Annotated in this window: 48 protein-coding genes and 1 tRNA gene; 27 read left to right on the forward strand and 22 right to left on the reverse strand. The window is 68.2% G+C overall.

The genetic code is table 11. From position 1 onward, the window contains the following. Both OUA97_RS15595 and OUA97_RS15600 read left to right on the forward strand, forming a co-directional pair. A partial coding sequence (locus OUA97_RS15595) for an anti-sigma factor domain-containing protein (RefSeq protein ID WP_267232947.1) occupies positions 1-524 on the forward strand: 524 nt, incomplete at its 5' end. A 155-nt stretch (positions 525-679) separates the two neighbouring features. After that, a complete protein-coding gene (locus OUA97_RS15600) occupies positions 680-1153 on the forward strand; it encodes a YbjN domain-containing protein (RefSeq protein WP_267232949.1) in 474 nt (157 codons plus the stop codon). A 46-nt stretch (positions 1154-1199) separates the two neighbouring features. On the opposite strand, the gene carA is transcribed toward OUA97_RS15600, so the two are convergent. Together carA and OUA97_RS15610 are read right to left on the reverse strand one after the other, a co-directional pair. Continuing rightward, positions 1200-2372, reverse strand: coding sequence for a glutamine-hydrolyzing carbamoyl-phosphate synthase small subunit (gene carA / locus OUA97_RS15605; protein ID WP_267232950.1), 1173 nt, complete (start codon positions 2370-2372; stop codon positions 1200-1202). 166 nt (positions 2373-2538) lie between these two features. Continuing rightward, positions 2539-3651 carry a response regulator gene (locus OUA97_RS15610; RefSeq protein WP_267232951.1) on the reverse strand — a complete coding sequence of 371 codons (1113 nt, stop codon included), beginning with the start codon at positions 3649-3651 and terminating at the stop codon, positions 2539-2541. 153 nt (positions 3652-3804) lie between these two features. Between OUA97_RS15610 and OUA97_RS15615 the strand changes: the two genes are divergently transcribed. From OUA97_RS15615 to sigJ, 4 genes are all read left to right on the forward strand, one after another. Further along, positions 3805-4500, forward strand: a complete 696-nt coding sequence (locus tag OUA97_RS15615; protein ID WP_267232952.1) for an HAD family hydrolase — start codon at positions 3805-3807, stop codon at positions 4498-4500. A 73-nt stretch (positions 4501-4573) separates the two neighbouring features. Beyond that, the gene (locus OUA97_RS15620) at positions 4574-4966 is read left to right on the forward strand and encodes a hypothetical protein (RefSeq protein ID WP_267232954.1); all 393 of its coding nucleotides are present in this window, start codon (positions 4574-4576) and stop codon (positions 4964-4966) included. After that, a complete protein-coding gene (locus OUA97_RS15625; RefSeq protein ID WP_267232956.1) occupies positions 4966-5517 on the forward strand; it encodes a hypothetical protein in 552 nt (183 codons plus the stop codon). The genes OUA97_RS15620 and OUA97_RS15625 overlap by 1 nt, the downstream gene beginning before the upstream one ends. 10 nt (positions 5518-5527) lie before the next feature. After that, on the forward strand, positions 5528-6397 hold the full coding sequence (gene sigJ / locus OUA97_RS15630) for an RNA polymerase sigma factor SigJ (protein WP_267232958.1): 870 nt from the start codon (positions 5528-5530) through the stop codon (positions 6395-6397). Here sigJ and OUA97_RS15635 read toward each other — a convergent pair. Beyond that, positions 6394-7335 carry a DUF808 domain-containing protein gene (locus OUA97_RS15635; protein WP_267232959.1) on the reverse strand — a complete coding sequence of 314 codons (942 nt, stop codon included), beginning with the start codon at positions 7333-7335 and terminating at the stop codon, positions 6394-6396. The two genes, sigJ and OUA97_RS15635, sit on opposite strands and share 4 nt — an antisense overlap. Positions 7336-7456: 121 nt before the next feature. On the opposite strand from OUA97_RS15635, the gene OUA97_RS15640 reads away from it, so the two are divergent. The 5 genes from OUA97_RS15640 to OUA97_RS15660 all read left to right on the forward strand — a co-directional run bounded on the left by OUA97_RS15640 (position 7457) and on the right by OUA97_RS15660 (position 15118). Next, a complete protein-coding gene (locus OUA97_RS15640; RefSeq protein WP_267232960.1) occupies positions 7457-8527 on the forward strand; it encodes a sensor histidine kinase in 1071 nt (356 codons plus the stop codon). Between the two features lie 44 nt (positions 8528-8571). After that, positions 8572-10473, forward strand: coding sequence for a DNA primase (gene dnaG, locus OUA97_RS15645; RefSeq protein WP_267232998.1), 1902 nt, complete (start codon positions 8572-8574; stop codon positions 10471-10473). 79 nt (positions 10474-10552) lie between these two features. Beyond that, entirely contained in the window at positions 10553-12496 is a 1944-nt protein-coding gene (gene rpoD, locus OUA97_RS15650; protein ID WP_267232961.1) for an RNA polymerase sigma factor RpoD, read from the forward strand. Between the two features lie 70 nt (positions 12497-12566). Continuing rightward, positions 12567-14174 carry a M28 family metallopeptidase gene (locus OUA97_RS15655; protein ID WP_267232962.1) on the forward strand — a complete coding sequence of 536 codons (1608 nt, stop codon included), beginning with the start codon at positions 12567-12569 and terminating at the stop codon, positions 14172-14174. 50 nt (positions 14175-14224) lie between these two features. After that, a complete protein-coding gene (locus OUA97_RS15660; RefSeq protein ID WP_267232963.1) occupies positions 14225-15118 on the forward strand; it encodes a hypothetical protein in 894 nt (297 codons plus the stop codon). Here the strand turns inward: OUA97_RS15660 and OUA97_RS15665 are convergent. Both OUA97_RS15665 and OUA97_RS15670 read right to left on the reverse strand, forming a co-directional pair. Continuing rightward, the gene (locus tag OUA97_RS15665) at positions 15115-15735 is read right to left on the reverse strand and encodes a TIGR02466 family protein (RefSeq protein ID WP_267232964.1); all 621 of its coding nucleotides are present in this window, start codon (positions 15733-15735) and stop codon (positions 15115-15117) included. The genes OUA97_RS15660 and OUA97_RS15665 overlap by 4 nt on opposite strands. A 37-nt stretch (positions 15736-15772) precedes the next feature. After that, positions 15773-15994 (reverse strand): flagellar basal body rod C-terminal domain-containing protein, encoded by a 222-nt coding sequence (locus OUA97_RS15670; RefSeq protein ID WP_267232965.1) that lies wholly within the window; start codon positions 15992-15994, stop codon positions 15773-15775. A 145-nt stretch (positions 15995-16139) separates the two neighbouring features. Between OUA97_RS15670 and OUA97_RS15675 the strand changes: the two genes are divergently transcribed. Continuing rightward, the gene (locus tag OUA97_RS15675; RefSeq protein ID WP_267232966.1) at positions 16140-16499 is read left to right on the forward strand and encodes a hypothetical protein; all 360 of its coding nucleotides are present in this window, start codon (positions 16140-16142) and stop codon (positions 16497-16499) included. Here the strand turns inward: OUA97_RS15675 and OUA97_RS15680 are convergent. Both OUA97_RS15680 and OUA97_RS15685 read right to left on the reverse strand, forming a co-directional pair. Continuing rightward, complete coding sequence (locus OUA97_RS15680; protein ID WP_267232967.1) at positions 16496-17752, reverse strand: serine hydrolase domain-containing protein; 1257 nt, start codon at positions 17750-17752, stop codon at positions 16496-16498. The genes OUA97_RS15675 and OUA97_RS15680 overlap by 4 nt on opposite strands. A 98-nt stretch (positions 17753-17850) precedes the next feature. Then, a complete protein-coding gene (locus tag OUA97_RS15685; RefSeq protein WP_267232968.1) occupies positions 17851-18396 on the reverse strand; it encodes a YbhB/YbcL family Raf kinase inhibitor-like protein in 546 nt (181 codons plus the stop codon). A gap of 84 nt (positions 18397-18480) precedes the next feature. On the opposite strand from OUA97_RS15685, the gene OUA97_RS15690 reads away from it, so the two are divergent. The 3 genes from OUA97_RS15690 (at position 18481) to OUA97_RS15700 (ending at position 20405) form a co-directional block, all read left to right on the forward strand. Beyond that, positions 18481-19356 (forward strand): alpha/beta hydrolase, encoded by an 876-nt coding sequence (locus tag OUA97_RS15690; RefSeq protein ID WP_267232969.1) that lies wholly within the window; start codon positions 18481-18483, stop codon positions 19354-19356. 231 nt (positions 19357-19587) lie between these two features. Beyond that, positions 19588-19944: an aspartate 1-decarboxylase gene (panD, locus tag OUA97_RS15695; protein ID WP_267232970.1), complete on the forward strand. Its 357-nt coding sequence runs from the start codon at positions 19588-19590 to the stop codon at positions 19942-19944. Continuing rightward, positions 19944-20405: a hypothetical protein gene (locus OUA97_RS15700; RefSeq protein WP_267232971.1), complete on the forward strand. Its 462-nt coding sequence runs from the start codon at positions 19944-19946 to the stop codon at positions 20403-20405. Before panD ends, OUA97_RS15700 begins: the two co-directional genes overlap by 1 nt. A 29-nt stretch (positions 20406-20434) precedes the next feature. Here the strand turns inward: OUA97_RS15700 and OUA97_RS15705 are convergent, their stop codons facing one another. Further along, complete coding sequence (locus tag OUA97_RS15705) at positions 20435-21175, reverse strand: SIMPL domain-containing protein (protein ID WP_267232972.1); 741 nt, start codon at positions 21173-21175, stop codon at positions 20435-20437. Between the two features lie 151 nt (positions 21176-21326). On the opposite strand from OUA97_RS15705, the gene OUA97_RS15710 reads away from it, so the two are divergent. Beyond that, a tRNA-Ile gene (locus tag OUA97_RS15710) sits at positions 21327-21402 on the forward strand. Here the strand turns inward: OUA97_RS15710 and OUA97_RS15715 are convergent. The 4 genes from OUA97_RS15715 to OUA97_RS15730 form a co-directional block, all read right to left on the reverse strand. Beyond that, positions 21388-21564, reverse strand: a complete 177-nt coding sequence (locus OUA97_RS15715) for a hypothetical protein (protein WP_267232973.1) — start codon at positions 21562-21564, stop codon at positions 21388-21390. The genes OUA97_RS15710 and OUA97_RS15715 overlap by 15 nt on opposite strands. A 63-nt stretch (positions 21565-21627) precedes the next feature. Continuing rightward, positions 21628-22845: a DUF1254 domain-containing protein gene (locus tag OUA97_RS15720; protein WP_267232974.1), complete on the reverse strand. Its 1218-nt coding sequence runs from the start codon at positions 22843-22845 to the stop codon at positions 21628-21630. 86 nt (positions 22846-22931) lie between these two features. After that, positions 22932-25151: a TonB-dependent receptor gene (locus OUA97_RS15725; RefSeq protein WP_267232975.1), complete on the reverse strand. Its 2220-nt coding sequence runs from the start codon at positions 25149-25151 to the stop codon at positions 22932-22934. A gap of 87 nt (positions 25152-25238) precedes the next feature. Then, positions 25239-26198 carry a serine hydrolase domain-containing protein gene (locus OUA97_RS15730; protein WP_267232976.1) on the reverse strand — a complete coding sequence of 320 codons (960 nt, stop codon included), beginning with the start codon at positions 26196-26198 and terminating at the stop codon, positions 25239-25241. An 84-nt stretch (positions 26199-26282) separates the two neighbouring features. On the opposite strand from OUA97_RS15730, the gene OUA97_RS15735 reads away from it, so the two are divergent. The 3 genes from OUA97_RS15735 (at position 26283) to OUA97_RS15745 (ending at position 28811) form a co-directional block, all read left to right on the forward strand. Next, a complete protein-coding gene (locus tag OUA97_RS15735; RefSeq protein WP_267232977.1) occupies positions 26283-27569 on the forward strand; it encodes a hypothetical protein in 1287 nt (428 codons plus the stop codon). A 68-nt stretch (positions 27570-27637) separates the two neighbouring features. Further along, positions 27638-28096: a GntR family transcriptional regulator gene (locus OUA97_RS15740; protein WP_267232978.1), complete on the forward strand. Its 459-nt coding sequence runs from the start codon at positions 27638-27640 to the stop codon at positions 28094-28096. Position 28097: 1 nt separating this feature from the next. Beyond that, positions 28098-28811 carry a GntR family transcriptional regulator gene (locus OUA97_RS15745; protein ID WP_267232979.1) on the forward strand — a complete coding sequence of 238 codons (714 nt, stop codon included), beginning with the start codon at positions 28098-28100 and terminating at the stop codon, positions 28809-28811. A 69-nt stretch (positions 28812-28880) separates the two neighbouring features. Here the strand turns inward: OUA97_RS15745 and OUA97_RS15750 are convergent, their stop codons facing one another. Next, positions 28881-29096: a hypothetical protein gene (locus OUA97_RS15750; RefSeq protein ID WP_267232980.1), complete on the reverse strand. Its 216-nt coding sequence runs from the start codon at positions 29094-29096 to the stop codon at positions 28881-28883. Between the two features lie 307 nt (positions 29097-29403). On the opposite strand from OUA97_RS15750, the gene OUA97_RS15755 reads away from it, so the two are divergent. Beyond that, positions 29404-31002 carry a peptidase dimerization domain-containing protein gene (locus OUA97_RS15755; protein ID WP_267232981.1) on the forward strand — a complete coding sequence of 533 codons (1599 nt, stop codon included), beginning with the start codon at positions 29404-29406 and terminating at the stop codon, positions 31000-31002. Between the two features lie 74 nt (positions 31003-31076). Here the strand turns inward: OUA97_RS15755 and OUA97_RS15760 are convergent, their stop codons facing one another. Continuing rightward, positions 31077-31571 (reverse strand): Lrp/AsnC family transcriptional regulator, encoded by a 495-nt coding sequence (locus OUA97_RS15760; RefSeq protein ID WP_267232982.1) that lies wholly within the window; start codon positions 31569-31571, stop codon positions 31077-31079. Positions 31572-31997: 426 nt separating this feature from the next. Here OUA97_RS15760 and OUA97_RS15765 point away from each other — a divergent pair, with 426 nt between their 5' ends. Both OUA97_RS15765 and OUA97_RS15770 read left to right on the forward strand, forming a co-directional pair. Next, a complete protein-coding gene (locus tag OUA97_RS15765; protein ID WP_267232983.1) occupies positions 31998-34820 on the forward strand; it encodes a TonB-dependent receptor plug domain-containing protein in 2823 nt (940 codons plus the stop codon). A 238-nt stretch (positions 34821-35058) separates the two neighbouring features. Next, positions 35059-35841 carry a TetR/AcrR family transcriptional regulator gene (locus tag OUA97_RS15770; RefSeq protein ID WP_267232984.1) on the forward strand — a complete coding sequence of 261 codons (783 nt, stop codon included), beginning with the start codon at positions 35059-35061 and terminating at the stop codon, positions 35839-35841. A 171-nt stretch (positions 35842-36012) separates the two neighbouring features. Here the strand turns inward: OUA97_RS15770 and OUA97_RS15775 are convergent, their stop codons facing one another. The 3 genes from OUA97_RS15775 to katG form a co-directional block, all read right to left on the reverse strand. Further along, entirely contained in the window at positions 36013-38601 is a 2589-nt protein-coding gene (locus OUA97_RS15775; protein WP_267232985.1) for a TonB-dependent receptor, read from the reverse strand. A gap of 317 nt (positions 38602-38918) precedes the next feature. Next, positions 38919-39500, reverse strand: a complete 582-nt coding sequence (locus OUA97_RS15780; protein ID WP_267232986.1) for a hypothetical protein — start codon at positions 39498-39500, stop codon at positions 38919-38921. A 191-nt stretch (positions 39501-39691) separates the two neighbouring features. Further along, positions 39692-41887: a catalase/peroxidase HPI gene (gene katG, locus OUA97_RS15785; RefSeq protein WP_267232987.1), complete on the reverse strand. Its 2196-nt coding sequence runs from the start codon at positions 41885-41887 to the stop codon at positions 39692-39694. A 182-nt stretch (positions 41888-42069) separates the two neighbouring features. On the opposite strand from katG, the gene OUA97_RS15790 reads away from it, so the two are divergent. Beyond that, positions 42070-43752 carry a sulfatase-like hydrolase/transferase gene (locus tag OUA97_RS15790; protein WP_267232988.1) on the forward strand — a complete coding sequence of 561 codons (1683 nt, stop codon included), beginning with the start codon at positions 42070-42072 and terminating at the stop codon, positions 43750-43752. Next, a complete protein-coding gene (locus tag OUA97_RS15795) occupies positions 43752-44186 on the forward strand; it encodes a hypothetical protein (RefSeq protein WP_267232989.1) in 435 nt (144 codons plus the stop codon). Before OUA97_RS15790 ends, OUA97_RS15795 begins: the two co-directional genes overlap by 1 nt. Here OUA97_RS15795 and OUA97_RS15800 read toward each other — a convergent pair. Further along, positions 44183-44599 (reverse strand): DUF1330 domain-containing protein, encoded by a 417-nt coding sequence (locus tag OUA97_RS15800; protein ID WP_267232990.1) that lies wholly within the window; start codon positions 44597-44599, stop codon positions 44183-44185. The genes OUA97_RS15795 and OUA97_RS15800 overlap by 4 nt on opposite strands. 11 nt (positions 44600-44610) lie before the next feature. Beyond that, positions 44611-45513, reverse strand: coding sequence for a haloalkane dehalogenase (locus tag OUA97_RS15805; protein ID WP_267232991.1), 903 nt, complete (start codon positions 45511-45513; stop codon positions 44611-44613). An 88-nt stretch (positions 45514-45601) separates the two neighbouring features. Here OUA97_RS15805 and OUA97_RS15810 point away from each other — a divergent pair, with 88 nt between their 5' ends. From OUA97_RS15810 to OUA97_RS15820, 3 genes are read left to right on the forward strand one after another with little or no spacing between them, the layout of a single operon-like run. Then, positions 45602-46696, forward strand: coding sequence for an MBL fold metallo-hydrolase (locus OUA97_RS15810; protein ID WP_267232992.1), 1095 nt, complete (start codon positions 45602-45604; stop codon positions 46694-46696). Between the two features lie 12 nt (positions 46697-46708). After that, positions 46709-47740, forward strand: a complete 1032-nt coding sequence (locus tag OUA97_RS15815; RefSeq protein WP_267232993.1) for a glutathione S-transferase family protein — start codon at positions 46709-46711, stop codon at positions 47738-47740. Between the two features lie 49 nt (positions 47741-47789). After that, positions 47790-48359: a TetR/AcrR family transcriptional regulator gene (locus OUA97_RS15820; RefSeq protein WP_267232994.1), complete on the forward strand. Its 570-nt coding sequence runs from the start codon at positions 47790-47792 to the stop codon at positions 48357-48359. On the opposite strand, the gene OUA97_RS15825 is transcribed toward OUA97_RS15820, so the two are convergent. From OUA97_RS15825 to OUA97_RS15835, 3 genes are all read right to left on the reverse strand, one after another. Continuing rightward, entirely contained in the window at positions 48356-49855 is a 1500-nt protein-coding gene (locus tag OUA97_RS15825; RefSeq protein WP_267232995.1) for a S10 family peptidase, read from the reverse strand. The genes OUA97_RS15820 and OUA97_RS15825 overlap by 4 nt on opposite strands. Continuing rightward, entirely contained in the window at positions 49843-51561 is a 1719-nt protein-coding gene (locus OUA97_RS15830; RefSeq protein WP_267232996.1) for a hypothetical protein, read from the reverse strand. The genes OUA97_RS15825 and OUA97_RS15830 overlap by 13 nt, the downstream gene beginning before the upstream one ends. Next, positions 51561-52753: aminotransferase class V-fold PLP-dependent enzyme (locus OUA97_RS15835; protein ID WP_267232997.1), on the reverse strand; the 1193-nt coding region annotated here is incomplete at its 5' end. The genes OUA97_RS15830 and OUA97_RS15835, both read right to left, overlap by 1 nt.

Here is a 52753-nt window from a genome sequence, read left to right on the forward strand (position 1 = left end):
TGTGGGCGCAGATCGAGCGGCGGCTGGCGGCCAACGACAACGCCGCCGGCGTGCGCCGGCGGCTGCGGTTCTGGCGCACGGCGACGCTCGGCTCGATGGCGGTGACGGCGGCCAGCCTGGCGGCGGTGGCGTTCCTGGCCGCCCGTCCGCCCGAGGTGGTCACCCAGCCGCGGCCGCCGATGGGGCCGATGATGAACGCCAGGCTGATGAGCGGCGGCGGCCAGCCGATGTTCCTGGCGGCCTACGATCCGGAGCGGAAGGCGATCATGGTGGCCTCGCTGGTCCCGCCGGGGGCCGATCCTGACCACAGCCACGAGCTGTGGCTGATCCCCGCCGACGGGAGGCCGCGGTCGCTGGGGCTCATCGACCCCGGCGCCTCCAAGGCCATGCCGATGTCTGAGCCGATGGCGGAGATGACCAAGGAGGGGGTTTCCCTGGCCGTCACGGTCGAACCGCGCGGCGGTTCACGCGGGGACGGGCCGTCCGGGCCGATGGCGGCGGTCGGCAAGCTCACGCGGCTCTAGATCCGATTTGGATCGGATCTTGCTCGGGGATCTTTGAAATCGGGCGATTTCTTCGCTGAACCGGGAGCCGTTGCGGCGGAAAATGCTCTAGCGGCGCTGGTGCGGCGCGGGCGAAGCGCCCTATGTTCGCCGTCCAGTTGAGAGGTTTCTAGTCCATGAGAACGAGTCTGCTTGCGGCGAGCGCCGCGGGCCTGCTGCTGCTGTCAGCCGGCGCGGCGTCGGCGGCCCCCGAACTGCACAAGGACGGCATGACGGTGAAGGAGATCCAGGCCTGGCTGCTGGAGAGCGGTTACAAGGCCGAGCTGAAGAAGGATGACGGCGAAGGCTACGTCTCCAGCTCCGCGGAGGGCGTCAGCTTCGAGGTCTATCCCAACGACTGCAACGCCGGCCGCTGCGCCTCGATGCAGATGGTCGCGGCGTTCAACGTGAAGACCAAGCTGAACGCCGAGAAAGCGAACGAGTGGAACTCGGCCAAGCGCTACGTCGACTGCTACATCGACGACGAGGGCGATCCCTGGTTCACCTACGACATCAATGTCAGCCCGGGCGGCACGCGCGCGGCGCTCGACGACAACTTCAGCGTCTGGCTGAGCTTCCTGCCCGACATCAAAGAGCACATCGGGTGGTAGAACGAGAAAGGCCGACGCCTGAGCGCCGGCCTTTCGTCTTTTTCGTCTATTTCTTCGCCGCGTCCATGTAGCCGGCGAAGCGCTCGAACAGGTAGAGCGAGTCCGTCGGGCCGGGGGAAGCCTCCGGGTGGTGCTGGACGCTGAACACCGGGCGGTCCTTCAGGGCGATGCCGGCGTTGGTGCCGTCGAACAGCGAGACGTGGGTCTCGACCACCGGTTCGGGCAGGCTGTCGCGGTCCACGGTGAAGCCGTGGTTCATCGAGACGATCTCGACCTTGCCGGTCGTCACGTCCTTCACCGGGTGGTTCGCGCCGTGGTGGCCCTGTTCCATCTTGACGGTCCTGGCGCCGAGGGCGCGGGCCATCATCTGGTGGCCCAGGCAGATGCCGAACACCGGCACGCCGCTCTCGACCAGCTTCTTGATCTCCGGAACGGCGTACTCGCCGGTCGCGGCCGGGTCGCCGGGGCCGTTCGACAGCAGCACGCCGTCGGGCTTGCGGGCCAGGACCTCCTCGGCGGTGGTCTTGGCCGGCACGACGGTGACCCGAGCGCCGATCGAGGTCAGGGCGCGCAGGATGTTGCGCTTCACGCCGTAGTCCAGGACCACGACCTCGTACTTGGCCTCGGGCGCGGGCTTGGCGTAGCCCTCGGGCCAGTTCCACAGGCCCTCGTCATAGACGAACGGCTGCAGGCAGGAGGCGTCCTTGGCAAGGTCCGCGCCTTCGAGGCCGGCCCAGGCCTTGGCCTTTTCGACTAGGGCGGGAATGTCGAACCTGCCGTCCGGATCATGGGCGATGACGCCGTGCGGCATGCCGTTCTCGCGGATCGAGCGAGTCAGGGCGCGGGTGTCGACGCCGGCCAGGCCGATGACGCCGCGGCGCTTCATCCAGGTGTCGAGGTCGCCGTCGGCGCGCCAGTTGGCCGGCGCGGTGGGCACGTCGCGGAAGATCGCGCCGCGCGCCGCGGTTTCGGCTGAGCCGGACATCTGCTCGATGTCTTCGAGATTCACCCCGACATTGCCCATGTGCGGGAAGGTGAAGGCGACGATCTGCGACATGTAGGAGGGGTCCGTCAGGATCTCCTGATAGCCGGTCATGGCGGTGTTGAAGCAGACCTCGCCGACCGCGTCGCCGGTCGCGCCGACGCCGACGCCCTGCAATACGGTTCCATTGGCGAGAACCAGAACGCCCGTGACACCCGGGAGCAGTTCAACAGTCATCTGGCGTCTCCATTAGAGGGGGGCATGCTCGCAAAAAGACGGGCCAGGGTGAACCCCGCCCGTTCTTCAACTGTCCGCATGTTTCGGCAAACGGCCGCGTACCTACTGACTCGCGCCGGGCGGGTCAATGCGGCGCGCCGGCCTTCCGTCGGGTTTCGCCTCGAGGTCAGCCGGTCAGCACGCCGGAGATCGCCTCGAACAGGGCGTCGGCGCGCACCGGCTTGCCGATGTGCCGGTCGGCGCCGGCTTCGGTCGAGGACCTCAGATCATCCGGCGAGGTGTTGGCGCTGATCACGATGATCGGCGCGCGGGGCAGACCGGAGCCCTCGGCCTTGCGGATCGCGCGGATCGCGGTCAGGCCGTCCATCACCGGCATCCGCAGGTCCATCAGCACCAGGTCGAAGCCGCCGCGCCGCCAGGCCTCGACCGCCTCCTCGCCGTTCTCCACGCTGGTCACCTCCGCGCCGGCCGCACCCAGCATCAGCTCGAGCACCTTGCGATTGGTCGGGTTGTCGTCGGCGGCCAGGATCCGCAGGGCAGGGGCCTCGCCGTCCTGGATCGGGGCCTGGGCGGCGTCGGTCTCATGCGCGGCGTCGCCGTAGTCCAGCAGGCCGCCGACAAGCCGGTCGAGCTGGCGGGCCGAGCCGCGGATGTCGGCGATCAGGCCGTGCTGCTCGTCGGTAAGCGAGGTGCGTTCGAGCGCCGCGATCAGGCCCAGGACGCCGTTCAGCGGCGTGCGCAGCTCGTGGCTCATGTCGGCGACGAACTCGGTCTTGGCGCGGCTGGCGACCTCGGCGCGGTGCAGCGCGTCCTCCAGCGCCGCGGCCTGGCGCTTCATCTCCGTGATGTCGACCCGCAGGCCGATCACCCCGCCGTCGGCGGTGCGCCGTTCCTCGATCATCAGCCAGCGGCCGTCGGCGAGACGCTGTTCGTGACGCTCGCCGGTGGGGTTCTTCAGCTTGGCCAGGCGCGCGGCCAGCCATTCCTCCTCGCGGCCGACGGCGTCGGGATAGTCACCGCGGGCGACGCCCGTGCGCAGGGTGTCGGCCAGGGTGACCTGCGACGAGAACAGGTCGGCTGAGCGATGGTAGATCTCGGCGTATCGCTTGTTCCAGAGCAGGTAGCGCCCATCAGCGTCGAGGAAGACGATGCCCTCGGGCAGCAGGTCGAGCGCCTCGCGCAGGCGCTGACCGGCGATGACGGCCTGCGCGTTGGCGGCGGCCAGCGCCCGCCCGCCCAGCAGGCGGGCGATTCGGTCCCGAAGCCTGACCCTCGGCATTTCGCTCCCCGACGATTCTCCCCCAAGCCCATGAAGCGCCGATCCTCCCGGAGCCAGGCGAACTGAGACGCGCGGGACCGCGGATCGCGCGTTAAGCTCAAGCTTTGGGCGCCGGGGTTCGCTTTTCGCGCGCGAGCGTCTATTTCGGCGGCCATGAGCATTACGACGGTCGGCCTCGATGCCGATGACACCCTCTGGCACAACGAGACGATTTTCCGGCTGACCCATGACAGGTTCAGCGAGCTGCTGTCCGACGTCGCCGACAAGGCGACGCTGGAGACGCGGCTGGCCGAGGTCGAGAAGCGCAATCTGCGGCTCTACGGCTACGGGGTGAAGGGCTTTACCCTGTCGATGATCGAGACGGCCATGGAGATGACCGGCGGCGAGGCGCCCGGCCACGTGATCCGCGAGATCCTGGCGGTCGGCCGCGAGATGCTGAGCGAGCCGGTCGAGCCGTTGCCCGGGGTCGACGACACCCTGGCCGAGCTTTCCAAGCGCTACCGGCTGGTGCTGATCACCAAGGGCGACCTGCTGCACCAGGAGCAGAAGCTCGCCGCCTCGGGCCTGGGCGACCTGTTCGCGGCCGTCGAGATCGTCAGCGAGAAGGACGCCTCGACCTATAGCCGCGTCTTCGCCCGCCACGGCACCGGCGCCGAGCAGGCGGTGATGTGCGGCAACTCGATGCGCTCGGACATCCTGCCGGCGATCGAGGCCGGGGCCTACGGCGCCTATGTGCCCTATCCGCTGATCTGGGCGCACGAGATGGCCGACGCGCCCGAGGGGCATGCGCGCTTCGCCGAACTGGCCAGCATCCGTGACCTGCCGGCCTGGATCGACGGGCTGGACTGACGATTTTTCCGCCGCCGGTGTCACAGCCGGCGGCGCCGGGCCGTCCTTGCGGGCGATGGTTCGGAGAAATCACATGTCGCGCATTCTCGCCGCCGCCTTGGCGGTGCTGCTGGGGCTCAACGCCCTGGCGATGCTGGTTGCTTCCTTCTGGTGGTACAACACCGTACCGGGCGTCATAGCCACCGGCCCCTACAATCCCCATTTCGTTCGTGACATCGGGGCGACCTATTTGGTCGTCGCCGGCGGCCTGGCCTGGTTCGCCATGAGGCCGGTCCAGGGCTGGCCGGCGCTGGTCGCCGGCGCCGCCTTCCTGGTGCTGCACGCCGCCGTCCACGTGTTCGACGCCAGCTGTTCGGCCGATCCGATCGCCGATCTGATCCGCGACCTGCCGGGCGTGTTCGCTCCGGCGCTGATCGCCGCCGCCGTCGCCGTCTTCAACCGCCCCGCCAGGACAGGAGCCGCCTGATGCTGAAAGCCCTGCTCGCCCGCCAGATCGGCAAGATGGAACGCCGCTGGGGCTATGACGCCAGCTATCTGCGCCATGTCCTGGCCGCCAATACCGGCAGCCTGCTGCGGTTCGGGCTGGTCGGCTCGATGGTCGACGCCAAGTCCGCGCCCGCCTCGGCCATCGCGGCGGCCAAGCTGGTCGGGACCCTGGCCGAGGACTGCGGACCCTGCACCCAGATCGTCGTCGACATGGCTTCGGCCGAAGGCGTCTCGCCGCAGGTCCTGCGCGCCCTGCTGGCGGGCGACGAGGGGGCGATGTGCGGGGAGGCGGCCCTGGCCTGGCGCTTCGCCCGCGCCAGCCTGGCCCGCGACATGGCCGCCGCCGACCCGCTACGGGACGAGATCGTCCGCCGCTGGGGCGACCGGGGGCTGGTGGCGCTCGGCCTCGCCCTGACGACCGCACGCATGTACCCGACGCTCAAATACGCGCTCGGCTACGGCAAGAGCTGTTCAAAGGTGACCGTGGACGGCCAGGCCGCTCAGGTGGCCCATGCCCCGCTGGCGGCGTAGGATCCCGTCCATGGTCGCCGACGTCGAAACCTTCGAGGCCCAGCGCCAGCGCCTGACCCGGCTGGCCTATCGGATGCTGGGCTCGGTCGCCGAGGCCGAGGATGCGGTCCAGGACGCATGGCTGCGCTGGACGCGGACGGACGAGGAGGTCCGCGACCCGGCCGGCTGGCTGGTGCGGGTGACCAGCCGGCTGTGCATCGACCGTCTGCGCTCGGCCAAGGTTCAGCGGGAGGCCTATCGCGGCCCCTGGCTGCCCGAGCCGCTGATCGAGGAACTGAGCGTCGATCCGCTCGAGCGGGCCGAGGACGTGTCGGTCGCCTTCCTGCTGGCGCTGGAGCGGCTGTCGCCGCTGGAGCGGGCGGTGTTCCTGCTGCACGACGTGTTCGACGAGGACTACGCCTCGGTCGCCGAGACCCTGGGACGCAACGAAGCGGCGGTGCGTCAACTGGCCGCTCGCGCTCGCACCCACGTCAAGGACAGCAAGCCGCGCTTCACGGTCAGCCAGGAAGACGCGGCCAAGCTCGCCGCCGCCTTCATGGCCGCGGCCGCCCAGGGCGACATGAAGGCGCTGTCGGCCGTGCTCGCCGAGGACGCGGTGCTGATCTCGGACGGGGGCGGCAAGCGCGCTGCGGCGCTGCGGCCGATGAGCGGGCGCGAGGACATCATCCGCCTGCTGGAGGGCATCGCCTGGCGTGCAGGCGGTTCGCCCCTGTGGCCGGTCAGCTTCCGCGCCGTGCGGATCAACGGTTATCCCGGCGTGATCATGGAACGCGAGGACGGCCCGATGACGGTGGCGTTCCAGCCGGGGGAGGACGGCAAGCTGGCGGCGATCTATCTGGTGCGCAATCCGGACAAGCTAGGGCGCCTGCCGGCCCCCTAGTGCGCGGCGGCCTTGCGCTTGGGCGCCAGGTGCAGGACGCCGGCGATGATCGCGCCGATCACGAAGCCGACGACCGCCGAGCCGACGGCGAAGGTCAGCCAGCCGGTGACCGGCCCGATCGCGGGAACCTGGCCGGCCCAGTGCGCCGCGCCTTCGACCCAGACCGGGACCGGCGTCAGGTGGAAGTGCTCCAGGCCGTGGACGATGATGCCGCCGCCCACCCACAGCATGGCCGCGGTGCCGATGACGGTCAGCCAACTCATAACCACCGGCATGCCCTTGACCAGGCCGCGCCCCAGGGCCCGGCCGCCGCGGGAGTTGCCGCGGGCCATGTGCAGGCCGATGTCGTCCATCTTCACGATCAGACCCACCACGCCATAGACCGCTGCGGTGATGAGGATTCCGACCAGGAGCAGGGCGCCGGCCTGGATCCCGATCGGGCGGTCGGCGACGTCGGCCAGGGCGATGGCCATGATTTCCGCCGAGAGGATGAAGTCGGTGCGGATGGCGCCGGCGACCTTCTGGTTCTCGAGATCCTTGGCGCTGAGCGCCAGTTCCTCGGGCTCGTCGGCTTCGTCGTGGCCGCTGATCGCCTCGATGATCTTCTCGGTGGCCTCGAAGCAGAGATAGGCGCCCCCCATCATCAGCAGCGGCGTCACCGCCCAGGGGGCGAAGGCGCTGAGCAGCAGCGCGCCCGGCAGCAGGAACAGCAGCTTGTTACGCAGCGAGCCGATGGCGATGCGCAGCACGATGGGCAACTCGCGGTCCGGCGTGAAGCCCATGGCGTAGCCTGGCGTCACCGCGGTGTCGTCGACCACCACCCCGACCGCCTTGGCCCCGGCCTTGCCGGCGGCGGCGCCGACGTCATCGATCGAGGCGGCGGCGACCTTGGCTATGCCTGCGACGTCGTCGAGCAGCGCGACAAGTCCGGAAGCCATCGGGAACCTCTGCTGATTGAAAGACTTGAGCCTGTACCATGGGTCGGTACGAGCTAACCGCGCGAGCGTAAAGGCCGCTTTGCTCCTCCGTCCCGACGGGCTGTGGATGGGATTGGTTTCGATGCAACGGCCGAGCAAGGATGGAGATCCTGCGCCGTTTGTGGTCGGCGACAGTCGGATGATCCGGCTGGTGCGCGAGTTTGACTGGGCGGCGACGTCGCTCGGGGCGGCTTCCGACTGGCCGCCCGAGCTCAAGACGATGGTCAATTTCATCCTGGAGTCGCAGTTTCCGGCCGCCATCGTGTGGGGTAAGGATCTGACGACGATCTACAACGATGCCTTCCTGCCGATCCTGGGCGACAAGCCCGAGGCGCTGGGGCGCTCGTTCGCCGACGTCTGGGCGGAGGTCTGGGACCAGATCGGACCCATCCTGGATCGCGCCTTCGCGGGCGAGGCGACGTTCATCAAGGACTTTCCGTTGATCGTGAACCGTTCCGAGGCACCCGCGCAGGCTTGGTTCACCTTCTGCTACAGCCCATTGCGCCTGGCGAGCGGCGACATCTGCGGCGTGGTCGATACGGTGGTCGAGACCACCGCCACCGTGCGGGCCCACGCCGACATGGACCTCCTGGCCCTGGAGATGAGCCACCGGCTGAAGAACACCATGGCCACCGTCCAGGCGCTGGCGGCGCAGTCGCTGAAAGAGGTGGTCGAGCGCAGCGTGGTCGAGGAATTCCTCGACCGGATCGTCACCCTCGGCAATGCGCACGACGTGCTGTTCCGCCAGAACTGGCAGGCGGTGTCGCTGCTGCGGGTCGCCGAGGCCACGCTGGCGCCGCTTGATGGCCTCGGACAGATCCATTTGAAGGGGCGCGACGTCCAGATCGGCGTGCGGACCACGATGGCGCTGTCGCTGGTGCTGCACGAACTGGCCACCAATGCGGCGAAGTACGGGGCGCTGTCGACGCCCCAAGGCCGTGTCGAACTGGAATGGAGCGTGCAGGCCGGGACCTTCCACCTGCGCTGGCGCGAGCGCGGCGGCCCGCCGGTCCGATCGCCGACCCACACGGGCTTCGGCACCCGGCTGATCGACCTGGGGCTTACGCCGGACGGCTCGGTGGAGCGGCGCTATGGGGCCCGGGGCGTCGAGGTCGACATCGAAGCGCCTGTGCACGGATTGCTGGATCAGTGAGCTAGGGGCTACGCCGATGCCTCGTGCGCTGTATCATCGCCGCCGTGCGGGTCGACGAACATTTCCTGGATGAGATCAAATCACGCCTCCGCCCGTCGGATGTGATCGGGCGGACGGTGAAGCTGCGCAAGCAGGGCCGCGAGTATGTCGGCCTGTCGCCGTTCAACAAGGAAAAGACGCCGTCGTTCTATGTGAACGACGAGAAGGGTCAGTTCTTTGATTTCTCGTCGGGCAAGAACGGCGACCTGATCACCTTCCTCCAGGAAACCGAGCGCCTGACCTTCATGGAGGCGGTCGAGCGGCTGGCCGCTGAGGCGGGCCTGTCGATGCCCGAGGCCGACCCCCGCTCGGCCGAGCAGGAGCGCCAGCGCCAGGGCCTGTCCGACTGGATGGAGGCGGCCGCCCAATGGTTCGAGGGCGCGCTGCGCCGGCCCGAGGGCAAGGAAGCCCGCGCCTACCTGGAACGCCGCGGCCTGCCGGAATCCGAATGGGCGCGATTTCGCCTCGGCTTTTCGCCGCCGGGCCGGACGGCGCTGAAGGACTATCTGATCACCAAGGGCGCGCGGCCAGGGGAACTGGTCGAGGCCGGCCTGCTGATCGCGCCGGAGGAGGGCGGGGCGCCCTACGACCGATTCCGCGACCGCATCATCTTTCCGATCTCCGACCACCGCGGCCGGATCCTGTCGTTCGGCGGCCGGGCGATGGATCCGCAGGCCCGAGCCAAGTACCTCAACGGGCCGGAAAGCCCGCTGTTTCACAAGGGCCGCACGCTCTACGGCATCGGCGAGGCCCGCAAGATCCTCGGCGCGGCCCCTAGCGGCGAGAGCCCGCCCCTGGTCGTGGTCGAAGGCTACATGGATGCGATCGCATGCCAGCGGGCCGGGGTCGCCGCCGTGGCGCCCCTGGGCACCGCGCTTACCGAAGAGCAGATGGAGATGCTCTGGCGGCTGCACGGCGAGCCGACCCTTTCGTTCGATGGCGACCGGGCCGGGCGCCAGGCGGCCTCGCGCTCCATCGACCGGGCGCTGCCGCTGCTCAAGCCTGGCAAGAGCTTCAAGTTCGCGATCGTCGAGGGCGGCAAGGATCCCGACGAGGTGCTGCGCGAGCAGGGCGCGCCGGCGCTCCGCGCCCAGTTGTCGCAGACCACGGCGTTCGTCGATGCGCTGTTCACCCGCGAACACGATCTTGAACCGCTGGACACGCCCGAGCGGCGAGCCGGCTTCAAGAACCGCCTGCGCAACGCCGCGGCGCTGATCGCCGACAAGGACCTGCAGCAGGCCTATCGCGAAGCGTTGATGGAGCGGTTCGATGCGACCGGCCCGAGGGCGCGCGCGGCCCCCGAGCAAGGCGCCCGGCCGCAACGTGGAAATGCAGGCGGTTCAAGAGGTTGGCGCGGCGGCGGGCGCGAATGGATCGACCCTGCGCCGACCGAGGCCGGGCGCGAGGCGGCGCGCCGGCTGGCCGTGTCGATCGACCCGGTGGCCGCCGCCCTCGCCAAGTATGCGATCGCCGATCCTGGCGTTCTGGACGAACATCTGGAGAACTCGTTCCTCGCCAAAGGCTTCGGTGTGGAAGCTCTAGCGAAGCTGACGGGCGAGATCATTGGTTTCAGATTGGAGGCCGATCATCTTGACAGCGCGACTCTTGCACGCCATCTGGCCTCTTGCGGGTTTAATGCGCTGCTGACAGACATCGACCGGGCCGCTGCGAAATCGGGCGCGCCCATCTTGAAACCGGATGTCTCCCTCGACGTCGCTAGATCCCAGTGGTCGCATGCTTTCGCGGGCCTTTCACGGCTCGCGGCGCTCGACGAGGCTATTGCGTCCGCAAAGGGAAACCTTAGCGGTCGTTCCGATATGGAAGCTCTCGAGCGTCTGAAAGGCGAACGCGACACGCTGAAACGCGCGATCAGAACGGGAACGATTTGGGCGGGAGAAGGGTCGTAAGGGAGTACGACCGTCTTATCGCTATTGGAGCATCTTCGGCCCGCGCCTTGCATGGCGCAGCCGAAATCCGGAGACCTAGATGAGCACCAACACGGCTGAAGCGGAAACCACGGAAACGACTGGCGGTGATGGTCCGCTGCTCGACCTCACCGACGCCGGCGTAAAGAAGTTCATCAAGCAGGCCAAGGCCCGCGGCTACGTCACCATGGACGAGCTGAACAAGGTCCTGCCCTCTGAGGAAGTCACCTCCGAGGCCATCGAAGACACCCTCGCCATGCTCTCGGAGATGGGCGTCAACGTCGTTGAGGCTGAAGAGGACGCCGAGGGCGGCGAAGTCGCCGTTCGCGAAGAGACGGCCGTCGTCGAGACGACCAAGGAGCCGGCCTACGACCGGACCGACGACCCCGTGCGCATGTACCTGCGCGAGATGGGTTCGGTGGAGCTGCTCTCGCGCGAGGGCGAAATCGCCATCGCCAAGCGCATCGAGGCCGGCCGCGACACGATGATCCGCGGGCTGTGCGAAAGCGCCCTGACCTTCGAAGCCATCATGGTCTGGCGCGAGGAGCTCGGCTCCGGCCGCATCCTGCTGCGCGAGGTCATCGACCTCGAACAGACCTACGGCGGCGCCAACGCCGCGGCGGCCGAACTGGCCGGCGGGACTGAAGGCGAGAGCGAAGAAGAAGAGACCACCGAAGACGGCGAGGCCGTCGCCAAGGCTGAGGGCGCCGAGGACGACGACGACTTCGACGACGGCGCCGGTCCGACGATCAGCGCCATGGAAGGCGAACTGCGCGAAGGGGTCATGGCGACCCTCGACGCCATCGCCTCGGAGTTCGACTCGTTTCGCGCGCTGCAGGAAAAGCTGGTCGGCAAGCGCCTGAAGGGCGAAGACCTCTCGGACGCCGACCGCAAGGCCTACACCAGCGCCTCGCTGGCCATCGTCCAGCACCTGAAGACGCTGAAGCTGAACAACAACCGCATCGAGGCGCTGGTCGAGCAGCTCTATGCGATCAACAAGCGCCTGATGGGCCTGGAAGGCCGCCTGCTGCGCCTGGCCGACAGCTACGGCATTTCGCGCTCGGAGTTCCTCAAGGCCTATTTCGGCCAGGAGCTGTCGCCGAACTGGACCGACCAGGTGAAGCCGCTGGGCGTGCGCTGGACCAAGTTCGTCGAGAACGACGCCGGCCAGATCGGCGACATCCGCGCCGAGGTCGCCGCCCTGGCCACCGAAACCGGCGTGCCGATCGACGACTACCGCCGTATCGTCCAGACCGTCCAGAAGGGCGAGCGCGAAGCGCGTCAAGCCAAGAAGGAAATGGTCGAGGCCAACCTGCGCCTCGTGATCTCCATCGCCAAGAAGTACACCAACCGCGGCCTGCAGTTCCTGGACCTGATCCAGGAAGGCAACATCGGGTTGATGAAGGCGGTCGACAAGTTCGAGTACCGCCGCGGCTACAAGTTCTCGACCTATGCGACCTGGTGGATCCGTCAGGCGATCACCCGCTCGATCGCCGACCAGGCCCGCACGATCCGGATCCCGGTGCACATGATCGAGACGATCAACAAGATCGTCCGCACCAGCCGCCAGATGCTGCACGAGATCGGCCGCGAGCCGACCCCGGAGGAACTGGCTGAAAAGCTGGCCATGCCGCTGGAAAAGGTCCGCAAGGTCCTGAAGATCGCCAAGGAGCCGATCTCGCTCGAAACCCCGATCGGGGACGAGGAAGACAGCCACCTGGGCGACTTCATCGAGGACAAGAACGCGATCCTGCCGATCGACGCCGCGATCCAGTCGAACCTGCGCGAGACCACCACCCGCGTGCTGGCTTCGCTGACGCCGCGCGAGGAGCGCGTCCTGCGCATGCGCTTCGGGATCGGCATGAACACCGACCACACCCTCGAAGAGGTCGGTCAGCAGTTCAGCGTCACCCGCGAACGGATCCGTCAGATCGAGGCCAAGGCGCTTCGCAAGCTGAAGCACCCGTCGCGTTCGCGGAAGCTGCGCAGCTTCCTCGACAGCTAAGACTATTCGGCGCTGGCAGCGCCCTGACGCCCTCGACTAAGCTCTGCGGAGGTTGGTCGAGGGCGTTTTTATGAGTCTTTCCCTAGCATTGGCGCGGGCGCTTGCCGGCGCGGCCGCGCTCGCGGCGGCGTCGACCGGCGTCCAGGCTCAGCCGGACGACCGCGGGGCCGACCGCATCAAGGCCCATGTCGCCTTCCTGGCCGACGACCTGCTGCAGGGGCGCGAGGCGGGGACGCCCGGCTTCGATATCGCCGCGGCCTATGTCGCCAGCCAACTCGCGCAACTGGGCGTGCAGCCCGGCGCGGCCGATGGGACCTACTTCCAGCGCGTGTCGATGGTCGCCGGTCGGTCGTCGGACGAGGGGGCGCTTGTCCTGACCTCGAAGGCCGGGCCGACGCCGCTGAAATTCGGAGAGGACTATCTTCCCGGCCGCAATCTGCTGTCGGCGACGACGCATGTGGCGGCGCCGCTGGTCTTCGTCGGCTACGGCGTGCGCACAGCCAGGCAGGACGACTATGCCGGCCTCAACGTGAAGGGGAAGATCGTCGTCGCGCTCAGCGGCGCGCCCGCCGGCCTCCAGACCGAAGAGCGCGCCTACTACGCCAACTCCCGCACCAAGCGCCTGGCGGCCGAGGCGCGGGGCGCGGTCGGCTTCATCACCATCATGGCGCCTTCCGACGAGACGCGGCGACCGTTCGCCAACAGCGCGCGCCAGTGGCGCAACTGGGGCATGGCCTGGCGCACGGAGGCCGGAGAGGCCTTCTCGCCCGCCGCATCGACCCCCGATCTGGGAATGCTGAGCGTGACCGGGGCGGCCAAGCTGTTCGTCGGCGCGCGCCGGTCCTACGACGAGGTGGTCAAGGCTGCGGAGGCCGGCGCGCCGCCCCGCTTCGCCCTGGCTCAGGGCCTCGACGCAACGATCAACACCGAGGCGAAGCTCGTCGAAAGCGCCAACGTCGTCGGCCGCATCGAGGGCGCCGACCCGAAGCTGAAGGGCGAGGTCGTCGTGCTGTCCGCCCACCTCGACCACATCGGCGTGACCCCGCCAATCAACGGCGACAGCATCAACAACGGCGCGCTCGACAACGCCGGCGGGGTGGCGACGACGCTGGAGGTCGCCCGCGCCTTCGTCGAGGGCGAGCGGCCGCGTCGGACGCTGCTGTTCCTGCTGAACACCGCCGAGGAGAAGGGCTTGGTCGGCTCGGACTATTTCGCGCGCAACCCGCCGACCTCGGCGCCGATCGTGGCGAACATCAATCTCGACATGCCGATCCTGACCTACGATTTCGTCGACGTGGTCGCTTTTGGGGCCGAACGCTCCAGCCTCGGCCCGGCGGTGCAGCGCGCGGCCGGACGCATGGGCGTGAGGCTGTCGCCGGACCCGCTGCCCGAGGAGGGGCTGTTCACTCGCAGCGACCATTATCGCTTCGTCGAGCAGGGCGTGCCGTCGGTGTTTCTGATGACCGGCTTCGAGAACAGCGGGCGAGAGGCCTTCACCTCGTTCCTCAAGGACCACTACCACAAGCCTAGCGACGACCTTTCGCTGCCGATCGACTACCGCGCCGGGGCGAAGTTCGCGGCGATCAACTACGAGATCGCGCGCGAGGTGGCCGACGCCGACGCCCGTCCGGCCTGGAACGACGGCGACTTCTTCGGGACGCTGTTCGTCAGACCGTGACAGAACGCTGATAGGCGAGCAGGCTCGGCTCATCAGGATGAGGTGGGCAGATGCGCAGAATAATCCTCGGGCTCGCGGCGGGGCTGGCGCTGGCGGCGGGCGCGCAGGCGCAGACGGTGGTTCCGCCGCCCAAGATGAGCCAGGCCGAAGGCGTGCAGTTGTTCGAAGCTGGCGGGTTCAAGGTCGGCGACGGCTCTGCGATCAATGTCTGCGGCACGGCCTCGCAGCCAAAGTTCGTCTTCATGGACCTGAACGGCGACGGGGCGCTGGAGTCCGCGGTCGTCGACAAGAATCCCGCCTGCTACGGCGGCCAGGGGCTTTGGTTCACAGTCCTCGCCAAGGGCAAGGACGGGCGCTGGCGCGCTATTGCGCGGGATAGTGGAGCCCTGGGCTTCGAAACCTCACGATCGAACGGCTGGCTGGACCTGCGCGTCACCGGCGACTGCGCGAGAACCTGGACGTACGCCGGCGACGGCTATCAGCGCCCGGCCGCCTGCGCCCCGGCCTCGGTCGCCAAGGCCGAGGCGTCGACCGGCGTCACCGCCGCCGACCGAACGGCCGCCATGCGGGCCGCTGGGTTTGTCTCAAAGGGCGGGCGCTGGCTCGGCGGCGAGGGCAATTGCGAAGCGGCGATCGAGCCCGCCGACATCCGCGACCTGAACGGGGACGGCCGCCAGGAGATCGTCATCACCGAGACCGGGACCTTCTGCTACGGCAACACCGGTCAGGGGTTCTACGTCATGGAACGGGCCGGCGGCGGCTGGCGCACGCTGTTCCAGTCGCAGGGCGTTCCGGAGTTCCTGCCGACCAAGGGCGCTGGCGGCTGGCCGGACATTGTGCTGGGCGGTCCGGGCTTCTGCTTCCCGGTGGTCCGCTTCAACGGCAAGGCCTACGCCAATCACCGCCAGAAGGAAGAACAGCCCGGCGCCTGCTCCCGGCGCTAGCGCCAGGCGTAGTTGAAGCTGACCGAGATCCGCTCCTTGCGCGCGGCGTTGGCCGGGACTTCGTGGCGCAGCCAGCTTTCCCACATCAGCACAGTGCCGGGCTCGGGCTGGAGGTAGACGAAGCTGCGGGCGTCCTCGGGGGCGTCGGTCTCGCGCGGCGGTGCGGCCATCATCAGCGGCAGGCGCGGGTCTTCCAGCTTGAGCGCGCTCGCGCCCTTGGGGATCGCGACATAGACGGTGCCCGACAGCACGCTGTGCGGATGGATATGGCCCGAATGGGCTGCGCCGGGCTTGAGAATGTTGACCCACAGGCTGTCCAGCTTCAGCCGCCGGCGGCCGAGGTCGAGGTGGAGCGCCTTGGCGTAGGCGCTCGCGTGCTTATCGAGCTTGCGCTTGAGGTCCTCGAAGATGCTGGCGCGCATCGGCAGGTCGTCGAGCGAGGCGTAGGAAGTGTAGCCCCCGTAGCCGTGCTCGCGGCACCAAGCCTGGCCGGCGACGTCCTCGTCGGCCAGCATCCGGCAGGCGTCTTCAAGTTCGGCGTTGAAGTCGGTGAAGCCGCGCTCGCCGGCGAGGCGGGCTTCATAGACCTGGGTGACGAAGAGGGGGCGCAGGGTCATGGCCCGGCGCTAAAGCCCCGCGCGCCGGATGTCAAAGCTAGGCGAGGATGTCCAGAAGTTCGCCGGTCATGTCCTGGGCGCTGCGGATTACCGCGGCGTTGGCGGCGAAGGCGGTCTTGGCGGTGATCTGCTCGACGATTTCGGCCGGCAGATCGACGGCTTCGCCTTCGACGCCCATCCGGGCCGTGCGGCTGGCCGAGGCGTCGAACCGGCGGCTGGCGGCCAGCATGCCGTACTGAGCGGTGGCGATCGGATCCATGGCGAGCCCCTTCCACCGTGGATCATGCGCCCGAGCGGTTAAGCCTTCGCGCAGCGACATGATGAAGAGGCCGCTCACCATGCGGCGCCTGAAACCCGCCACGCTCGGCGCGTGTTATGGTCAAGTCGAACTGGAGGTTAGTCCGATGATCCGCACCACCCTGATCGCCGCCGCGGCGCTTGTCGCCGCCGCGAGCGCGGCCTCCGCCCAGGCCCCGCTGTCGCAGAACCCGCCGACCCAGACCATCATCTGCCTGGACGTGAACGGCCAGACCCTGCCGGTCTCGTGCAAGGTGCCGGCCAGCCGTCTCGACAAGCGCGAGGACTTCTGCACCTGCCGCACTGGCACGCAGGTCGATATCGCTATCTGCCCGGACGGCGTGAAGCCGCCCGCCGAGAACCGCGCCTACGAGAAGGCCCGCAAGGCCGCCGTCAAGAAGGGCAGCCTGCTTGGCGCCACCTATGAGGGGCGGCCGATGTGCGTCACCGGCCGCAACACCTACTAGAGCGGCTTGCCGAGCGCCGCGTAGGTCAGCTTCTGGAACACGGGCAGGGCGGCGCGTCCGCCCATCCGCTGCCCGGTGGCCAGCTGCGAGGCGGCCTCCGGCTCCAGCGGGATCGAGTTCTGGATCAGGTAGATCATGATCATGTCCTCGACGGGATCGGCTTGCCACCAGGTGCCGAACGCGCCGGGCCAGCCGAACGAGCCCTCAGAGCCTGCGCCCATCCAGGCCTGCTTTTCCGGGTCGGTGATCACCGAGACGCCGAGCCCGAAACCCTGGCCCAGCCAGAACGGGATGCCCATGAACGGCACCTCGCGCTGGGCCGGCGTCAGGCGGTTCTCGCGCATCGCCTCGAGCGTCTCGCGCTTGACGTAACGCGCGCCGTCCAACTCACCGCCGTTCAGCATCATGCGGGCGAAGCGCAGGTAGTCGTCGGCGGTCGAGATCAGGCCGCCGCCGCCGGCGCAGAATTCTGGCGGACCGGGCAGATGCGGGAAGGAGATGTCCTCCATCGCGTCGGTCTTCGGATTGATCCGGTAGAGCTTGGCCATTCGGTCGCGCTTCTCGGGCGGGCACCAGAAGTCAGTGTCGTTCATGCCAAGCGGCTTCAGGATCCGCTCCATGATGAACTCGCGATAGCCCTGGCCGGCCACGCGGCCGACCAGGAAGCCGAGCACGTCGGTGGCGTGGCTGTAGTGGAAGCGGTCGCCCGGCTGGTAGGAAAGGGGTAGCTCGCCCAGCGCCTTCAGCCATTGGTCGGGGCTGAGGTGGCCGCCCAGCGGCGAGCCCAGCGCGGCCTCGTGGGCCTGGGCGATCGGGCCCATCGAGGTGAAAGCGTAGGCGAGGCCCGAGCGGTGGGTCATCAGGTCGTCGACAGTAATCTCGCGCGCGGCCGGCACGGTGTCGTCGACGGGGCCGGTGGCCGACTTCAGGACCCGCATGTCCTTGAATTCCGGCATCCATTTGGTGATCGGGTCGTCGAGCTGAAGCTTGCCTTCCTCCATCAGCATCAGGGCGGCGATCGAGGTGATCGGCTTGGTCATCGAGGCGATGCGGAACAGAGTGTCGCGGGTCATCGGCGCCTTGCCCGCCACGTCGCGGTAGCCGAGCGTATTGACCTGGGCCACTTCGCCCTTGCGCCACAGCAGGGTCACGAATCCCGACAGGTCGCCAGCGTCGATGATCGGCTGCAGCGCCGCGGGGATCGCCGCCAGACCGTTGGAAGAAAAGCCGCCCAGAGCCAGATCGCCGTCCATGTCGCCTCGCCAGATGATCCGCCGAGGTCCCATGCCAGGGCGTTTTCCAAGCTATGCCCTGGCTGACGTGGAGCCCGTCAACATACTTTTTGTTCGAACTATTGGCGGGGCGGCGCTTCATAGGTGGCCATCATCTCGCCCTGGGCGATGGTGTGGCCCTTCAGGATGTTCAGCAGCTCGTGCAGCGGAGTGTCGGGGCCCACTTCCAGCTGCTGGTCCAGGGCGAAGACCTGGAAGTAGTAGCGGTGCACGCCATGGCCGACCGGCGGCCGCGGCCCGAACCAGCCATAGTCGCCGTCGTCGTTGCGGCCCTGGATGATCGGGTGCGGCGGGTCGATGTACTGGGCCTGGGGCACGCCCTCGGGGAGGCCGCCCGCCTCCGCCGGAATGTTCCAGATCATCCAGTGGACGTAGGGCTTCTCCATCGGGGCGTCGGGGTCTTCGACGATCAGCGCGTAGCTCTCGGCGCCCGCAACCTCGGTCCAGGTCAGGGGCGGGGAGAGGTTCTCGTGATAGGCCGAGTGGCGGTCGGCGAGCCGTCCGTCCGGATCCTGGGACGGGGACATCACGACCAGGCCGCCCGGGTCTCGGGGCTCGACCTTGAAGATGGTGATGGTCTCACCGGAATGGACAGGTGACGGCATCGGGCTGCTCCTTTTCCCCCAGGCGGAAGCGCGTTGCTTACGGCTTGGTTGCGGCGATCCGGAAAAGGCCCTAGCCGGTGGCGCATGATCCTGCGTCGTGTACCCGCCTCGGTTCGCCTTGCCGTCATCGCCGTCCTGGCAGGCGCCTGCTCGGCCTGTACGCCGCTCGGGGTGTTCGCGACCTTCACGCCGCGCGATCCGGCGATCCTGACCGCGCACGACCAGCCCTACGGTCCCGGCGGGCGCCAGAGCCTCGACGTCTACGCGCCGCGGCGGATGGATGTCGCCCGGCCCGTGGCGGTGTTCCTCTACGGCGGCGGCTGGGAGCGCGGGCGCAAGTGGGACTATGGCTGGGTCGCCCAGGCCCTGGCCGCGCGCGGCTATGTGGTGGTGCTGCCTGACTACCGGCTCTATCCGCAGGTGCGGTTTCCTGAGTTCCTGAACGACAGCGCCCAAGCGGTGCGCTGGGCCGTCGATCACGCCGCCGCCTATGGGGGCGATCCCTCACGCATCGTGCTGCTGGGGCACTCGGCCGGAGCCTACAATGCGGTGATGCTGGGACTGGAGCCGAACTATCTACGCCAGGCCGGCGTCGATCCGGCCCGCATCGCCGGCGTGGTCGGCATTGCGGGGCCCTACGACTTCGTTCCCTTGAAGGGCCACATGGCCGACGTGTTCGGCACGGGTGATCCGTCCGCCACCCAGCCTGTGCGGCTGGCGCGCGCCGACGCGCCGCCGATGCTGCTGGTCACAGGATCGGCGGATGCGATCGTCGATCCGCGGGAGACCGCCTCGCTGGACGCCGCCCTACGCGCGGCCGGCGCCCAGGTCGAGAGCCGCAGCTATCCCGGCGTCGGCCACAACGAAATCATGGCGGCGATGTCACGCCCTTTCCGCGACCGGGCGAGCGTGCTGGACGACGTCACCGCGTTCATGGCTCAGGTCGCTCACGCCCCGTAAGCTCACGGGTTTGTCACCGGTGACGCTCCATGATCCTGTGCCGGATAATTTTGAAGCAAGTTTCTGAATAAGCGAACGAAATGCATGTTCGTGGAGCGTTGTTCATCCGCGGCATATTGCCGTAAGGTCAACCTTGCTGCGCCGCCGCAATTGTGGTGATCCCCATTCGACGCTATATCCGGCGGCCCTTCGTCTTTGAAGGTTTGTGCGCCGCAGTTAGAAGGACCGCCCATGCTGGTGACCCTGATGAAGGCCAAGCTTCACCGCGCCACGGTGACCCAGGCCGATCTCGAGTACGAAGGCTCGATCGCGATCGACCGCGACCTGCTGGACGCCTCGGGCATCCTTCCCCATGAGCAAGTCGACGTTCTGAACATCACCACGGGCGCGCGGTTCACCACCTACGCCATCGAGGCCCCTCGCGGATCCAAGGTGATCGGCGTCAACGGCGCGGCTGCGCGTCTGGTCCAGAGGGGCGACAAGGTGATCGTGGTCACCTACGGCATGCTGCCGGCCGAGGAGGCCCGCAACTATTCGCCGAGCGTCGTGCTGCTCGACGACGGCAACGAGATCAAGCAGGCCGCCTGATGCGCGCCCTGGCCGCCGCGCTGGGATTGTCCGCCGCGGTTCTGGCCGCCTGTTCGCCGGCAGCGCCGGGGGGCGTGGACAAGGCCGTCCTCGACGAAGCCGTTTCGCGCGCCATCGGCGACCCCGGCACCTGCGTGCTGATCGCCGAGGGCGGCAAGACCGTCTACCAGTACGGCACTCATATGGTGTGCGGCCGCTCGCTGCCGACCTGCGAAGGGGCAGGGACGCAGACGCTTGAGCAGCTGCTGAAGGCGACGCCGGCCGACGCCGAGCGCAAGACCGCCAGCTGCCGCAGCAACCCTGAAGGCAGCCGCATCGTCGCCTGGGCCAGCGGGCCTGTCGAAGGACGCCCCGGCATGACCTATGCGGCCGTGATGGAGGCCAGCGAGGCTCCGCCCGGCATCGTCATCGCCGACAAGCTGGCGATGGCGTTCGTGCGGGCCGGCCTCGGCCCGAAGTAAGCCCTCCCCCGAAGGGGAGGGCCGCGCGCTTACCGCGACAGTTCGTAAAGACCGGTGATGTCCACCCGGACGTTCAGTTCGCCGGCGGCGATCGGCGCGCCGCCGTCCGCCTTTTCCATGCGGGCGTAGGCCATCATCGGAACCGGGGGCGGGGAGGGCATGTAGCCGCCGCCTTCGCTCAGGTTCACCAGCCGGCTGACGCGGTGACCTGTAGCCTTGGCGTAGAGGTCGGCCTTGGCGGCCAGCGCCTTGACCGCTTCCTGACGGGCGGCGTTCTCGGCGGCGCTCGGGTCCTTCAGGCCGAAGGAGATGCCGTTCACCTGATTGGCGCCGGCCTTGACGGTGGCGTCGACCGCCACGCCCAGCTTGGCCAGGTCGTTGACGGTGATCGTCACCTGGTTCGAGGCCTGGTAGCCGCGCAGCTTCGGCGGCTCGTTCTGCACGTAGTCGTACTGGGCGTTGAGGTTCAGGCCAGAGGTCTGGATGTCCTTCTCGGCGATGCCGGCCTTGCGCAGGGCGGCGATGACCGAATTCATGTTCTCGTTGTTGGCGGCCAGGGCGCCGGCGGCGGTCGGGGCTTCGGTGACGACGCCAAGGTTGATGGTCGCCTTGTCGGGCGCGACGCGAGTTTCGCCGTGCGCCGAGAGGTTGAGCGTGGTGGTCTGGAACATCGAACCTGCCGAGGGTTGGGCGGTCTGAGCGAAGGCGGCGGGCGCGGCGGCGGTGGCGAGCAGCAGGGCCATGGCGCCGGCGCGGACGAGGGTCTTCATCGAAATCTCCACAAACGCCCGGGGGTAGGGCTGGATCGAGGTCTCCAAACGCCGAATGACGGTGGAGGTTGCAGTTCTGACAAAGCCAAGCTGAACGGCAGCTTTAAGGCGCGTGCAGGTCGTGGTAACCCGCAGCCCTGCGTCGCTGCAGGGGCCTGTAGCTCAATGGTTAGAGCCGACCGCTCATAACGGTCTGGTTGTAGGTTCGAGTCCTACCGGGCCCACCAGCGATGCGCTCGAGGGCGTCTGGGTGCGTCCTCGAGTTCGGTCCCTTTCACCTCGGCCGCGGCGGCGTTGGTGATCTCACGGATCAGTCCCACCACCTGGCTGAGCTGCAGGTCGGTATGTTCGTAATAGAAGGCCGAGGCGCCGGTTGGCGCGCTGAGCAAGTCGCAGGAGCATTTGCAACTTGATCGAAGGCGCCGCGCATGGCGCCCGTTGCCGCCGGCGAACTAGGCCGGCGTCAGTTCGGGCAGAAGAAAATCCCCGTCGAGCATCGCCGGTTTGGGCCGGTAGGCGCGGAAGCTCAACAGGAACGGGCGGCCAGAGCGGGGCGCCGGAAGCCAGATCACCTTGGTTCCGCCGGTCGGCGCCGTCGGGGAAATGAGGATTTCGACGTCGCCCTCGGCGCCGGCCAGTTCGGGCGAGCGGTCGCTGATCGCATAGCGCTGCAGGGGGTTGTCGATCAGGAAGGCCTGCCCTTGCGGGGTGACCTCGTAAATGGTCAACGACCAGAAGCCGTCGACGGGCGGCAGCGCCCCCTTTCGCAGGGTCAGCTTCCAGGGGCGTCGGCTATCGATCTCGCCGCGGCCGTCGGGTGAAAGCGCGCGCAGGTAAAGCGCCTCGTCTATGGGCAGCGCCGCCAGGCCGCTCAGCGCGATCTGAGCGCGGTATCGGTGGTCGTCGCCGAAGCGTCCCAGGTTCGGTTTGGGGTAGAGCCAGCCGCCGCGCCGGTCGCCTGCCTCGTCACCGCGTCCCGCGATCTCCAGGGCATCGGCGAGGCCTGCAGCGATCTGCGCGCCCTGGTTGGGCGAAAAGCGCCGTGGGTCGAAGGCGCCGGCCGCGATGAAGCCTGCGGCGCGCGCGCCTGCCAGCGGGCCGTCGAAGCTCGGCGGGGGCGTGTCGGCGAGCAGCGCCTGAACGCCCGCGAAGTACTCGTGCCAGGGGGCCGAGCGAAGCGGCGCGTCGATGACGCGGCGGTCGGACGCGCCGTCGGCGACGAGGCCGTCCTGCACCAGATGAGCGGCGGGCAGGTCCGCGGGGCCGGAGACAAGCGTCCGGCCGAGCGCCCAAACCCAGTCGGTCGGCGCGCGGATGGCGCCGGGCTGGCTGGGGGCGTGCGGACCGATGACGATGACCTCGTGGACCGATCCCGCCCGGAGCACCGCGAAGTTGTTGGTGAACATGTCCATCAGCGCCAACGAGACGTAGCGCTCGGCAGCCCTGGGCAGGGTGAGCCGCACCGGGCCGCCCGAGAGGTCCAGCCAGGCCGTCGAGTAGAGCGTATCGTTGTTGGGTTGGGTGACGGTCTGGCTGCGGGCGTCAGTCAGCTTGCGGACATGGCGAAAGCGGTTGGCGACCAGACCGTTGCGGAAGGCCCGGCCTCGCGTTCCGGCCATCTCGATGAGCGGCAGCCCGTAGAGCGCGAGCTCACGGGCCGCAGCGCGCAAGGGCGAGGGAGCCGCCCAGGCCGCTGGCGGAGGCGCCGCCAAAACCGCCGCGGCTCCCGCCAGGAAACGACGCCGACCCTGGCCCCTCACCAGCTGTAGCGCAGTTGCAGGCCGCTGACGCGCGGGCGGCTGTAGCGGCGGATGGTCGGATCCTGGGCGACGATGAAGACGCTGTCGAAGAGGTTGTCGACATAGGCCGCGATCTGCACCTTGCCGAGGTCGACGCCGAGCCGGGCGTTGACCACCTGGAAATCCGAGAGTTTCGGCGTGGTGGTGCTGAGTTCCTGCACGCCGCCCCACTGGGCGTTGTAGGCGAGGTGGCCGAAAGCCTCGAAGTCGGCGACCGGAACGCGGTAGTTGGCCTCGGCCGAGGCCAGCCAATCGGGCGTTTGCGGAAGCGACAGACCAGCGTACCGACCGGAGGTCACCTCGCCCCCCTGGCGCGAGCCGTTCAGTGAAAGCCGCAGTTGTCCGTCGCCGAGGTCGTAGCGGGCGGTGACCTCGGCCTCCAGACCCCACGAGCGGGCGTCGCCGGCATTGGTGAGGAAGGCGGTGGCGGCCACCGGACAGACAGGATTGGTGACCCGGCAGCCGTTGTCGAGCTGGGCGATCATGTCGGTCAGGTCGGTGCGATAGCCGGCCACCGCCATGTATAGGTTCGGCAGGGGCGCGCCCTTGAGGCCAAGCTCGTAGCTGCGTGAGGTCTCGTCGTCGTAGGCGACGGGGATCGGGACGGGCTGGCGCAGGTCGCCGAGATTGCGGTTGAAGCCGCCGGCGCGGTAGCTGGTGCCGACCTTGGCGTAGACCAGGAGGTTCAACGGCAGGCGGTAGGACGCCGTGGCGTTGTAGGAGAGGTTCTCCGGCGAGCTGGTCCCGTCGATGATCCGGGCCGGGCCTCCAGTCAGCTGGTTGGTGATGCGGTCGCGTAGCCGCGAGGTCAGGCTTTTGTCGTCGGAGGTGTAGCGCAGCTCGCCCGTCAGGCTCAGATCGCTGGTCACATCGTAGGTGAGCGCGCCGTAGGCCGCCCAGGAGTCGTAGTTCTGAACCGCCGATTCCACCGTGCCGGTCGACGGGGCGGCGGTTGTGGGCGTGCGGGCCAGGGTGACCGAGTAGCGGCTCTCCTGGGTCATGGCTTCGACGCCGGCCAGCCAGTCGAGGCGACCGTCGAGCCCTTGGCCGGCAAGACGCAGGTCCTGGCTGAGGGTCTTAGTGCGGTCGGCGGTGACCGCCGCCCCGTTCGGATCGATGGGGGTGGCGGGCCCCACCTGGCCGGCGGCGCGGGCGCGGGCCAGCTCCTGCGGGTTCACCCCATCGCTGTCGAGCGCATACATCGACTCCCGAACCCTGAACGCGCTGGTGGAGCTGAGCTGGGCCCAGCCAAGATCGACCTCCGCCGACAGCATGGCCGCGCTGATGTTCTGCTTGGCCAGCGGGGCCGTGTTCCAGGGATAGCTGAACTGATCTTGGATATAGCCGCCGGGAAAGCCAGGCGAGCCCGCCGGAATGGCGATCTGGTAGGTGATGGTCGGGGTGGTCAGCTGCTGGTTTTCGACCAGCAGGGTGATGTCGGCGGGCCCCTTGGCCAGGCGGGCCTGAGCACGCAGACCAAGGCCCTTTTCCTGGTCGAAGTGGACGTCGTGGACCGGGTTGTAGAAGAAGCCGTCGTCCTGGTTCACGTAGTCGGCGCCGAACCGGAAGGCCAGTTCGTCGCTGGCGGCCAGGTTGAGGGCCGCCTGCACCTGGGCGCGCTGCGTTTCAAACCCGTACTTGGCGTCGACAAAGCCGCTGTTGCTGAATTCCGGGCGGGCCGAGACGATGTTGACGGCCCCGCCGACGGCGTTTCGCCCGTAAAGGGCGCCCTGTGTGCCGCGCAGCACCTCGACGCGGCCGATGTCGAAGGTGTCCAGCCGGGCGAAGTTGCGCCCCCCGATGCCCCCGCCGCCAATATAGGCCCCGTTGCGATAGAGGCCGACGCTCGGGTCGCCGTTGGTCGCCCGGGCGGTGGACGAGGCGCGCATCGAGACCTCGGAGGTGATCGATGAGGTCAGGTTGTTGAAGCGCACGCTGGGTTGGCCGGCCAGGAGTTCGCCGGTGGAGACCGCGCCGCCGCGGTCGGCCAGGGCGGCGGCCGACACGACGGAGGCGGCCACCGGAACATCGATCAGGCGCTCTTCGCGGCGGCGGGCGGTGACCACCACCTCGCCCAGTTCCGCCGGCTCCTGCCGCTCGGCCTGGGCGGCCGCTTCTCCGGCGAGCAGCGAAATCGCACTGACGCAGGCCAGAGCGGCCGCTTTGTAGCTGATCATCGACGTCATCCCCCAATTGTTCTGGGTCGCCCCCAGGCGACTGGAAGGCGTGTAATGCGTCAGGCCCAAAAGTGTCAATAATCGACATTATTGGGCTGGGGCCTCAAGGACGAGCCGGACGAATTCCGCATCCGACCAACGGCTCTCTGCGCGCAGGCGGGCTTGGCGGACGACGACGAGCTTGTGCGAAGCGATGACGTAGAGCCGCTGATCGCCGGCGCCCGCGGCCATCACCAGGTCGCGTGGAATGGTCTCACCGCCTTCTCCGAGATCCGTACTCGCCGTGACGGCACCGGGTCCGGGATTGGGCAGCCACCAGCCGACGGCGTAGGCGCGGTTGGTCTCGGAGGGCATGAAGAGGTCGCGGTAGGCGGCGCGCCGGGCGCGCACCTGCTCGCCGATCTTGGCCCAATCGCGCGCGGTCATCGCCGCGCCCTGGGGCATCATGGCCTGGCCGTCGGGGCCACGCCGCCACGCCGCCGCGACCGCGCCGGCCGGCTGCAGGACCCGGCGCTCCAAGTAGGCGAGGGGATCGGTGGCTTGGCCGCTGGCCTCCAGCTTGCGGCGCATGACTTCGCCGAAGGCTTGATACGGCGCTGGCCCGTACTGGAATCGCTCGTCGGGGGCGGCGTTGAACGGTGCTGCGACCGCTGCGGCATAGGTTGGAACTTCGCCGATCCGGCTGGGCAATCCCGACGACATGGTGAGCAGTTGACGTAGTGTGACGCGCGATTTGACCGGGTCCTGGCGCCATTCGCCTAGCGTGTCGGCCGCCGGTTCATCGAGCGACAAGAGCCCGTCTTCGACAGCCGCGGCGGCCATCAACGCGACGAGGCTCTTGGTCCCGGAATAGAGCGGCAGCGGCGTTGTCGCGGTCGCGCCCTGTGCGTAAGCCTCGCACACCGGCCGGCCGTCAACGAGGACCAGGAGGCTCAGGCCGTCACGGGCCTCCGAGTATGCGCTCAGCGCCTCGCAGTCAGGGGGGGCGGCCAGGGCCGGGGTGGCGGCCGACAAGAGTGCGGAGAGGGCGATCAGCTGCGTGCGCATGCGGAACCTTTTCTGATGTTATTGTCGATTATTGACATTATTGGGTGGCTGCGCCTAGTTCGCCGGCGACAGAGGAGTTCGCCCATGGCCACCCGCCGCAATGTCATCCTGGGCGCGGGAATCGGCGCCGTGAGCCTGGAGGGCGCGATGGCCGGCGCCGGCGATGTGTTTGCGACCCGTCAGGTCCAAGAAGATCTGGCGCGTTATGATGGGTTTGGTCTCAAGGCCTCTGGCGGGGCGGGCGACGAGGCGTCGGGCGCCTGGCTTACCCGTGAGCTGCAAGGGCTGGGCTTCGAAGTTCGTCGACAGGCCATCGAGGTCCCGTACTTCGAGGAACGGCAGGTCAGTCTGGCGCTTGGCGACAAGGTGGTGGCCGCGCTCGTCCAGGCCCCGGTGGCGCTGACCCCGGCCGGCGGGCTGTCGGCCCCGCTGGTCCGGCTTGAGGTAGGGCAAGGGCTTGACGCTGCGACCGGCGCGATCGCCATAGCGCGCCTGCCCTATGGGCGGTGGTCAACGCGGCATGCCGGCGCCGTCGCCAAGGTCGTGAGGGCGGCCGTAGGCCAGGGCGTCGGCGCCCTTGTCCTGGTCACAGAGGGGCCGACGGGCCAGCCGCTGGCGCTGAACGCGGCGCCGGACGGCGTCGAGCGGTTTCCGATCCTCGCAGTCGGATCGCGTGAAGGCGACCTGCTGGCGGCCGCTGCCGCCAGGGGCGAGCGGGCGACCTTGCGGATCGAGGGCGTGAGCGGGCGCCGCCCGGCCTTCAATCTGGTCGGCCGCCTGAACCGCGGAGTGGGGCGCGAGCTGGTGGTTTCAACGCCCCGTTCGGGTTGGTTTGGCTGTATGGGGGAGCGCGGCGGGGGCGTGGCCGCATGGCTCAGCCTGGCGCGTTGGGCTGGCCGGGCCTGCCCGCTCGACCTGACGTTCGTGGCGACCTCGGGTCACGAATACGAAAATCACGGAGGCGAGGTGTTCCTCCGCAGCGCCCTGGCGCCACGTCCGGACGTCACGGCGCTCTGGGTCCATCTGGGCGCGGCGCTCGCGGCGCGGGACTGGCATGAGGCGGAGGGACGCTTGGCGCCTCTGCCCAGCGTGGATCCGCAGCGCTATCTGGTCGCGCGGCCGCAGTTGGTCGCGCCGCTGCGGACCGCGTTCGCCGGCCAGCCGGGGCTCGAGGCGGTCTATGGCGACGAGGCTGGGGCCGGCGGCGAACTGGGCGAGATCCTCGCCGCGGGCTATCCTCGCGCCTTTGGAATTCTTGGCGCGCACCGCTTCCATCACTCGCAAAATGACGACATGCGGTGCGTCGACGCCGAGCATGTGGCCACGACCGGCCGGGCCCTGCTTGCGGCCGTCCAGACGCTCCTGGCCTGAGGCAGCGTGGTGGTGAAGAATCGGCGATGATCGCGCATGGCCGCTCGAGGCCGCTTGAAGGAGGCGCCTTGTCCGGCGGCGCGCATGACGGTCCCGCGGCCAGCGGGATGTTCGATCCGATGGTCGAGGCCGTGCTGCGGGCGGTGCTCGCCGGCGTCCTGCGTCCTGGCGAACGGCTGCCGGAAAGGTGGATCGTCGAAGCTTGCGGTTGCACGCATTCGGCCGCGCGCGACGCGATCGGTCGCCTGCAGTCGCTTGGGGCGGTGGTGGCGCCTGAGCGGCGCGGGGCAAGCGTGATTTCCAGTCGCGAGGCGCCCTTGAGCGAGGTCGACCGGGTCTGGCGTCAACTGTCGCCGTTGCTGGAGGCGTCGGGCGGTGCGCTGCCCATGGCGGGGGGGCGCGTGTCCTGGGAGCGGCTGAGCCAGGAGCAGTCCGCCCTCGAGGCCGCCCGGCCGGCGGCGGGCGATCGGTTGACTGACCTTCTCCGGCGCGTCTCGCTCCAGCGGGCCATTCTGGGGATGGCTTAGAATGCTGACGCGGCTGGACTCCTTCCTGACCTCGACCGCGCCGTTGGCGGCGCTGGCGCAAAGCATGCCGGAGGGGCTGCCGGGCCAGATCGCCAGTGCGCTGCGCGAACGGATCCAGGCCGGTGAGTTCAAGCCGGGTGATCCCTTGAAGGCCGCCCCGTTGGCGGTGGCCTTCGGGTGCAGCCGTGGCCCGGTGCGCGAGGCATTGCGCCGCCTTGAGCGTGAAAAGCTTGTGGTGATCGCGCCGCGAACCGGCGCCGCCGTCGCCCAGATGAACGCCCAGGCCCTGGAGGCGCATTTTCGATTGCGCGCGGAGGTCGGCGCGCTTTTCGTGCGCCTCGCCGCCGAGCGCGCGCAGCGCCCGCCAGCCCTTGTGGCGGCGATCCTCGAAGGAGCCGAGGTGCTCGCGGAGGTGGCCGCCGACGAGAGCGCCCAGGTCGGCGACTACATCCGCGCCCGCCGGCGGCTGACCGACCTGATCGCGACCCTGGCGGCCGCGCCCTATGTCTCGGAGCTCTCTCAGGAACTCGAGAGGGAAGTGGCGATCCTGTGGGCACCGATGAATTCAGCCGCGCGCCGTCGGCGCTCGGCCGGCGGCTGGCGCAAGATTGCGCGCGCCATCGCCTCCGGTGATCCCGAAGCGGCCGAGGCCGAGGGACGACGCATGGTGCTGGAGTCCCTCGACGAAGTGCGCCGCATGGAGGCGTTGGACTAGAAAGGCCGCTCGCCGCCTGCGGCCGGAGATTGGCCGGCGCGGCCGATCTGCTGGCTATGAGCGGCGCGTTCAAGGGCGGGGCAGGGCGGGGCGGGCCGTCTCGCCGAGCGCGGTGAGGGCGTTCAGCGCCTGCAGTTGGACCTGCCAAGGCTGAGGCTCGCCCGTGAGGGCGGCGAGGATGCTCACCGCTTCGGTCTCGCCCAGGCCGGTTGTCCTGATCGGCTGAACGGCGTCTTGCCTTACAGGCGAGGTTTCGGCCAGCGCCGCGGCCAGTGCGACCAGCAAAGCGGCAGGCCGGCCTCAGTCCTCTGCTTGAAACGCCATCAGATCGATCACTTCCTGGGCGGTGCGCGATTTTTGGGTCATTGCGCTTGGTGTGGGTGATTGTTGTGGGGATTGTGCATATGCACGCCACTTTTCAGCAAGAAAATGGAATATGTTGAAGAAAACGGGCGTTTGCATCGTGATTTGAGTTTCGGTGGCGTCGAGGGGCGCTCAAAGGCGTTGGTCGCGGTCGTCATGGTCGGTCGAACCCTGTCCCAAGGCTCGTCGGAGCGATCTGGCGAATTTCAACAACCCGTGGGGGCGTAGAATGAAGAACACTGCGAAGTCGCTGACGGCGATCCTGCTGGCGAGCGCGCTAACTTTGCCGGCGGTTCCCGCCAATGCGGAGCCGACGCCCGAGATGAAGAGCGCGGCCCTGGCCGGCGTCGAGGCGCGCGCCAAGCTGAGTCAGGAAATGGTGGACTCGGTGTTCAGCTTCGCCGAGCCAGGGTTCCAGGAAGTAAAGACCGGGGAGTACCTGACGGGCATCCTCGAGAAGAACGGCTTCAAGATCACCCGCGGTGTCGCCGGCATCCCAACTGCGTGGACGGCGACCTGGGGGACGGGCGGTCCGAAGATCGCGCTGGGCAGCGACATCGACGGCCTGCTGGGCCTATCGCAGTACCCGGGGGATCCGAGCATCAAGCCGATGGTCGAGGGCGCGCCCGGGCACGGCGAAGGGCACAACTCCGGTCTGCCGCTGATTATCGTGGCGGCGCTCGCGGCCAAGGATGTGATGGAGAAGAACAAGATCCCCGGGCAGCTCATGGTCTGGCCGGGCGTCGCCGAGGAGCTGCTGGCGACCAAGGCCTTCTATGTGCGCGCGGGCCTGTTCAAGGACGTCGACGCCTCGATCTTCACCCACGTCAGTCGAGATTTTTCGACCCAATGGGGCCCGGCCGGCAACAACGGTATGGTCTCGGTGGAATACACCTTCCATGGCAAGACGGCCCACGCCGCGGGCCAACCCTGGTCGGGGCGCAGCGCCCTGGACGGCGTTGAGCTGATGAACACAGCCTGGAACATGCGCCGCGAACATCTGCCGCTGACCCAGCGCTCGCACTACGTCATCACCAATGGCGGGGGGCAGCCCAACATCGTGCCGGGCGTGGCGTCGGTCTGGTACTACTTCCGCGAAAACTCTTTCCAGTCGATCCGCGAACTCTACGAGTTGGGGAACACCATCTCGCAGGCGGCCGCGATGGGCACCGGCACGACCGTCGAGCGCAAGGTTCTCGGCTATGCTGCGCCGAACTACGGCAACAAGCCGCTGGCCGAAGCCGCCTACGCCAACATCAAGGCGGTTGGGATGCCGAAGTGGTCCGCGGACGACCAGGCCTTCGCCAAGGCGGTGCAGGTGACGCAGGGCTTCAAGCTCGAGCCGCTGGCGACCGAAATTTCGCCGCTGACCACGCCAGAATCGCGCGGCCCCTCGATGGGCGGGGGATCCGACGACATCGGCGACATCATGTGGACGGTGCCCACGATCACCATTCGCTATCCGTCCAACATCCCGAATGCGATCGGCCACAACGTGACCTCGGCCATGGCGATGGCGACCCCGATCGCCCACAAGGGCGTGGAGGTGGGCTCAAAGGCGGTTGCGCTGACCATTCTGGATCTGGTGACGACGCCGAAGCTGGTCGCCGACGCGAAGGACTACTTCAACAACGTTCAGCTGAAGGATCAGAAGTATGATCCGGTCCTGGCGGCGACTGACATGCCTGCGATCCACCTCAACGCCGAAATCATGAATCAGATGCGGCCGAAGTTGGAGCCCTACTACTATAACCCCAAGAAATATAAGACCTATCTGGATCAGCTCGGCATCAAGTACCCGGCTGCCGCCGTCCCCCCGGCGAAGTAGTCCGCGGCGCGGTCCATCGAGTCCGGGGAGTGTCAGACGGGGAGGCGCGACGAGCGCCTCTCCGTTTCGCTTTTCTAGACCTTGTCCTTGAAGACGATCGGCGGCGTGCCGCGCCGCGCGACCTCCCGCATGACGAAGCTCGATCGGATCTTGGCCACGTGCGGGAGGATGGAGAGTTCCCGGCGATAGACCCGGTCGTAGTCCTCGAACGACGCCACGTTCAGCATGATCAGGAAGTCGGTGTCGCCGGAGACGAAGCCGCAATAGGAAACCGAAGGGCATTTCACCACTTCGCGCTCGAATTCGTTCAGCGCCTTCTCCGCCTGGGAGCTGAGCTCGATGGCCACGAAGACGACGACGCTGTAGCCGAGCATCGGCATGTTGAGATTGGCCGAATAATTGAGCACCGCCTGACGCTCTTCGAGGTTTCGTCGGCGTCGCGCCACCGCGGTGCTGGAGAGGTTGATCTGCTCGCCCAGCCAGACGTCTGAGGCTCGACCGTCGTCGCAAAGCTCCTTCAAAATCCGATAATCCACGTCATCAAGATCAAGGTGTTCGGATTTCGACATCGAACGCGCTTCTCCGTGCATAAAACGGCGGCAATTATGGATTCCTTGCGCAGATAATCCATCTCGTCGCGGACAATTCCATGCCTGACGATAATCTAGTTCGTGCGACGGGCAAGGGAACGGCAAGCCTAGGGAGAGGGCGACGCCGACCAAGCGCGCCAACCGCGCACTGCCACTATTGAGCGGTAACTAGAGGTAGCGCTGGGGAGATCAGCAATGCGAGGCGAAACGCCGCGAGCCGCATCGTTGGGGCGAGGGGCCCAGCGATAGCCGCAAGAGGCGCAAGTATCCGACCGGACGTGTAGCGATCCGCCGACAATTTTGGCGGAGTGGGGCCATTTTGCTCAAATTTGATCAAGTCGGCGAAAAGCAACAAGCCGACGTTGATGCGGAATTACTGATCAAAATCTATCCGAGGGGGTGGTGATGAAGTTTTCGAAAAGCATCCAGGTGACGTCGAATGCGCGCCGTTGCGCATTGGCGACAGTCAGCATCGTGGCGCTCCTGGGCTGCGCGTCCGCGGCCCTGGCTGACGAAGCCGCAGCTGGCTCTGATCTGGAGGAGGTGGTGGTGACCGGCTCGCGGATCGCCCGCGACGGCTTTGACACCCCGACTCCGGTCAATGTTCTGGGGGCGCAGGAAATCGCCGCATCGGCTCCGGCCAATATCGCAGATTTCGTCAACACGCTGCCCTCGGTGGCCGGCTCGATCACGGCGGCCAATTCGTCGGGTTCGCTCAGCAACGGCGCCGCCGGGATCAGCGCGCTCAACCTGCGGGCGCTGGGAACTGGCCGGACGCTGGTTCTGTTCGACGGGCAGCGCTCGGTGGTTTCGGCCTCGACCGGGCAGGTCGACACCAACACCTTTCCGCAGTCGCTGATCGAGCGGGTCGAGGTCGTGACCGGCGGGGCGTCGTCCGCCTACGGCTCGGACGCCGTCGGGGGGGTGGTCAATTTCATCCTGGACAAGGATTACACCGGCCTCAAGTCGTCGCTCGAATACGGCGAGACCACCTATGGGGACGGCGAAAACTGGAAGTACAACATCACCGCCGGCACGCCGTTCGCGGGGGGCAAGGGCCACGCTCTGTTCAGCGCAGAGTGGGTCGGCCAGAGCGGCGTGCAGACCATCGACCGTGATTGGAACAAGAGCGGCTACTTCGCCGTGCGCAACACCGACCTGTCGGCCGGCGCGCCCTACTACATCACATCCAAGAACGTCGGCATCGGCATCTACACGCCCGGTGGTCTGATCACGAACACGGCGCTGCGCGGCACCTTTTTCGGCGTCAACGGCACGGCGAACCAGCTGGCCTACGGCGCCACGACCGGCCAATGGATGATTGGCGGGGACTGGGCCTATTCGATTTCGGACATGCTGGGCTCCAACACCCTCATTCCCGAGGAGGACCGCAGCAGCTACTTCGGCCGCGTCAGCTATGAGGTCGCGCCGAACATCTCGGTCTTCGCTCAGGCGTCGTGGGCCAAGTACGAGGGTCTCAGCTACTACATCAAGCCGACCCAGACCGGGATCGTGATCCAGCGGGACAACGCTTACCTGCCCACCGCCGTGCGCAACCAGATGACAGCGCTCGGCATCACCTCGTTCCAGATGGGCACCAGCAATGTCGACATGCCGGCTTCCGGCAGCCAGATGTCGCGGGAGACCGAGCGCTATGTGGTCGGCGCCAATGGCGACTTCGAGGCGTTCGGCCTCGATGTCGACTGGGACGCCTACTACCAGCACGGCAAGACCACGACCCACGAGCAACTGACCCCGACCTGGAACAACGCCCGCCTGGCGCTGGCCACCGACGCGGTGGTCAACCCGGCCAACGGCCAGATCGTCTGCCGCTCGACCCTGACCAACCCGACCAACGGCTGCGTGCCGCTCAACCGCTTCGGCCAAGGCGTGGCCAGCCAGGCGGCCTTGAACTACGTGCTCGGCACACCCTATCGGGACCAGGAGTTCACCCAAGACGTCGCGGCGTTCAACTTCTCGACCAACAGCATCGAGGGCTGGGCCGGTCCGATTTCGCTTGCGGCCGGCGCCGAGTTCCGTCGCGAGGAGATGGGAGGCTTCGTCGAAGCCCAGTACATGTCGGGCTGGAAGTACGGCAATTTCCGCGTCACCAGCGGGAAGTACGACGTCAAGGAAGCCTATATCGAGACCGTGGTGCCGCTGTTCGACGGCATGGATTTCAACGGCGCCTTCCGGCTCACCGACTACTCGACCTCCGGGACCGTGAAGACCTGGAAGGCCGGCCTGACCTACGCGCCGATCGAGGACATCCACTTCCGCGCTTCGGCCTCGCGTGACATCCGGGCCGCCAACATGAGCGAGCTCTACGACGCCGGCACTGCGCGCTCCAACTCGGTGAACATCGCGGGGGTCTCGACCCCGTTCGTGCAGAACCTGCAGGGCAATCCGGACGCGCAGCCTGAGGTCGCGGACGGCTACGGCGTCGGCATGGTCGTATCGCCGCGCTGGATCCCGGGCCTGCAGGCCTCGATCGACTACTACGACATCAAGGTCGACGGGGTGATCAGCTTCGTCACCGCCCAGCAGGTCGCAGACTACTGCTACATCCAGAAGGTGGCCTCGTATTGCAGCCAGCTGGTGTTCAACAGCGCCGGCGTGCTGCAGACCATCAATCTCTACTACGACAACCTCAACAGCATGACCGCCAAGGGGCTCGACATCGAGGCCTCGTACCGCGCCAGCCTCGCCGATCTGGCGTCCTGGGGCGCCGGCGACCTCGTGCTGCGCGCCATGTTCACCCATTATATCGAGAACGTGACCGACGACGGGGTGACGGCGATCGACCAGGCCGGCGCCAACACCAGCGCGACGCCGGACTGGATCTACCGGCTGTCAGCCAACTACGACCTGGAACCCTGGTCGTTCAACGTCACCGCCCGCGGGATCAGCGACGGCAAGGTCAGCAACGCCTACACAGAGTGCCTGTCGAGCTGCCCCGCCAGCGTCGCGCCGTACTACACGATCAACGACAACAGCGTCGAGGGCGCGCTCTACTGGGACGTCTCGGCCAGCTACGACTTCGAAGTGGCCAGCGTGAAGGGCGAGGGGTTCATCTCGATCAAGAACCTGTTCGACACGGACCCGGTGCTGGTCGGCAATCCGGCCAACTTGGGGGCCGAGAACACCCCCGGCTATCCGCAGACCAACCGCAGCCTCTACGACACCAACGGGCGGACCTTCCGGGTCGGGATCCGGCTGGAGTACTGATCGCGTTCCTCTGCGCCGCCCGTTCCGCATCGGTCCATTCGGAACGGGTGAAGGCGGCGGAGCTCCACATGGATCTGAGCCGCCATTGTCTCCCCAGGGCGGCTCAACCGCCGAGGCCTCAGTAGATCGCGATCCGCCGTGAGCTCGACCACGGCCGCCCTCGCGAGGGCCTCGGCGGCCTCCTTTGCCTCCGGTCGTCCCGCTACGCATACGGCGGGTCTTGCCGAACGGTCGCCGAATGCCGATTGATGCCGCGCAAGCGACCCGGGCGAGTCTCAAGCCTGGGCGCGGCAAAGCCTGCGCTTCCCAGCGAAGCAAGAAGAGCGGGCAAGGAGGAAATCAGGTGACCACGCAGATCCTACCGAGCGCGATCGGCATGTATCTCCCGGACTTCGTCCATGGGGTCGAGCGCGCCGGCGCTCAGCGGCGGCACCAACACCAGATCGATACGCTCCGCAGCAAGACCTTGGCCTCAGCCGCCGAGGTTCTGGCGGCCATCGGTCATGACCGGCTGAGCCTGAAGCACATCGCAGATCACGCAAAGGTCGGCATCGCCTCCATCTACTACTACTTCGCGAGCAAGGACGAGTTGCTGACGAGCCTGGCGATTCAGGGGTTCGAGGACCTGCGGCGCGACATGATCCACTTTGGGCAGGTCCCGGACTTCACCAGCCCGATGAGTGCGGCGACCAACGCGTTCCTGATGTTCGCGGAGGAACAGCCGGAATTGCTGTCCCTGATGTTCAGCGAACGGCTGATGGCCCGCTCGGTCGATCTGCGGGAAGCCGAGCAGGCGACGCTTGAGGCCTATTGCGCCGCGGTGGAGGCCGACGATCGCTTTCCGCGCCAGCACCGGCGAAGCGCCGCGCGGGCGGTTTGGGTGCTGGGCCGCGGGATCGCCAGCACCGCCGCATCCTATCCGGACCGCCGCATTCCTCGTGAGATCTTCGTCGATCTGCTGGCCGGGGCGTCGTTCCTGCTCCAGCCGCCTCAGGCGGCGGGGGCGACCGACGGTTCGTAGAGCGAAGCGCGCTAGGGCGGGTAAAAAAAGGCGAGCAGCCAAGCTGCTCGCCAAGTCGCAGGAAAGCGCGCGACAGGGAAGGGCGCCGTGCGCTGTACCGGTTGCGTGCGCCGCTCGTAGAGAGGCGCGCGGAACGGTGCGGGGCCGCCGATCTGGCGGCCCCATTGAGCCTTAGAAGCGGTACTGCAGCTCCAGCCCGTAGGTACGCGGGTAGATCAGGCTCACCTGGCGGCGGGCGCCGACGGCGGTAGGCGCCGTCGGGCTCGGCAACGAGCTGCCGAAGCCGACTTCATCGGTCACGTTCTTGACGAAACCGATCACCGTGTAGCGGCGATCAGCGTCGCGCCAGAGCACGCGCACGTCGCCGGTCGTGAACGACGGGGCGGTATAGATCGGGTTGTTGAACAGCCCCGATTGCTGGTCATCCACATAGGTCGCCGTGCCGTTGAAGATCAGCGAGCCGGGCGTGAAGTCCATCGTGTAGGTGGCGCCCAGGGTCAGCTTGTGGTGCGGCGAGAGCGGCAGGTCGTTGCCGACCAGCGACTGCAGCACGCGGCCGTTGGTGGCCGGGCCGACAGGCCGCGCGCCAGACGCGGTGGCCAGCGGGTCCACCGTATCGACGAAGCAGCAGCCCTCTTTGATCTCGGTGTTGAGATAGGCGTAGTTCGCGATGAACTGGAGCTCGCGGATCGGCGCCCATTGGGTTTCCAGTTCCAGGCCCCAGATGGCCGCGTCCAGGTTCAGGAACTGCGTCGCCGTGATGGTCCCCAGCGGCACGGTCAGCGGAGCCTGGAAGCCCTTGTAGTCGGTGTAGAACAGGGCCGAATTGACCTGCAGGCTGCGGCCGATGTTCTTCTTGGCGCCCAGCTCGAAGGAGTTGACGTACTCCGGATCGGCGTAGGGATCGGGCGACAGGCCGTTGGAGCCCAGCCAGCCGCCGGCCTTGTAGCCGCGCGAGTAGCGCAGATAGAGGTTGGTGTCGGAGTCCGGCTCCCACTGCAGGCCGAGCGTGCCGGTGAAGGCGTCCCAATCGCCCGAGAGCTCGCGCCGCAGGCCGCCGGTCGCATTCGCCTTCAGGTCCGCGGTCAGCGGATTGGCGGCGCACGAGGCGAGCGTCGTTCCGCCGCAGACCTGCTGGGTGGTGACGTCGACGGCGAAGCCTTGGGCGACGGCGGGCGGCACGGCGGCGCCGAAGGCGAGCGCCAGGGTCGGGATACGGGCGACATAGCGGGCGATGTCGTAACCGTCCTTCTCGTCATAGGTGTAGCGAAGACCGGCGGTCAGGGTCCAGTTCTCGGCGAACTCCCAGTCGATCTGGCCGAAGGCCGCGTAGGACTTCGTCTCCAGGTGGCCGTCCACATACAGGAAGGCTCCGCGGTCGTTGCGCGCCGCGGGCGTTCCTTGCAGGCTCAGCGGCTGGAACATGGCCGCATCGCCCATCACCTGGATGCCCTGCGGCTGATCGTAGGTCTGGGAGTACTGGTAGACGCCGACGATCCAGTTCAGCGGGCCTTCGCCGTTGGACGCCAGGTTGATCTCGTTCGACAACCAGCTCTGGCGCTCTTCGTAGAAGGTGCGCGCGTCGGTGGAGACGCCGCGTGCGGTGAAGGCGGCCATGGGGCCCGGTCCGTCAAGATCGACGAGGATGTCCTGCGCCGCGGTGCGGGACGCGCCGTCGGAGTCGGTCGAGGTGTTGTAGTCGTACTGCTGGTAGCCGCCGAGATACTTCAGCGTCGCCCAGCCGAGGTCGGTCGTGACGTCCAGGTGCAGGCGGTGGTGGTTGTCGAGCGAGCCGTAGTTCCGCGAATTGACGTTCTGGGTGTACGGATCCTTGAGCCCGGGGTTGGTCTGGGTCAGGCCATAGTTGGTGTTGTAGTACAGCGCGCTGGTGCCCGCGCCGGTGAAGGACGTCGTGTCGTAGGGCGACAGGTTGTTGGTGAAGGTGTTGCCGATGCCGTAGCCGTCGTCCCAGTCGAACTTGGTGTAGCGCAGACGGGCGGTGGTGTTGTCGCCGAGATCGGCCTCGATCTGGGCCTCCAGCGTGTAGCGGTTGGCCGTCGCGCCGCCTTCAGCCGAGCCGGCGTTGTTCAGGAAGCCGCGCTCGCGCCGCTCCATCGAGGCGCCCACCAGGAAGCGCAGGTTGTCGGCCACCGGGCCGCGCACCATCGCATCGAAGCGGTAGGACTCGTAGTTGCCGACCATGGCGCGGACTTCGCCGTTGAAGTCCTCGGTCGGGCGCTTGGCGATGATGTTCATCGCGCCGCCGATCGAGTTGCGGCCGTAGAGCGTGCCTTGCGGGCCGCGCAGCACTTCCGTGCGCTCGATGAACAGCGACGGCGTCGAGGCGTCGGCCATGGAGTTGGAGAAGATGCCGTCCGAGTACAGCGCCACCGAGGGGTCGGTGCCGATGGCGTTCGTCAGGCGGCCGATGCCGCGGACCGACATGCGGTCATTGCTCGTATAGCTCAGGCTGGGCGTCATGCGGGCGAGGTCTTCGACCGTGTTGACGCCCATGACGTCGCGCTTCTCGCTGGTGTAGGCCGAGATCGCGACCGGGACGTCCTGCAGGCTCGCGTCGCGCTTTTCGGCGGTGACCACGATCTCTTCGACCAGTGAACCTGAATCGGCGTCGGACGATTGGGCCAGCGCCTGCGAGGCGATGGCGCTCAGAGCGGTCGCAGAGGCCCCGGCCACCAGCAGCGCGCGCCAGCGCGATCCTGCCTTAAACGTGCGGCGCACGCCGCCAAGGTGAGTGGTCATGAGATCCTCCGAAACGGTTACTGTTTTTCGTTGCGGCGGACCACGGCGACTCGAATCCGATTTGAAAACCCCCAAAGGTGGCAAAGCGCTCTACGTGCGGTGGTCGTCGTCGCTTGTGGCGCGAAGGACACGTTATGGCCCGCTGAGGTCCGGTTGTTTTGCATACCGGCGCCAAAAATCGACCGGTGGTTTGCGACTCCCGGACGGCTGTGGACTCAAAAATCGAGCAGTCGAGCGGTGTCCGGGTTCGGGATCGCGGCCCTTGGCCGTCGACATCCAGACGCTGGTGATCGGGCGCGCGCGCCGACCGCCGCGCTTCAGTCCCAATCGGAGTCCTTTTTCTTTCTCGGCGCGAACAGGCCGGGATAGGGGCCCTTGCCGATGCGGTACTCGCACCAGACGTCGTCCTTCGGGCATTCGAACTCGCCGTCGAACTGCTTCTTCAGCTTGGGACTGACGACGGCGTAGGTCGGGCCGTCCTGGGCGCCGGCCGCCAGCTTTCGCGCGCAGGCTTCCTGTTCGGCCTTGGTGAGCGCGAGGAACTCCGCCGATCGGCAGCCGACGCCCGCGCGAAGCGTTCGGCGCAACCCGTCCTTCTGCGGCGCTTCACCGTCCTGCACGCGCCATGCCTGGTCGGCGGCCCGCCGCGGCGCGGTATGGCGGCTCACTGTGGGTAGGGGGTTCGGGCGTGCCGCGGCGGGGGCGGGCGTCGGCTTGCTGCGCGCCGGGCTCGACGGCGGGGCGCGGCGTAGCGGCGGCGCCAGGAGTACGTCAATGACGGTGTCGTCGTCAGGAGGCGGCTCTTGCCGCGCAAGCAGCAGGCCGGCCGCGATCAGCCCATGGAGGGCGCTCGCCAGAAGAATCGCCGCAGCGGGGCGCAGGCCGGAGGGGTGTCGCACTGCAGAACCTTACAAACCAGGTCCGGCGGACCCGCGGCCGCCAATCCAGGGATCGGCTGCGGCGGCACTAAGGCGCGGGCGTGTCGATGCGGCGTGGGTTTTGCGTCAGGTCGGCCACAAAGCTGAACCATAAGACGGCTCGGTGGCGAGCTGAGCGCAGCCGGGCGAAGCGGCCCGACTGCGCTCAGGGCTTAGGCGAGGTCGAAGCGGTCGGCGTTCATGACCTTGGTCCAGGCGGCGACGAAGTCTTTGACGAACTTCTCGCCCGCGTCGGCTGAGGCATAGACCTCGGAGAGGGCGCGCAGCTGGGAGTTGGAGCCGAACACCAGGTCGGTGCGGGTGGCGGTCCAACGCTCGGCCTTGGTCTGGCGATCCGTGCCGAGGAACAGCTCGTCGCCGTGGCCGTCGATGGCCTTCCACGCCGTCTTCATGTCGAGCAGGTTGACGAAGAAGTCGTTGGTCAGCTGGCCGGGACGGTCGGTGAGCACGCCGTGCTTCTGGCCGCCGGTGTTGGCGCCCATCACACGCAGGCCGCCGACCAAGACGGTCATCTGCGGGGCCGAGAGCCCCAGCAGCTGAGCGCGATCGACCAGCAGTTCCTCGGTCGGCACGTTGAAGGCCACCTGCAGATAGTTGCGGAAGCCATCGACCCGCGGCTCAAGCACCGCGAAGCCCTCGACGTCGGTCTGCTCCTGCGAAGCGTCGGTGCGGCCCGGCGTGAACGGAACCTCGATCTTGTGGCCCGCGGCCGCGGCGGCCGTCTCGACGCCGACCGATCCGCCCAGGACGACCAGGTCGGCGATCGACACGGTCTTGGCGCCGTCAAACCCGGCCTTGATGTCCTCATAGACCTTGAGGACCTTGGCGAGCTTGGCTGGTTCGTTGACCTCCCAGTCCTTCTGGGGCGCCAGGCGAATACGGCCGCCGTTGGCGCCGCCGCGGTGGTCGGACCCGCGATAGGTCGAGGCCGAGGCCCAGGCGGTCGAGACCAGTTCGGCCACGGAAAGGCCCGAGCCGGCGATCTTGTCCTTCAGCGCCTTGATGTCGGCCGCATCGATGACCGGGCCCTTCTGGGCCGGGACCGGGTCCTGCCAGATCAGGTCTTCGGCCGGCACTTCCGGGCCGAGGTAGCGGGCCTTCGGGCCCATGTCCCGGTGGCAGAGCTTGAACCAGGCGCGGGCGAAGGCGTCGGCGAAGTGGGCCGGATCGTTGCGGAAGGCCTCGGAGATCTTGCGGAAGCCAGGATCGACCTTCAGGGCCATATCGGCCGTGGTCATCATGGTCGGCACGCGGCGGTCGGGGCTGTGGGCGCCCGGCGCCATGTCCTCTGGCTTCTGATTGACCGGCTGCCACTGCTTGGCTCCGGCGGGGCTGCGCACCAGTTCGTACTCGTAGTCGAGCAGCATGTGGAAGAAGGTGTTGTCCCACTTGATCGGCGTGGGGGTCCATGGGCCTTCCAGTCCCGAGGTGATGGTGTGGTCGCCCATCCCGCTCTCGTGGCCGCTCTGCCAGCCCAGGCCCTGCTGGGCGATGTCGGCGCCTTCCGGGGCGGCCCCGACCTTGGAGGCGTCGCCGGCCCCGTGCGCCTTGCCGAAGGTGTGGCCGCCGGCCGTCAGCGCGACGGTCTCTTCGTCGGTCATGCCCATCCGGTGGAAGGTCTCGCGGATGTCGCGCGCGGACGCCAGGGCGTCGGCCACGCCGCCGGGGCCTTCCGGATTGACGTAGATCAGGCCCATCTGGATCGCCGCCAGCGGGCTTTCCAGCACCAGGTTCTTCTCAGGCTGGATGCGGGTCTCGTTGCCTTCCTGGCCGACCCACAGCTCCTCGGTGCCCCAGTAGACGTCGCGCTCAGGTTCCCAGACGTCGGCGCGGCCGCCGCCGAAGCCGAACACCGGGCCGCCCATGGACTCGATCGCCACGTTGCCGGCCAGGATCATCAGGTCGGCCCAGGAGAGGTTGGCGCCGTACTTCTGCTTGATCGGCCACAGCAGGCGGCGGGCCTTGTCGAGGTTGCCGTTGTCCGGCCACGAGTTCAGCGGCGCGAACCGTTGCTGGCCCGCGTTCGCGCCGCCGCGGCCGTCGCCGGTGCGGTAGGTGCCGGCGCTGTGCCAGGCCATGCGGATGAAGAACGGGCCGTAGTGGCCGTAGTCGGCCGGCCACCAGGGTTGGCTGTCGGTCATCAGCGCAGTCAGGTCACGCTTCACGGCCTGATAGTCGAGCGCCTTGAAGGCTTCGGCATAGTTGAAGTCCGCGCCCATGGGGTCGTCGGTTCGGAGGATCTCCAGGGAGAGGTGGTTCGGCCACCAGTCCCGATTGGTGCGACCGAGCAGCGAGCGCAGCGCGCCGCGTTCCTTGCGCGGGTCATTGAGCGGGGATGCGTCATCCATGTCGAAGTTCTCCCGTAACGGCGATCTTTCGAAAGCGTAGGCCCAGGATTTCCCCCTGGCCAATGGGAAAACTCTGTCGCCGCCATTGAGAGGATCAATGGACCCGACGCGCCTGAGCCGGGGGTTGTCGCTGGATCAATATAATGGCACGGTTAGTGTCAATAAAAGGTCGGGAGGCGACGATGAAGCGGCGTTGGAAGTGGCTGGGCGCGTCGGTGCTGGTGCTGGCGGCGGGGGCCGGGCTGGCGGCGGCCAACCGCACGACGATCCTGTCGATGGTCGCCCGCGCGCAGATGCCGCCGGTCGAGGACAACCGCGCCGTGACCTGGGCCCAGGGCCCGCAGGCGCCGGCCGAGGGCGAACGGCCGCCGAACGTGGTGTTCATCCTGGCCGACGACCTCGGATACAACGACATCACCATCAATGGGGGCGGGGTGGCCGACGGCGCCGTGCCGACGCCCAATATCGACTCCATCGGCCAGCAGGGCGTGGTGTTCGCGGCGGGCTACGCCGGCAACGCCACCTGCGCGCCCTCGCGCGCGGCGATCCTGACCGGTCGCTACCCGACCCGCTTCGGCTTCGAGTTCACGCCGGCCCCGGTGGCGTTCGAACGCATGGTCGGCACCGAGGCCGAGCCCGGCGCGATCGTGAAGCCGAAGTTCTTCGCCGACCGCATCAAGGACATGCCTCCCGGAAGCACCGCGCGGAATCCGGCCGCGGTCAACGAGCTCAGCATGCCGTCTGGTGAAATCACCATCGCCGAAGTGCTGAAGGCGAGGGGCTATCACACCGTCCACCTGGGCAAGTGGCACCTGGGCGGCAAGAAGGGATCGCGGCCTGAGGACCAGGGCTTCGACGAGAGCCTGGGCTTCATCGCCGGCGGCTCGATGTTCCTGCCGGAGAAGGACCCGAACGTCGTCAACTCCAAGCAGGACTGGGACGCCATCGACCGTTTCCTGTGGCCGAACCTGCCCTATGGCGTGCAGTTCAATGGCTCGCCGATGTTCCGGCCGCGCGGCTACATGACCGACTATCTGGGCGACGAGGCGGTGAAAGCGATCAAGGCCAACCGCAACCGGCCGTTCTTCCTCTACTTCGCGCCGAACGCGATCCACACGCCGCTGCAGGCCACCAAGGCCGACTACGACGCCCTCCCGCAGATCAAGGACCACCGCACGCGGGTCTACGGGGCCATGACCCGCAACCTCGACGCCAACATCGGCAAGATCCTCCAGGCGCTGAAGGACGAGGGGCTGGACCAGAACACCCTGGTGATCTTCTCCAGCGACAACGGCGGGGCCGGCTATGTCGGGCTGCCGGACGTCAACAAGCCCTATCGCGGCTTCAAGTCGACCTTCTTCGAGGGCGGGGTGCGCACCCCGTTCTTCATGCGCTGGCCGGGGGCAATCCAGCCGGGATCGACCTATGGCTATCCGGTCGGGCACATCGACATCTTCGCCACCGCCGCGGCGGCGGGCGGCGCGCCGCTGCCGAGCGACCGGCCGATCGACGGCGTCGACCTGCTGCCGCACGTGCAGGGCAAGAACCCGGCACGGCCGCACCAGACGCTGTTCTGGCGCTCGGGCCAGTACAAGGCCGTGCTCGACGGCGACTGGAAGCTGCAGGTCAACGGCGCGCGCGACAAGGTCTGGCTCTACGACCTGGCCAGCGATCCGACCGAGCAGCGCGACCTGGCCGCCGCCCAGCCGGAGAAGGTCAAGACGCTGAAGGACCTGATCGCCCGCCAGGACGCCCAGAGCGTCAAGCCGATCTGGCCCTCGCTGCTGCAAGGGCCGGTGTTCGTCGACAAGCCGGGCGGCGTTCCTCAGAAGGCCGGCGACGAATACATCCTCTGGGACAACTGATGACGGGGCTGCTCCCGCCGTCGACCAACGCTCAGTACCGTGGCGCCCGCGTCTCGGTCTGGGCGCTCGGCCTGGCGGCGTTGCTGACCCTTGGTCCTGGCCTGATCCACAGCTTCCTGCCCGACGGCGGAGCGGTCTCGATCGCCGGCCTCGACCTCGGAGACCGCCGCGACGTGGTGGTGGGCGTCTTCGCCTGGCAGGGAGCCACGCAGATCGCCTTTGGCCTGGTTTTGCTGGCGGTGGCTGTCCGCTACCGGAGCCTGACGCCGCTCATGCTGTGCCTGCTGCTGATCGAACGAGGGCTGATGGCGCTGCAGGGTTGGTGGCTGCGGGCTCCGGCCAGCGGCCACCATCCGCCGGAGCACTATGCGAGCCTGGTCGGCGCCGGGCTCGCCCTGGTCTTCCTGGCGCTGTCGCTGCGACCGCGGACCTAGAAGCCGGCGCCAGGCTTGGTGCGGATGTTCAGCTGCCCGGCCAGGCCCGCGGTGCGGTGATGCTCGATGGCGTGCATCTGCGGCGACATCGCCATCTGCTGGAAGGCGGCAAGCGAGGGGTATTCGGCCAGGGCGATCATGTCCCAGAGATCCTCGACCTCGCCGATCAGCAAGCCTGTGACATGGCCGCCGTAGCGAACCTTGCCGCCGAGGCCCTCGACCAGTTTGCGCACCTCATCGGCGTAGCGGGCATAAGCCTCGGCTCCGGTCAGATGGCCGTCGGCGCCGTCGGAGTACTCGGCCTTCGGCTTGAACTTCAGCAGGTTGACCATGACGAAGGGCCCGTCCTCGGCGCCGCCGAAGAACTCCATGGCCTGCTCGTGGGGTGGATAGACGGCATTGACGACATTCATGGGCGGGCTCCTTAGCCGCGACGGGTGATAAGGCCGGCGATCACCTCGACGATGGCGTCGGGGCTGTCTTCCTGCAGGAAGTGGCCGCCGTGCAGGGTGACGTGCGGCTGACCCTGGGCGCCGGGCACGCGGGCCTGGAACGGGGCCTCGCCGCCCTTGGTGATCGGGTCGCCGTCGCTGAAGGCGGTGATCAACGGCCGATCGAAGCGCTCCAGCACCTTCCAGGCCTCGAGGTTCTGGGCGACGGAGGCGTGCTCGGGCGTCACAGGAACCAAGGCGGGGAACTGGCGCGCGCCTTCCTTGTAGCTCTCATCCGGATAGGGGGCGTCGTAGGCGGCGACCTCTTCCGGCGACAGGTCGCGAACCGTGCCGCCGTTGATCAGCATGCCGATCGGCATCTGCGGGACCGACTGGCTGAAGGTGAGCCAGGCCTTGAAGCCGTCGGTCATGCCGCCGCCGGTCGGCAGGCCGGTGTTGGCCACGACGACGCCGGCGAACCGCTCAGGGAAGGCGGCGACCAGCCGCAGGCCGATCAGCCCGCCCCAGTCCTGGCAGAACAGCGTCAGCCCTTTCAGGTCCAGGTCGGTCAGCCAGGCGCTCATCCAGGCCACGTGCCGCTCGTAGGTGTAGTCGGCGCGGTCGGCCGGCTTGTCGGAGCGGCCGAAGCCGATGAGGTCCGGCGCGATCACCCGGCAGCCCTTGGCGACCAGGCCGGCGATCACCTTGCGATAGAGGTAGGCCCACGACGGCTCGCCGTGCAGCAGCAGGACCGGGGCGCCGTCGCGCGGGCCTTCGTCGACATAGTGCAGGCGCAGGGCCGTACCGTCCGCATCCGTGATCTCGTGGTAGCGCGGCGCATAGGGCCAGTCGGTCAGGGCGGCGAAACGTTCGTCCGGGGTGCGCAGGATCCGCATCAGGGCCTCGGGGCTAGCCAGTCGTTGAAACTAATGACACTATGCGTGTCATTATATTCCGGGCGGGTCAAGCCAGGGGAGGAAAGCGATGGCGCGTGGATGGAAAATCGGCCTGGCTGTAGCGGCGGCCGTCGTGGTCGCGGCGGTCGGCGTCTGGGCCTTCCGGGGCCAGATCGCGGTGGCGGCGATGGAGCGCACGTTCGACAAGGCGATGGCCCCCGATTTCTATTCTGACCTGCCGGACGGCCTGCACGTCGGGCTGTGCGGCTCGGGCTCGCCGATGCCGGATCCCGGACGGGCCGGGCCCTGCACGGTGGTGCTGGCCGGCCGCCAGCTGTTCGTCATCGACGCAGGGGCGGGGGGCACGAAGAACCTCGCCTTGATGAACCTGCCGCCGGGCAGGGTCGATGCGGTGCTGCTGACCCACCTGCACTCCGACCACATCGACGACCTGGGCGAGCTGATGCTGCAGCGCTGGGCCGGCGGCGGGCGCACCGCGCCGGTTCCGGTCTACGGCCCACTGGGCGTAGACAAGGTCGTGGCGGGGTTCCAAGAGGCCTATCTGATCGACCGCGGGTTCCGCATCGCCCACCACGGTGAAAAGGTCACCCCGCCGAGCGGATTCGGCGGGACGGCCCATCCGTTCGAGGCGCCGCGCAACGGACCGGACGTGGTGCTGATCGAGACCCCGGACCTGAAGGTCGCCGCCTTCCCGGTCGAGCATGCGCCGGTGGAGCCGGCGGTCGGCTACAAGTTCGTCTACAAGGGCCGTAGCGTGGTGATCAGCGGCGACACCGCGGTCTCGGCGCGGGTCGAGGCCGCCGCCAAGGGCGCGGACGTCCTGGTGCACGAGGCGCTGGCCCCCAACCTGGTCGCCATCCAGAACCGGGCCGCGGCCAAGCACGGGCGCACGAACCTGGCGGCCATCACCCACGACATCCTGTCGTATCACACGCCTCCGGAGGACGCGGCGCGGATCGCCGAGCGCGCGGGCGCGCGCTACCTGCTGCTGACCCACATCATCCCGCCGCTGCCGATCCGGGCGCTGGAAGGGCCGTTCCTGGGCGACTCCCGCAAGCTCTATTCCGGCCAACTGCGGGTCGGGCACGACGGCGACCTGATCAGCCTGCCGGCCGGGAGCGACGAGATCGGCTACACTAATCGCCTGGCGATCTTCCAATAGGAGGCGTTCGAGATGAAGGACCCCATCGCGCTCTCCGGCGCGCCCGGTTCGCCCTATACCCGCAAGATGCTGGCGGTGCTGCGCTACCGGCGCATTCCCTACCGCTTCCTGCCGGCGTCGGGTCCGGCGCTCGCCGGCCTGCCGCAGCCGAAGGTCTCGCTGCTGCCGACCTTCTACCTGCCCGACGAGAACGGCGAGCTGGCGGCGGTGACCGACTCCAGCCCGATCATTCGCCGGCTGGAGCGCGAGCATGGCGGCCGCAGCCTGATCCCCGACGACCCGGCCCTGGCCTTCCTCGACGAGCTGATCGAGGACTATGCCGACGAATGGCTGACCAAGGCCATGTTCCACTACCGCTGGGCCTATGAGGCCGACATCGCCAAGTCGGCGGCGATCCTGCCGTGCTGGCGCGGCTTCTGCGTGCCCGACGAGGAGTTGGCTGCGCGCGGCCGGCAATTCGCCGAGCGCCAGATCGGCCGCCTGCGCTATGTCGGCTCCAACTCTGTGACCGGGCCGCTGATCGAGGCGAGCTATCAGCGGTTCCTGGCGGCGTTCGAGGCGCACCTGCGCCACTGGCCCTATCTGCTCGGCCGCAGGCCTGGCGCGGGGGACTTCGCGGTGTTCGGACAGCTGACCCAGCTGGCGGCCTTCGATCCCACCCCGATGGCCCTGACCCTGCGCGCCGCGCCGCGCGTCGCCGCCTGGGTCGGGCTGATGGAAGACCTGTCGGGGCTGGAGCCAGGCGAGGAGGACTGGATCGCCCCCGCCGCGCCGCCGCCGACCCTGGCGCCCTTGCTGGCCGAGATCGGGCGCGGCTACGTCCCGGTGATGCTCGCCAACGCGCAGGCGGTGATGGCCGGCGCCGCGGAGGTCGAAGCGAGCGTGGAGGGGCGGCCGTGGAGCCAGCAACCGTTCCCCTATCAGGCCAAATGCCTGCGTTGGCTGCGGGAGGCTCACGGCAAGCTCGACGTCGAGGCGCGCGGTTTGGTCGACGCCCTGTTGGCCGGGACCGGCTGCGAAACACTGTTCGCCCCTGGAGCTTGACCCCCGCAGGCCTTAGTCAGGGTGCAAAGAGACTGCGGGGACGGCGCGCTTGAGTCAGAAACGGTCGGCGGACGGACGGCGGCGGCGGGGCGAGGACAACCGCGCCCGGATCGTTGCGGCCATGCTGGAGATCATCCAGGAGGGCGAGGTGTCGCCCAGCGCCGAGCAGGTCGCCGAGCGCGCCGACGTCGGCTTGCGCACCGTGTTCCGGCACTTCAGCGACATGGACAGCCTCTACTCCGAGATGTCCGAGGCGATCGAGCAGATGATGCAGGCCGCGGTCGACCGGCCGTTCAAGTCGGCCGACCCGCGTGAGCGCGTCGTCGAACTGGTCGCCCGGCGTGCGGCGGTGTTCGAGAAGATCGCCCCGTTCAAGCGCGCTTCGGACGCCCTGCGTCACCGCTCTCGATTCCTTGAGGCCGGCAGCGAACGGTTAGTGGCGGCGCTGCGCATGATCCTGGTGCGTGAACTGCCGCCGCAGGTCGACCCACTGACGGTCGAGACCCTCGACCTGCTGCTGAGTTGGGAAAGCTGGGCGAGGCTGCGGCGCGAGCAGGGGCTCAGCCCCGCCCGCGCGCGCCAGGTTCTGGAGGCCTCGGTTCGGAGGCTGCTCGCCTAGGGGCGCAACCGCTCGGCCAGGAACGCGCGGATGTCGGCGGCCAGCAGCCGCGCGCTGTCGTCGCCGAGATAGGGCATGTGTCCGGACGGATAGACCTTCATGGTCAGCCGCTCGCGCGCCAGGCCCGAGTGGCGCGCCACGTTCTCGAGCGCGCCGAGGGTGGTGACGAGGTCGTAGTAGCCGGAGCCGGTGAACACCACGAGCGAGGGGTTGCGACGCATGGCGGTGGCGAGGTCTTCGGCGTAGTTGCGCGGGCCGGGACCCCAGTTCCAGCGCGAATTGACCTCGGTGAAGGCGATCGCCTGGTAGGTCGAGGGGGCGCGAACCTTCAGCTCCCGCTCCACATACTCGTTGATGCCGGCGACGAAGGACGGCGTGTACTGGCCCATGGCCGGGTCGTCGGCGACGGGATCGCCGCCGCTGGCGGCCAGCGGCAGGGTGTAGCGGCCGTCATAGGCGCCGATCTGGAGGCCCTGGTCCTTCAGCAGCAGTTCGCCGAACTTGGACAGCGAGATGCGCAGGTCGGCGTCCAGCCAGGTCCGGGCCGGAAGCCCGGTCAGGGCGGCGAGCCCCTCGGCGACCTTGGCCTTGTCGGCGGCGGGCAGGTCCTCGCCCGCATAGAGGGCCGGCAGATAGACCTCGCGGGCGAACTTGCGGGCGGCTTCGGCGGCGCCTTCAGCCGAACTCGCGGCGGCCTTGCCGTGGACCCAGGCGGTGGCGGCCATGGTCGGCAGGCTGGACAGCGCGGCGCGAGCGTCGCCGGCCCCGCCGCCGCGGTTCATGTCGAACGACGGGCCCAGGATGATGACGCCGTTGAGGGTGGTCGCGCCCAGCGCGCCGGCCGGCGACATCGGGCCGCCCATCAGGTTGGTCGCCACGACCGAGGCGCGGACCGTGCCGTAGCTTTCGCCCATCAGGTACTTCGGCGAATTCCAGCGGCCGTTGGCGGTCAGCCAGGTCTGAATGAATTCGCTGGTGGCGCGCGCGTCCTGGGTGACGCCGTAGAAGTCTTCGGCCCGGCCGCCGGGCAGCAGGCGGCTGTAGCCGGTGCCGACCGGGTCGATGAACACTAGGTCGGCGACGTCGAGCAGCGAGTAGGGATTGTCCTCGAGCGTGAAGGGGGGGACGGTCGGGGGCTTGACCGGGTCGGCCATGGCGATGCGGCGCGGGCCCAGCATGCCCATGTGCAGCCACACCGACGACGAGCCCGGCCCGCCGTTGAACACGAACACGACCGGGCGGTCGGCCTTCGCCCCCTTGGCCACATAGGAGAAGCTGAACAGGCTGGCGGCCGGCTGGCCGTTGGCGCCCTTCAGGATCGTCTCCTGCAGGGTGGTGCGATAGGCGACCTTCTTGCCCATGAAGACGCCGGCGTGGTCGCTGGCGAACACGCGCGGCGCGGCGATCGCCGCGGCGGGGTCAGGCGCGGCCAGCGACGGCGGCGCGACCGCGGCGAGCAGCAGGGCGGCGGCGATCGCCGAAGTCAGATGGCGCATTGATTGTCCGGCACTTGAGGAACGCGCGCCCAGCGGTAGCCGTCCAGGGCCTGGCCGCGTGGCAGGTAGGTGATGGCCAGGTCGCGGCCGTCGCGGCGGATCTTCAGGGTGATGGTCTGCTCGGGCTTGGCCTGGACGGCGTCCAGCACCACGGCCTCGGTGACCTCGTCGCCGTCGCGGACGCCGGCGGCGGCCGCCTGAGAGCCGGCGACCAGGCCCTTCACGATCCGCGGGCTGGCGGTCAGCGAGGCGCTGTCGAAGCCGAGCTCGAAGGCGCGGAAGCTGGCGGCCTCGCGCTCGAAGCAGGGACCATAGGCGTCCGACGGCGGGACCAGCAGCTTGCCTGCCATCATGGCGGCGTGCTCGGCGCGGGCCTGCGGCCCGAGCTCGGCGGCGACGAGTTCCAGCCAGGCCTCGGTGTCGTATGACTGGCCGGCGGCGCGGCGGGCCAGCATCGCCTTGACCAGGTCGTCCAACCGGCGCTTTCCGCCCGACTTGGCGCGCACCTGCGCGTCGACCATTGCCATGTAGAAGGCGCCGCGGTCGTAGGGCAGCTTGCGCACGCGGGTGTCGCTCCAGAACTTGGCGGCGATCTCCTCGGCCGGAGCGGTGTTGACCGGATTGCCGTAGTAGCTCTGCGCCCGCTCGTTGATCTGCGCCAGGAAGTCGTCGGTCGTGATCAGGCCGGAACGCCAGGGAATGGTCGCCGAGTAGAACTCCGCCAGCCCTTCGCCGTACCAGGAAACGACGCCGTTCGGGCCGTTCAGGCCGCCCGGCCAGTTGTGGACGATCTCATGCGCCAGGTGATGGCGCATGCCGTCGACGGTCGGGACCGGATCGTCGCCGAAGCCCGACATGAACGAGTTGATCAGCCCGGCGCCGCCAGTCCCAGGATAGGGATTGTGGCGGAAGAACACGCGGTAGGGCTTGTCGGATTCGCCGAAGAAAGTGGCGATCGCGGTGCGCGCCTTCTCGGTCCAGCTGGCGACCGCCGGTACGTCGAACGGCGGAGTTCCCAGCCAGTAGATCGCGAACGGCTGGCCGCTTGAGGCCTCCGGATAGCTCCTCAGCGGACCGGCCATGTAGAAGGTGTTGGCGAGCAGCTCCACCGGGCCGACCAGCTTCAGGGGGCCTTCGCCCAGGCTCTGGGCGCCGCGCGATCCCGCGGGCATGGCGGCCAGGTCCCAGTCGAGGCTCAGGCTGTAGGGGGCGCTGCTGTCGGGCAGGGCCAGGAAGGTCACGCCGGCGCCGTTCAGGCCGCCGGCCTCGGGCCGCAGGTCGAACGGCGGACCCGAGCCGAGCTTGGGCCGGAACGCGGTGGCGGCGGCGGTGTAACGGACGGTGACGTCGCCCTGCGTCGGGCGGGCGACCTGCCAGCGGCGGAAATACATGAAGTTGGACGGATCGGCCGGGTCGTCCTTCTGGACCAGCGGGACCGGGCCTTTGGCGTCGACGACCTCGATCTGGGCCGCCTCGTACTGTTGGGTCGTCACCGAGGCGAAGACCATCGGCAGACGCAGGAAGGCTTGGCCCGGCTTGGCGTTCGGGGCCTGCAGCTTCAGCGTCACTCCTACCTTGTCGACCGCGCCGGACGTCTGGTGCGGGGCGAGGGTCAGGTTCAGGGCGGGCGGCGCGGTCTGGGCGCCGGCGCTCGTGGCGAGAGCCAGGGCGGCCGCAGCGGCGGCCAGCAGGGTCTTGGTCTTCATCAGGCGGGCGGGGTCCGTGGCAGCGCCGACAGCAGTCGGTCGACGTCGTTCATGTCGTTGAACACCGCCAGCGAGACCCGGAAGCGGTTCTGCGAGACGGTCAGGCGGATGTCGGCGGCCTTCATCAGGTCGCCGAGCTTGGCGCGGGCGTCCTTGAGCGCGAAGGCGACCAGGGCGGTCTGCGAGTCCAGCGGCGTCATCGGCCGATAGCCGCGGCCGCGCAGTTCGGTCTGCACCGCCTTGATCAGCGGCTGGCGCGCGGCCTGGATGGCGGGAACGCCCAGATCCCGGATGAAGCCCAGCGAGTGGTCGAGCTGGACGACGCCGGTCCAGGAAGTGGTGCCCATGGCGAACTTGCCCGCGGCGTCGGGCGACATGCCGTAGGTGGCCGCGCCGGGGCCTGGCTCGTCATAGGGGAAGACGTGCGACTTGAAGGCGTTGATCTGGTGATAGCCCCACCACGGCCGCTTCACCCTGTCCTGGATCTCCTTGCGGACATAGAGGAAGCCCAGGCCGAAATCGCCCATCAGCCATTTGTAGGAAGACGCCGCGGCGAAATCGACGCCGGCTGCGCGCAGGTCGATCGGCGTGATCCCGGCCGCGTGGACCATGTCGACATAGACATAGGCGCCGTGGGCGTGGGCCAGGTCGCAGACCGCCTTCAGGTCGTGCGCGAAGCCGTTGGTGGTCGAGACCGCGCTGATCGAGACCAGCTTGGTTTCGTCGTTCACCGCCGCCGCCATCTGGCCCATGTCGATGCGGCCGTCCTCCGTCATCGGCAGGGTGACGACCTCCATGCCGGCCTTGCCGAGTTCGCCATAGGTGTAGAATGAGCCGAAGAAGTGCAGGGCGTCGGTGACGATGCGGCCGCCGCTCTCCGGAATGCCCAGCGCGCGGATCACAAGGTTCTCGCCCATGGTCGTGGACTGGATCAGCGACAGCTCGTCCGGCGCGGCGCCCACCAGTTCGCCGAACTTGGCGATCATCGCCTCTTCCTTGGCCCCGACGCTGTAGCCCGTGACCGCGCCGTCCTGGGTCTTGTAGCGGAGGTACTCCTCCAGCGCCGCACGCGCGCCCAGCGGCATCGGGTGGGTTGAGCCCGCGTCCAGATAGGTGAACGGCATCTTGGCGAAGGCGTCCTTGGCCGGCAGCCGGGCCGGGGTGCGGGACGCCGGGGCCGCCGCGGCCGACT

It is taken from the genome of Phenylobacterium sp. 58.2.17 (assembly GCF_026411515.1).
Taxonomy (GTDB): Bacteria; Pseudomonadota; Alphaproteobacteria; order Caulobacterales; family Caulobacteraceae; genus Phenylobacterium.

Coding starts and splice junctions, on each gene's coding strand:
- carA (WP_267232950.1), bottom strand. CDS start 2,372: ATGACTGTTGAACTGCTCCCGGGTGTCACGGGCGTTCTGGTTCTCGCC.
- OUA97_RS15700 (WP_267232971.1), top strand. CDS start 19,944: ATGCGCGCCCTGGCCGCCGCGCTGGGATTGTCCGCCGCGGTTCTGGCC.
- OUA97_RS15685 (WP_267232968.1), bottom strand. CDS start 18,396: ATGCCGTCACCTGTCCATTCCGGTGAGACCATCACCATCTTCAAGGTC.
- OUA97_RS15730 (WP_267232976.1), bottom strand. CDS start 26,198: ATGCGCACGCAGCTGATCGCCCTCTCCGCACTCTTGTCGGCCGCCACC.
- panD (WP_267232970.1), top strand. CDS start 19,588: ATGCTGGTGACCCTGATGAAGGCCAAGCTTCACCGCGCCACGGTGACC.
- OUA97_RS15640 (WP_267232960.1), top strand. CDS start 7,457: ATGCAACGGCCGAGCAAGGATGGAGATCCTGCGCCGTTTGTGGTCGGC.
- OUA97_RS15620 (WP_267232954.1), top strand. CDS start 4,574: ATGTCGCGCATTCTCGCCGCCGCCTTGGCGGTGCTGCTGGGGCTCAAC.
- OUA97_RS15760 (WP_267232982.1), bottom strand. CDS start 31,571: ATGTCGAAATCCGAACACCTTGATCTTGATGACGTGGATTATCGGATT.
- katG (WP_267232987.1), bottom strand. CDS start 41,887: ATGGATGACGCATCCCCGCTCAATGACCCGCGCAAGGAACGCGGCGCG.
- OUA97_RS15735 (WP_267232977.1), top strand. CDS start 26,283: ATGGCCACCCGCCGCAATGTCATCCTGGGCGCGGGAATCGGCGCCGTG.
- OUA97_RS15825 (WP_267232995.1), bottom strand. CDS start 49,855: ATGCGCCATCTGACTTCGGCGATCGCCGCCGCCCTGCTGCTCGCCGCG.
- OUA97_RS15755 (WP_267232981.1), top strand. CDS start 29,404: ATGAAGAACACTGCGAAGTCGCTGACGGCGATCCTGCTGGCGAGCGCG.
- OUA97_RS15625 (WP_267232956.1), top strand. CDS start 4,966: ATGCTGAAAGCCCTGCTCGCCCGCCAGATCGGCAAGATGGAACGCCGC.
- OUA97_RS15725 (WP_267232975.1), bottom strand. CDS start 25,151: ATGATCAGCTACAAAGCGGCCGCTCTGGCCTGCGTCAGTGCGATTTCG.
- OUA97_RS15830 (WP_267232996.1), bottom strand. CDS start 51,561: ATGAAGACCAAGACCCTGCTGGCCGCCGCTGCGGCCGCCCTGGCTCTC.
- OUA97_RS15655 (WP_267232962.1), top strand. CDS start 12,567: ATGAGTCTTTCCCTAGCATTGGCGCGGGCGCTTGCCGGCGCGGCCGCG.
- OUA97_RS15680 (WP_267232967.1), bottom strand. CDS start 17,752: ATGGACGGCGATCTGGCTCTGGGCGGCTTTTCTTCCAACGGTCTGGCG.
- OUA97_RS15800 (WP_267232990.1), bottom strand. CDS start 44,599: ATGAATGTCGTCAATGCCGTCTATCCACCCCACGAGCAGGCCATGGAG.
- OUA97_RS15765 (WP_267232983.1), top strand. CDS start 31,998: ATGAAGTTTTCGAAAAGCATCCAGGTGACGTCGAATGCGCGCCGTTGC.
- sigJ (WP_267232958.1), top strand. CDS start 5,528: ATGGTCGCCGACGTCGAAACCTTCGAGGCCCAGCGCCAGCGCCTGACC.
- OUA97_RS15690 (WP_267232969.1), top strand. CDS start 18,481: ATGATCCTGCGTCGTGTACCCGCCTCGGTTCGCCTTGCCGTCATCGCC.
- OUA97_RS15675 (WP_267232966.1), top strand. CDS start 16,140: ATGATCCGCACCACCCTGATCGCCGCCGCGGCGCTTGTCGCCGCCGCG.
- OUA97_RS15660 (WP_267232963.1), top strand. CDS start 14,225: ATGCGCAGAATAATCCTCGGGCTCGCGGCGGGGCTGGCGCTGGCGGCG.
- OUA97_RS15790 (WP_267232988.1), top strand. CDS start 42,070: ATGAAGCGGCGTTGGAAGTGGCTGGGCGCGTCGGTGCTGGTGCTGGCG.
- OUA97_RS15600 (WP_267232949.1), top strand. CDS start 680: ATGAGAACGAGTCTGCTTGCGGCGAGCGCCGCGGGCCTGCTGCTGCTG.
- OUA97_RS15770 (WP_267232984.1), top strand. CDS start 35,059: ATGCCGATTGATGCCGCGCAAGCGACCCGGGCGAGTCTCAAGCCTGGG.
- OUA97_RS15615 (WP_267232952.1), top strand. CDS start 3,805: ATGAGCATTACGACGGTCGGCCTCGATGCCGATGACACCCTCTGGCAC.
- OUA97_RS15795 (WP_267232989.1), top strand. CDS start 43,752: ATGACGGGGCTGCTCCCGCCGTCGACCAACGCTCAGTACCGTGGCGCC.
- OUA97_RS15815 (WP_267232993.1), top strand. CDS start 46,709: ATGAAGGACCCCATCGCGCTCTCCGGCGCGCCCGGTTCGCCCTATACC.
- OUA97_RS15775 (WP_267232985.1), bottom strand. CDS start 38,601: ATGACCACTCACCTTGGCGGCGTGCGCCGCACGTTTAAGGCAGGATCG.
- OUA97_RS15670 (WP_267232965.1), bottom strand. CDS start 15,994: ATGGATCCGATCGCCACCGCTCAGTACGGCATGCTGGCCGCCAGCCGC.
- rpoD (WP_267232961.1), top strand. CDS start 10,553: ATGAGCACCAACACGGCTGAAGCGGAAACCACGGAAACGACTGGCGGT.
- OUA97_RS15805 (WP_267232991.1), bottom strand. CDS start 45,513: ATGCGGATCCTGCGCACCCCGGACGAACGTTTCGCCGCCCTGACCGAC.
- OUA97_RS15745 (WP_267232979.1), top strand. CDS start 28,098: ATGCTGACGCGGCTGGACTCCTTCCTGACCTCGACCGCGCCGTTGGCG.
- OUA97_RS15705 (WP_267232972.1), bottom strand. CDS start 21,175: ATGAAGACCCTCGTCCGCGCCGGCGCCATGGCCCTGCTGCTCGCCACC.
- OUA97_RS15610 (WP_267232951.1), bottom strand. CDS start 3,651: ATGCCGAGGGTCAGGCTTCGGGACCGAATCGCCCGCCTGCTGGGCGGG.
- OUA97_RS15810 (WP_267232992.1), top strand. CDS start 45,602: ATGGCGCGTGGATGGAAAATCGGCCTGGCTGTAGCGGCGGCCGTCGTG.
- OUA97_RS15635 (WP_267232959.1), bottom strand. CDS start 7,335: ATGGCTTCCGGACTTGTCGCGCTGCTCGACGACGTCGCAGGCATAGCC.
- OUA97_RS15665 (WP_267232964.1), bottom strand. CDS start 15,735: ATGACCCTGCGCCCCCTCTTCGTCACCCAGGTCTATGAAGCCCGCCTC.